The sequence below is a fragment of the Flavimobilis soli genome (assembly GCF_002564025.1).
GTDB lineage: Bacteria > Actinomycetota > Actinomycetes > Actinomycetales > Cellulomonadaceae > Flavimobilis > Flavimobilis soli.
In genome coordinates this window covers 2,339,925-2,396,044 of record NZ_PDJH01000001.1, presented here as the reverse complement: position 1 = coordinate 2,396,044, position 56,120 = coordinate 2,339,925, and the positions used below count along the sequence as shown (strand labels likewise).

Annotated in this window: 54 protein-coding genes (1 of these 54 only partly in view); 11 read left to right on the top strand and 43 right to left on the bottom strand. The window is 71.3% G+C overall.

The window, feature by feature from the left end:
* From ATL41_RS10875 to ATL41_RS10800, 16 genes are all read right to left on the bottom strand, one after another.
* On the bottom strand, positions 1 to 34 hold the 5' end (the start) of the coding sequence (locus ATL41_RS10875) for a chemotaxis protein CheW (RefSeq protein ID WP_098458491.1). It extends 401 nt beyond the left edge of the window; only the first 34 of its 435 coding nucleotides appear in the window; the start codon lies at positions 32 to 34; the stop codon falls past the left edge of the window.
* Positions 34 to 2,460, bottom strand: a complete 2,427-nt coding sequence (locus ATL41_RS10870) for a chemotaxis protein CheA (protein WP_098458490.1) — start codon at positions 2,458 to 2,460, stop codon at positions 34 to 36. The genes ATL41_RS10875 and ATL41_RS10870 overlap by 1 nt, the downstream gene beginning before the upstream one ends.
* Before the next feature lie 121 nt (positions 2,461 to 2,581).
* Positions 2,582 to 2,839, bottom strand: coding sequence for a carbon storage regulator CsrA (gene csrA, locus ATL41_RS10865; protein ID WP_098458489.1), 258 nt, complete (start codon positions 2,837 to 2,839; stop codon positions 2,582 to 2,584).
* 28 nt (positions 2,840 to 2,867) lie between these two features.
* Positions 2,868 to 4,175, bottom strand: coding sequence for a hypothetical protein (locus ATL41_RS10860; RefSeq protein ID WP_098458488.1), 1,308 nt, complete (start codon positions 4,173 to 4,175; stop codon positions 2,868 to 2,870).
* Positions 4,153 to 6,213, bottom strand: a complete 2,061-nt coding sequence (gene flhA / locus ATL41_RS10855; protein WP_098458487.1) for a flagellar biosynthesis protein FlhA — start codon at positions 6,211 to 6,213, stop codon at positions 4,153 to 4,155. Before flhA ends, ATL41_RS10860 begins: the two co-directional genes overlap by 23 nt.
* Entirely contained in the window at positions 6,210 to 7,445 is a 1,236-nt protein-coding gene (locus ATL41_RS10850) for an EscU/YscU/HrcU family type III secretion system export apparatus switch protein (protein WP_098458486.1), read from the bottom strand. The genes flhA and ATL41_RS10850 overlap by 4 nt, the downstream gene beginning before the upstream one ends.
* Position 7,446: 1 nt before the next feature.
* Complete coding sequence (locus tag ATL41_RS10845) at positions 7,447 to 8,211, bottom strand: flagellar biosynthetic protein FliR (protein ID WP_098458485.1); 765 nt, start codon at positions 8,209 to 8,211, stop codon at positions 7,447 to 7,449.
* A 1-nt stretch (position 8,212) separates the two neighbouring features.
* Positions 8,213 to 8,488 carry a flagellar biosynthesis protein FliQ gene (gene fliQ / locus ATL41_RS10840; protein ID WP_098458484.1) on the bottom strand — a complete coding sequence of 92 codons (276 nt, stop codon included), beginning with the start codon at positions 8,486 to 8,488 and terminating at the stop codon, positions 8,213 to 8,215.
* The gene (gene fliP, locus ATL41_RS10835) at positions 8,488 to 9,390 is read right to left on the bottom strand and encodes a flagellar type III secretion system pore protein FliP (protein ID WP_098458483.1); all 903 of its coding nucleotides are present in this window, start codon (positions 9,388 to 9,390) and stop codon (positions 8,488 to 8,490) included. The genes fliQ and fliP overlap by 1 nt, the downstream gene beginning before the upstream one ends.
* A complete protein-coding gene (locus ATL41_RS10830; RefSeq protein ID WP_098458482.1) occupies positions 9,387 to 10,034 on the bottom strand; it encodes a flagellar biosynthetic protein FliO in 648 nt (215 codons plus the stop codon). Before ATL41_RS10830 ends, fliP begins: the two co-directional genes overlap by 4 nt.
* Complete coding sequence (gene fliN, locus ATL41_RS10825) at positions 10,034 to 10,798, bottom strand: flagellar motor switch protein FliN (protein ID WP_098458481.1); 765 nt, start codon at positions 10,796 to 10,798, stop codon at positions 10,034 to 10,036. The genes ATL41_RS10830 and fliN overlap by 1 nt, the downstream gene beginning before the upstream one ends.
* Positions 10,795 to 11,673 carry a flagellar motor switch protein FliM gene (locus ATL41_RS10820; protein WP_281253890.1) on the bottom strand — a complete coding sequence of 293 codons (879 nt, stop codon included), beginning with the start codon at positions 11,671 to 11,673 and terminating at the stop codon, positions 10,795 to 10,797. Before ATL41_RS10820 ends, fliN begins: the two co-directional genes overlap by 4 nt.
* Before the next feature lie 151 nt (positions 11,674 to 11,824).
* The gene (locus tag ATL41_RS10815) at positions 11,825 to 12,352 is read right to left on the bottom strand and encodes a flagellar basal body-associated FliL family protein (protein WP_098458479.1); all 528 of its coding nucleotides are present in this window, start codon (positions 12,350 to 12,352) and stop codon (positions 11,825 to 11,827) included.
* A gap of 2 nt (positions 12,353 to 12,354) precedes the next feature.
* Positions 12,355 to 13,302, bottom strand: a complete 948-nt coding sequence (locus tag ATL41_RS10810; protein ID WP_098458478.1) for an OmpA/MotB family protein — start codon at positions 13,300 to 13,302, stop codon at positions 12,355 to 12,357.
* Positions 13,299 to 14,066, bottom strand: a complete 768-nt coding sequence (locus tag ATL41_RS10805; protein WP_098458477.1) for a motility protein A — start codon at positions 14,064 to 14,066, stop codon at positions 13,299 to 13,301. Before ATL41_RS10805 ends, ATL41_RS10810 begins: the two co-directional genes overlap by 4 nt.
* A gap of 3 nt (positions 14,067 to 14,069) precedes the next feature.
* A complete protein-coding gene (locus ATL41_RS10800; RefSeq protein ID WP_342744437.1) occupies positions 14,070 to 14,357 on the bottom strand; it encodes a flagellar FlbD family protein in 288 nt (95 codons plus the stop codon).
* Positions 14,358 to 14,603: 246 nt separating this feature from the next.
* On the opposite strand from ATL41_RS10800, the gene ATL41_RS10795 reads away from it, so the two are divergent.
* A complete protein-coding gene (locus ATL41_RS10795; RefSeq protein ID WP_281253874.1) occupies positions 14,604 to 16,250 on the top strand; it encodes a methyl-accepting chemotaxis protein in 1,647 nt (548 codons plus the stop codon).
* A 75-nt stretch (positions 16,251 to 16,325) separates the two neighbouring features.
* Here the strand turns inward: ATL41_RS10795 and ATL41_RS10790 are convergent, their stop codons facing one another.
* The 21 genes from ATL41_RS10790 to ATL41_RS10690 form a co-directional block, all read right to left on the bottom strand.
* Positions 16,326 to 17,504, bottom strand: coding sequence for a flagellar hook protein FlgE (locus ATL41_RS10790; protein ID WP_098458476.1), 1,179 nt, complete (start codon positions 17,502 to 17,504; stop codon positions 16,326 to 16,328).
* A gap of 28 nt (positions 17,505 to 17,532) precedes the next feature.
* Complete coding sequence (locus ATL41_RS10785) at positions 17,533 to 18,000, bottom strand: flagellar hook capping FlgD N-terminal domain-containing protein (RefSeq protein WP_098458475.1); 468 nt, start codon at positions 17,998 to 18,000, stop codon at positions 17,533 to 17,535.
* A 24-nt stretch (positions 18,001 to 18,024) separates the two neighbouring features.
* On the bottom strand, positions 18,025 to 19,467 hold the full coding sequence (locus tag ATL41_RS10780; protein WP_098458474.1) for a flagellar hook-length control protein FliK: 1,443 nt from the start codon (positions 19,465 to 19,467) through the stop codon (positions 18,025 to 18,027).
* Complete coding sequence (locus ATL41_RS10775; protein ID WP_098458473.1) at positions 19,464 to 20,261, bottom strand: C40 family peptidase; 798 nt, start codon at positions 20,259 to 20,261, stop codon at positions 19,464 to 19,466. The genes ATL41_RS10780 and ATL41_RS10775 overlap by 4 nt, the downstream gene beginning before the upstream one ends.
* On the bottom strand, positions 20,258 to 20,713 hold the full coding sequence (locus ATL41_RS10770; RefSeq protein ID WP_098458472.1) for a flagellar export protein FliJ: 456 nt from the start codon (positions 20,711 to 20,713) through the stop codon (positions 20,258 to 20,260). Before ATL41_RS10770 ends, ATL41_RS10775 begins: the two co-directional genes overlap by 4 nt.
* A complete protein-coding gene (locus ATL41_RS10765; RefSeq protein ID WP_098458471.1) occupies positions 20,713 to 22,035 on the bottom strand; it encodes a FliI/YscN family ATPase in 1,323 nt (440 codons plus the stop codon). Before ATL41_RS10765 ends, ATL41_RS10770 begins: the two co-directional genes overlap by 1 nt.
* Positions 22,032 to 22,730: a FliH/SctL family protein gene (locus ATL41_RS10760; RefSeq protein ID WP_098458470.1), complete on the bottom strand. Its 699-nt coding sequence runs from the start codon at positions 22,728 to 22,730 to the stop codon at positions 22,032 to 22,034. Before ATL41_RS10760 ends, ATL41_RS10765 begins: the two co-directional genes overlap by 4 nt.
* Positions 22,720 to 23,802, bottom strand: coding sequence for a flagellar motor switch protein FliG (gene fliG / locus ATL41_RS10755; RefSeq protein ID WP_245854776.1), 1,083 nt, complete (start codon positions 23,800 to 23,802; stop codon positions 22,720 to 22,722). The genes ATL41_RS10760 and fliG overlap by 11 nt, the downstream gene beginning before the upstream one ends.
* A 5-nt stretch (positions 23,803 to 23,807) precedes the next feature.
* Positions 23,808 to 25,415: a flagellar basal-body MS-ring/collar protein FliF gene (gene fliF / locus ATL41_RS10750; protein WP_098458469.1), complete on the bottom strand. Its 1,608-nt coding sequence runs from the start codon at positions 25,413 to 25,415 to the stop codon at positions 23,808 to 23,810.
* A complete protein-coding gene (fliE, locus tag ATL41_RS10745; protein ID WP_098458468.1) occupies positions 25,415 to 25,777 on the bottom strand; it encodes a flagellar hook-basal body complex protein FliE in 363 nt (120 codons plus the stop codon). Before fliE ends, fliF begins: the two co-directional genes overlap by 1 nt.
* Entirely contained in the window at positions 25,777 to 26,172 is a 396-nt protein-coding gene (gene flgC / locus ATL41_RS10740; RefSeq protein WP_098458467.1) for a flagellar basal body rod protein FlgC, read from the bottom strand. The genes fliE and flgC overlap by 1 nt, the downstream gene beginning before the upstream one ends.
* Complete coding sequence (locus ATL41_RS10735) at positions 26,172 to 26,513, bottom strand: flagellar basal body rod protein FlgB (protein WP_098458466.1); 342 nt, start codon at positions 26,511 to 26,513, stop codon at positions 26,172 to 26,174. The genes flgC and ATL41_RS10735 overlap by 1 nt, the downstream gene beginning before the upstream one ends.
* A gap of 262 nt (positions 26,514 to 26,775) precedes the next feature.
* The gene (locus ATL41_RS10730; protein ID WP_098458465.1) at positions 26,776 to 27,108 is read right to left on the bottom strand and encodes a hypothetical protein; all 333 of its coding nucleotides are present in this window, start codon (positions 27,106 to 27,108) and stop codon (positions 26,776 to 26,778) included.
* A 13-nt stretch (positions 27,109 to 27,121) separates the two neighbouring features.
* Positions 27,122 to 27,556 carry a flagellar export chaperone FliS gene (gene fliS, locus ATL41_RS10725; protein WP_219810391.1) on the bottom strand — a complete coding sequence of 145 codons (435 nt, stop codon included), beginning with the start codon at positions 27,554 to 27,556 and terminating at the stop codon, positions 27,122 to 27,124.
* A gap of 13 nt (positions 27,557 to 27,569) precedes the next feature.
* The gene (fliD, locus tag ATL41_RS10720) at positions 27,570 to 28,916 is read right to left on the bottom strand and encodes a flagellar filament capping protein FliD (RefSeq protein ID WP_098458464.1); all 1,347 of its coding nucleotides are present in this window, start codon (positions 28,914 to 28,916) and stop codon (positions 27,570 to 27,572) included.
* Between the two features lie 153 nt (positions 28,917 to 29,069).
* Complete coding sequence (locus ATL41_RS10715) at positions 29,070 to 29,885, bottom strand: flagellin N-terminal helical domain-containing protein (RefSeq protein ID WP_098458463.1); 816 nt, start codon at positions 29,883 to 29,885, stop codon at positions 29,070 to 29,072.
* 205 nt (positions 29,886 to 30,090) lie between these two features.
* Positions 30,091 to 30,906, bottom strand: a complete 816-nt coding sequence (locus ATL41_RS10710; RefSeq protein ID WP_098458462.1) for a flagellin N-terminal helical domain-containing protein — start codon at positions 30,904 to 30,906, stop codon at positions 30,091 to 30,093.
* Positions 30,907 to 31,214: 308 nt separating this feature from the next.
* Positions 31,215 to 32,042: a flagellin N-terminal helical domain-containing protein gene (locus ATL41_RS10705; protein ID WP_098458461.1), complete on the bottom strand. Its 828-nt coding sequence runs from the start codon at positions 32,040 to 32,042 to the stop codon at positions 31,215 to 31,217.
* A 205-nt stretch (positions 32,043 to 32,247) separates the two neighbouring features.
* Positions 32,248 to 33,075 carry a flagellin N-terminal helical domain-containing protein gene (locus ATL41_RS10700; RefSeq protein ID WP_098458460.1) on the bottom strand — a complete coding sequence of 276 codons (828 nt, stop codon included), beginning with the start codon at positions 33,073 to 33,075 and terminating at the stop codon, positions 32,248 to 32,250.
* A 234-nt stretch (positions 33,076 to 33,309) separates the two neighbouring features.
* Positions 33,310 to 34,860 (bottom strand): glycosyltransferase family 2 protein, encoded by a 1,551-nt coding sequence (locus ATL41_RS10695; protein WP_098458459.1) that lies wholly within the window; start codon positions 34,858 to 34,860, stop codon positions 33,310 to 33,312.
* 242 nt (positions 34,861 to 35,102) lie between these two features.
* Positions 35,103 to 36,002 (bottom strand): sigma-70 family RNA polymerase sigma factor, encoded by a 900-nt coding sequence (locus ATL41_RS10690; protein WP_098458458.1) that lies wholly within the window; start codon positions 36,000 to 36,002, stop codon positions 35,103 to 35,105.
* 540 nt (positions 36,003 to 36,542) lie between these two features.
* Between ATL41_RS10690 and flgN the strand changes: the two genes are divergently transcribed.
* Genes flgN through ATL41_RS10665 form a run of 5 tightly spaced genes read left to right on the top strand, consistent with a single transcriptional unit; the run spans position 36,543 to position 41,106 of the window.
* The gene (gene flgN / locus ATL41_RS10685) at positions 36,543 to 37,025 is read left to right on the top strand and encodes a flagellar export chaperone FlgN (protein WP_098458457.1); all 483 of its coding nucleotides are present in this window, start codon (positions 36,543 to 36,545) and stop codon (positions 37,023 to 37,025) included.
* Between the two features lie 13 nt (positions 37,026 to 37,038).
* Positions 37,039 to 38,469 (top strand): flagellar hook-associated protein FlgK, encoded by a 1,431-nt coding sequence (gene flgK, locus ATL41_RS10680; RefSeq protein WP_098458456.1) that lies wholly within the window; start codon positions 37,039 to 37,041, stop codon positions 38,467 to 38,469.
* Positions 38,466 to 39,362, top strand: coding sequence for a flagellar hook-associated protein FlgL (flgL, locus tag ATL41_RS10675; protein WP_098458455.1), 897 nt, complete (start codon positions 38,466 to 38,468; stop codon positions 39,360 to 39,362). The genes flgK and flgL overlap by 4 nt, the downstream gene beginning before the upstream one ends.
* A gap of 14 nt (positions 39,363 to 39,376) precedes the next feature.
* Entirely contained in the window at positions 39,377 to 39,823 is a 447-nt protein-coding gene (locus ATL41_RS10670; protein WP_169924558.1) for a flagellar assembly protein FliW, read from the top strand.
* A 38-nt stretch (positions 39,824 to 39,861) separates the two neighbouring features.
* Positions 39,862 to 41,106 (top strand): EAL and HDOD domain-containing protein, encoded by a 1,245-nt coding sequence (locus ATL41_RS10665; protein WP_098458453.1) that lies wholly within the window; start codon positions 39,862 to 39,864, stop codon positions 41,104 to 41,106.
* Between the two features lie 70 nt (positions 41,107 to 41,176).
* Here the strand turns inward: ATL41_RS10665 and ATL41_RS10660 are convergent, their stop codons facing one another.
* From ATL41_RS10660 to ATL41_RS10645, 4 genes are all read right to left on the bottom strand, one after another.
* The gene (locus tag ATL41_RS10660) at positions 41,177 to 44,458 is read right to left on the bottom strand and encodes an ATP-binding protein (RefSeq protein WP_098458452.1); all 3,282 of its coding nucleotides are present in this window, start codon (positions 44,456 to 44,458) and stop codon (positions 41,177 to 41,179) included.
* A 13-nt stretch (positions 44,459 to 44,471) separates the two neighbouring features.
* Positions 44,472 to 45,641: a DUF3027 domain-containing protein gene (locus tag ATL41_RS10655; protein ID WP_245854775.1), complete on the bottom strand. Its 1,170-nt coding sequence runs from the start codon at positions 45,639 to 45,641 to the stop codon at positions 44,472 to 44,474.
* Positions 45,638 to 46,018 (bottom strand): cold-shock protein, encoded by a 381-nt coding sequence (locus tag ATL41_RS13620; protein WP_098458450.1) that lies wholly within the window; start codon positions 46,016 to 46,018, stop codon positions 45,638 to 45,640. The genes ATL41_RS10655 and ATL41_RS13620 overlap by 4 nt, the downstream gene beginning before the upstream one ends.
* Before the next feature lie 178 nt (positions 46,019 to 46,196).
* A complete protein-coding gene (locus ATL41_RS10645) occupies positions 46,197 to 47,318 on the bottom strand; it encodes an acyltransferase family protein (protein WP_098458449.1) in 1,122 nt (373 codons plus the stop codon).
* A 209-nt stretch (positions 47,319 to 47,527) separates the two neighbouring features.
* Here ATL41_RS10645 and rfbB point away from each other — a divergent pair, with 209 nt between their 5' ends.
* Positions 47,528 to 48,520 carry a dTDP-glucose 4,6-dehydratase gene (gene rfbB / locus ATL41_RS10640; RefSeq protein WP_098458448.1) on the top strand — a complete coding sequence of 331 codons (993 nt, stop codon included), beginning with the start codon at positions 47,528 to 47,530 and terminating at the stop codon, positions 48,518 to 48,520.
* A gap of 38 nt (positions 48,521 to 48,558) precedes the next feature.
* Here the strand turns inward: rfbB and ATL41_RS13195 are convergent, their stop codons facing one another.
* Positions 48,559 to 49,140: an endonuclease domain-containing protein gene (locus ATL41_RS13195; protein ID WP_169924556.1), complete on the bottom strand. Its 582-nt coding sequence runs from the start codon at positions 49,138 to 49,140 to the stop codon at positions 48,559 to 48,561.
* A 416-nt stretch (positions 49,141 to 49,556) separates the two neighbouring features.
* Complete coding sequence (locus ATL41_RS10630) at positions 49,557 to 50,177, bottom strand: dTDP-4-dehydrorhamnose 3,5-epimerase family protein (protein ID WP_098458446.1); 621 nt, start codon at positions 50,175 to 50,177, stop codon at positions 49,557 to 49,559.
* Between the two features lie 128 nt (positions 50,178 to 50,305).
* Between ATL41_RS10630 and rfbD the strand changes: the two genes are divergently transcribed.
* The 4 genes from rfbD to ATL41_RS10610 all read left to right on the top strand — a co-directional run bounded on the left by rfbD (position 50,306) and on the right by ATL41_RS10610 (position 56,105).
* Complete coding sequence (gene rfbD, locus ATL41_RS10625; protein WP_098458445.1) at positions 50,306 to 51,175, top strand: dTDP-4-dehydrorhamnose reductase; 870 nt, start codon at positions 50,306 to 50,308, stop codon at positions 51,173 to 51,175.
* 229 nt (positions 51,176 to 51,404) lie between these two features.
* Positions 51,405 to 52,067: an Ig-like domain repeat protein gene (locus ATL41_RS10620; protein WP_098458444.1), complete on the top strand. Its 663-nt coding sequence runs from the start codon at positions 51,405 to 51,407 to the stop codon at positions 52,065 to 52,067.
* 140 nt (positions 52,068 to 52,207) lie between these two features.
* A complete protein-coding gene (locus ATL41_RS10615; protein ID WP_098458443.1) occupies positions 52,208 to 55,435 on the top strand; it encodes a polysaccharide biosynthesis tyrosine autokinase in 3,228 nt (1,075 codons plus the stop codon).
* 70 nt (positions 55,436 to 55,505) lie between these two features.
* Positions 55,506 to 56,105 carry an arsenate reductase/protein-tyrosine-phosphatase family protein gene (locus ATL41_RS10610; RefSeq protein WP_098458442.1) on the top strand — a complete coding sequence of 200 codons (600 nt, stop codon included), beginning with the start codon at positions 55,506 to 55,508 and terminating at the stop codon, positions 56,103 to 56,105.
* The last annotated feature ends 15 nt before the right edge of the window (positions 56,106 to 56,120 follow it).

Here is a 56,120-nt window from a genome sequence, read left to right as displayed (position 1 = left end):
CGTCGATCATGAAGGTGACGTGCTGGGTAGCCATCAGGCGTTCACCGTCCGAGCCTCGATGAGGGACGCGCCGTCAGGCTCGACGACGACGTCGTTGAAGTATTCGGGGTCGCCCGTCTGCAGGACGAGCGGCAGGTCGACGAGCTCCGTGACCTTGCCCGCGAGCACGACGAGCTGCTCGAGCCCGTACGAGTCGGCGGGACGACGCTCCGCGCCGCGGTCGTTGACGATCTCGAGGATCTCGCCGACCACGAGCGCGACCGAGCGCTGGCCGCGGCTGAACACCACGACGTCGAGGAGGCCCTCGCGCGGGATGCCCGAGCCGCCCAGGAGCGAGTCGAGGCGGACGACCGGGAGGATCTCGCCGCGGTACTGCAGCACCTCGCGGTTGCCGAGCTGCTCGATGCGCGTGGCGTCGATCTGCTCGAGCCGCGTGACCGCGGAGAGCGGGACGGCGGCGCGGCGCGACTCGTCGATCGCGACGATGAGGAGGTCCTGCCCGTCGGACGCGACCGCGGCCGTGTCGACCTTGTCGCGGGAGACGGCCATGTCCGCCGACTCACCGGCGAGGCTGCGACGTGCGATCGCCTGGACGTCGAGGATGAGGGCCACGCGACCGTCGCCCATGAGGGTCGCGCCCGCGTAGGTGCCGACGCTCTTGAGCTGCGAGGCGAGCGGCTTGACCACGATCTCCTCGTTGTTCATGACGCGGTCGACGACGAGGCCGAAGCGCTGGTTGTCGGCGCGCAGGACGGCGATGACCATCGAGCCGTCCGCCTTCGACGGCGAGCGCAGCACGTCGGTCAGGCGCACGAGCGGCAGCAGGTCGCCGCGCAGGCGGTAGACCTCGGAGTTGCCGACGTGCTCGATCGCCTCGGCGGTGCGCTCGGTGTCGAGCGCGACGAGCTCGAGGAGGTTGACCTGCGGGATCGCGTAGATCTCGGTGCCCGACGCGACGGTGAGGGCAGGCATGATCGCGAGCGTGAGCGGGATGCGCAGGCGCCAGACCGTGCCGGCCCCGACCTCGGACTCGACCTCGACCTGGCCGCCGATCGCCTCGATGTTCGAGCGGACGACGTCCATGCCGACGCCGCGGCCCGACACGTTCGTGACGGTCGACGCGGTCGAGAAGCCGGGGAGGAAGACGAGCGACTGGATCTCGTTGATGCTCATCGCGTCGAGCTGCTCGACGGTCTTCAGACCGCGCTCGAGCGCCTTGGCGGCGACGGCCTCGGGGTCGATGCCCTTGCCGTCGTCGCGCACCTCGACGATGACCTGGCCACCCGCGTGGTACGCGCGCAGCGTCAGGACGCCGTTCTCGGGCTTGCCCGCGGCGCGGCGGCCGGCCGGGTCCTCGATGCCGTGGTCGACGGCGTTGCGCACGAGGTGCGTCAGCGGGTCCTTGACCGACTCGAGGAGGGAGCGGTCGAGCTCGGTCTCCCCACCGATCATCTCGAGGTCGACGCTCTTCTTGAGCGACGCCGCGAGGTCGCGGACGACGCGCGGCATCTTGTTCCACACGTGGTCGATGGGCTGCATGCGCGTCTTCATGACGCCCTCCTGCAGCTCGGTGGCGATGAGCGAGAGGCGCTGCGAGGAGCGGGTCAGCTCGGGGTTGGCGTCGAGACCGGTGATCTGGGCGATCTGGTTGCGCACGAGCACGAGCTCGCCGACCTGACGCATCAGCTCGTCGAGCAGGTCGACGTCGACGCGGATCGAGGTCTCGGCGGTCGAGCCGCGCTGGGGGGCCGCCTCGGACGTGCGGGCGACCTGCTTGTTGCCCGCGGGGGTCACGGGGGCGCCCGTGACGGGCGCCTCGGTCTCGGTCGCTGTCGCGGTCGCGGCGCGTCCGCCGCGCTTGACGACCTTGCGGGCGCCGACGGCGGGCTTGGCCGGGGGCGCGGCGGCGGGCTCGGGCGCCGTGACGGCCTCGGGCTCGTCGTCCTCGGTGTCGTCCGCGTCCTGCGCGGCCGCCTCGGCGGGCGCGGGCTCCTCGGCGACCGGCGCCTCGGCGACGGGCTCCTCGGCGACGGGCGGCGCGGCGGGCTCGGCAGCGGCGGGCTTGGCCCCGGGTCCGGCGTCGAGCATGTCCTGGATGCGCGCGACGACGGCGTCGGTCTCGACACCCGTCTCGGACCCGTCAGCGTCGATCTGCGCGAGGATCGCCCGGACCGTGTCCACCATGAGGAGGAGGACGTCGGTCGTGGGCTGATCCATCTCGCGCTTGCCGTCGCGCAGCTCGACGAGGAGGCCCTCGCCGACGTGGGTCACGGACTCGAGCTTGTGGAACGCGAGGAACCCGCTCGTGCCCTTGATCGTGTGGATCGTGCGGAAGATGGAGCTGAGCAGCTCGCGCGAGCCGGGGTTCGACTCGAGGGCGATGAGGTCCTGGTCGAGCTGGTCCAGGTTCTCGTAGCTCTCGATGAGGAACTCGCGCACGATCTCGTCGACGCCGTCCATGGCACTCCTTCTCACGTCGTGACGGGCTCGCTGCCCGACAGCCGACCTATCGGACGGCACGTGAGAAAGATGAGTTGCGAACCTGCGGTAACCGAGTGATCTCGGCGAACCGGTGCGAGTGTCAGTCCTGCGGCGGGGTGGCTGGACGCGGCGCGGGCGGCAGCAGGTCGAGGACCTGGTCCTCGCTGACCGCCGGGGCGGCGAGCGCCTCCTTGTTGGCGGCCGTGACGGCTTCGATGACCTCGGCGCGGTGCACCTTCAGGGAGCGGGGCGCGTCGATACCGATACGCACCCCGTCACCTCGGGAGTCGAGGATCGTGACGACGATGTCGTCGCCGATGAGCAACCGCTCCCCGACCTTCCTGCTCAGCACCAGCATTCTTGGATCCTACAGTCCGCTCGTCGCATCAGTCCCAGACCGCGTCCTCGAGGTGCTCCGCGAGCGTCGCCGCCCACACGGGCGCGGACGCGGGCAGGCCGTCGAGGAAGCCGACCGGGACGCCGTAGGAGAGCACCTGGGCAGGTGACGACGACTCGGCGACCTTGGAGACCGCGAGCGCGTCGAACTCGAGCTGGCGCCCCACGGCCTTCAGCCACCGGGTCGTGTCCTTCGCGGAGCGGTCCGCCTCGACGGCCGCCCACAGCTGGTCGGCGTCGAGGTCCTCGAGGAAGTCCGCGGCCTCGGCGCGCGCATAGCGCTCGGAGCTCACGCACAGCGCGACGACGAGCGGCAGCCCGGCGCGTCCTGCGTCCGTCGCGAGCTTGCGCGCCGCTGCCGCGCTGATGACCCAGCGCCCTGCGCCGTGCTCGACGGTGAAGTCGCCCGCGAGAGCGACGTCCGCCTCGGTGATGCCGAGCCTGCGTGCGATGACGCGCGCGGCGTCGACCGCGAGCTGGCCGGCACCCGCGACGACGACGATCGCGCCCGGCTTGCGCAGGGGCCGCGGGGCGCGCGGCACGTGCATGAAGATCTCGGAGAGCGGCAGGCGCAGCCCGGGGGCCGCGTCGACGTGCCCCGCAACCTCGCGCAGGAGCTCGATCGGCACGCCGACGTCGAGCAGCTCGGTCACGGTCGAGCCGCTGCTGCGCGTCACGACGGACGCCTTCGCGGTGCCCACCGCGGTGGCGGGGACGACCTCGGGTGCGTCCGGGTCGAGGCGGAACGCCTCCTGGCGCACGTCGGTGCGCTCGTCGCGGCCGTCTCCTGCGGCACGAGCGGTCGGCGCGTCCGACGCCCTGGTCAGCACGACGTCGTCGCGGCTGACGGTGCGCGGGCGGGCGGGCACGAATCCTTCGGGCTCGCTCACGACCCCGGTGCCGACAGCGAGGCTGCGCACCGAGTCGAGGACGGACGCGAACGTCTCGCCCGTCGTCGAGAGCGCAGGGCCGTCGACGGGGCGGTGGGCCTGTGCGCCGGTGGCGGACCGCTCGACCGCGCCGCGCTCCGCGTCGTCGGCAGCGTCGAGCAGGTCGGCGATGCCGCGCACGCGCGGCCGCGGCACCTCGGGCACCCGTGCCGTCGTCCGCGGGTCGACCCCGCTCGGGTCCGGCACGTCGACTGTGACCTCGAAGTACTCTCGCGCGAAGAACCCGCCGATGCCGCCCGAGCGGACGCGCTCGGCCTTGACGATGCGCGCCGTCGGACCGTGCTCACGGCGCACGCGCGCCATGAGGTCCTCGAGGTCAGGTCCGTCAAGCAGCAACTGCCGCGACATCGCGGACCACCCCCACCGTCTCGATCTGGATGCCGGAGCCCGTCACCTCGGTGTACGACAGCACGGTCGCCGGGCCGACCTGGCCCGCGATCAGGCGGTGCAGCGCGGGACGGATCGCGGGCGCGCACACGAGCACGGGGTGCTCGCCGCGACCCTCGGACTGCGAGCGCACCTGCTGGTAGGAGACGAGCATCGCCTCGGCGCGCGGGACGTCGATCGACAGCTGCGTGCCGCCCTCCCCCGGGCGCAGACCCTCGAGGAGGGAGTGCTCGAGGACGGGGTCGAGCGTGATGACGCGCAGCACGTTGTTGCGGGCGTGGCTCGCGGTGATCGAGGGGCCGAGCTCGCGGCGCGCGGCCTCGACGAGGCCCTCCGGGTCCGGGGACACCTTCGCGCGCAGCGTGAGCGCCTCGTAGATGCGCGACAGGTCGCGGATCGCCACGCCCTCGGCGAGCAGGCCCTGCAGGACGCGCTGCACCTCGCCGAGCGACATCACGCCGGGGATGAGCTCCTCGACGACCGACGGGTTGACCTGCTTGACGCCCTCGGTCAGGACGCGGACGTCCTCGCGGGACAGGAGGCGGTCGGCGTTCTGCGTGACGACGTTCGACAGGTGCGTGATGAGGACGGAGACGCGGTCGACGACGGTCGCGCCCGACATCTCGGCGGCGAAGCGCAGCTCGGCCGGGACCCACTTGCCGTCGAGGCCGAACACGGGCTCGCGGACCTGCTCGCCGGGGAGGGAGGACAGGTCGTCGCCGAGCGCGAGGACGCGGCCGGGCGGCAGGGAGCCGCGGGCGACCTCGACGCCGGCGACGCGCACGGCGTACGTCGCGTGCGCGAGCTCGACCGAGTCGCGCGTGCGCACGGGCGGCACGACGATGCCGAGGTCGAGCGCGATCTTGCGGCGCAGGGAACGGATGCGGCCGAGGAGGTCGTCAGAGGCGCCCGGGCGCACGAGGTCGACGAGGTCGGGAGACAGGTGGATCTCGAGGGCGTGGACGCGCATCTCCTCGATGAGCTGCTCGTTCGTGTCCTTCGCGGGAGCGCCCGGGAGCTGGGTCGCGGCGGCCTGCTCGGCCTCGAGCGCGGCCTTGGCCTCGTTGGCCTTGAGCCTCTGCGACGCGATCAGCATCACGATGCCGACGGCGAGGAACGGCAGCTTCGGCATGCCCGGGATGAGGGCGAACACGATCGCGGCGCCGCCGGCGATCGTCAGGGCGGTGCGGGACTGCAGGAGCTGGCCCGACGCGGCGGTGCCGAGGTCGTCCTCGGCGCTCGCGCGGGTACAGATGATGCCGGTCGCCACCGACAGCAGGAGCGCGGGGATCTGCGTGACGAGGCCGTCGCCGACCGTCAGCAGGGAGTACGTCTCGAGCGCCTCGCCGGCGGACATGCCGCGCTGCATCATGCCGATGATGAAGCCGCCGACGAGGTTGATGATCGTGATGACGATGCCGGCGATCGCGTCGCCCTTGACGAACTTGGAGCCACCGTCCATCGCGCCGTAGAAGTCGGCCTCGGCGGTGACCTCGGCGCGGCGCTTGCGCGCCTCGGCCTCGGTGAGGATGCCGGCGTTGAGGTCGGCGTCGATCGCCATCTGCTTGCCGGGCATGGCGTCGAGGGTGAACCGGGCGCCGACCTCGGCGACACGGCCCGCACCGTTCGTGATGACCACGAACTGGATGACCACGAGGATCATGAAGATCACGAGGCCGATGACGAGCGAACCACCGACGACGAAGCTGCCGAACGCGTGGATCACCTCACCGGCGTAGGCGTCGCGCAGCACGAGGCGCGTCGACGCGACGTTGAGCCCGAGCCGGAAGAGCGTCGCGATGAGGATGATCGACGGGAACACCGAGAAGTCGAGAGGACGCTTGACGTACATCGCGGTCAGCAGGATCACGAGGGAGAGCGCGATGTTGACCACGATGAGCATGTCGAGCATCGCTGCGGGCAGCGGTACGACGAGCAGCAGGACGACACCGACGACGCCGATCGGCACCGCCATCTTGCTGAGCCCAGCCTTCTTCATCGAGTCTCCCGTCCCGTCATCGCCTCGTGCGTCCCGCTCGAACCGTTCTCGCCGCCCGGTGGCTGCGCACTCGCGCGAGCCGCTGCCCGGGCCGCGCGCCGCCGTCGTGCACGCTCCGCGGCCGTCGGCGTGGGCGGCACGGGCGTCGGCGTGGCCATCGTGTGCTGGCCTGCCGAGGCGCCGCGACGCTTGAGCGCCATGACGAACGCGAGCACCTGCGCGACCGCGGTGAACAGCTCCTCGGGGATCTCATCGTCCACTTTGCACATTGCATGAATAGCCCGGGCCAACGGGATGTCATGGACCATCGGGACACGGTGCTCGGTCGCCTTCTCACGGATGCGGGCGGCGACCGCGCCCTGGCCGGTCGCGACGACCTTGGGCGCGCCCTGCCCGGGCGTGTACTTGAGCGCGACGGCGACGTGCGTCGGGTTGACGACGACGACGTCGGCGTCGGCGACGTTCGCGATCATGCGGTTGCGGCTCATCGCCATCTGCCGCGCGCGGCGCTGGCCCTTGATGTGCGGGTCGCCCTCGGCCTGCTTGTTCTCGTCGCTGATCTCCTTCTTCGTCATGCGCGTCTGCTTGCGGTTGCGCTTCATGACGACGAAGAGGTCGGCTGCGGCCAGGAGCAGGCCGGCGGCGACGGCCCACACGACGAGCTTCTTCACACCACCGCTGCCGATGCCGATGATCGTCGAGAGCGACAGCCCGCCGGCCGACATGAGGACGGGCACGAGCCCCTGGATCGCGGTGTAGAGCACGACGCCGATGACGACGGTCTTGAGCAGCGCCTTGACCCCCTGCCACAGCGCCTGGGTGCCGAACGTCTTCTTGAGGCCCTTGACGAGGTTGAACTGCTTGAAGGTCGGCTTGAGCTTCTTCGTCGCGATGTGCAGGCCGCCCTGCGCGACGTTCGCGACGATCGCGGTCACGACGACGACGGCGAGGACGGGCAGGAGCGTCACGAGGACGGTGCCGAGCCCGTCGGAGAGAAAACGGACCGCGCGGTCCGCGGTCGGGTCGGCGACGATGTCGCCGAGGGCGCGGAACTGGTCCTCCCCTGCCCGCTTCCCGTTGGCGATGGCCATCGGCATCATGATCGCGGCGGCACCGACGCCGAGCCACGCGGAGAGGTCCTGCGACTTCTGCAGGGCACCTTCCTTGCGCAGCTTCTTCATCCGCTGCGGTGTGGCCTTCTCTGTCTTCTCGCCTGCCGGTTCGCCCGCCACGTCAGCCCACCCCCAGCATGTCGGCGATGGACATGAGGACCTTGCCCGTGAGCGAGGACACCGCCCCGGGCAGGCCGAGGAGCACGAACACCCCGAAGGTGAGCGAGAGCAAGATCTTCAGCGGGAAGCCGAGGACGAACGCGTTGAGAGCCGGTGCGACACGCGTGACGAGGCCCAGCCCGGCGTCGGCGAGGAACAGCACGACGATGAGCGGGCCCGCGATCTGCAGCGCGCTCGTGAACATCGTCGTGATCGTCTCGGTGACCTTCGCACCGAGGAAGGACAGGTCGAGGCCCGCGCTGACCGGCACGACGTCGAAGCTCTGCGCGACGCCGAGCAGCATGACCTGGTAGGCGCCCGTCGCGAAGAGCAGCACGATCGCAGTCATCTGGAACAGGCGCGTGAACTGGGCGCCGTTGACCTGCGAGCCCGGGTCGTACGCCTGGGCGATCTGGAAGCCGCCGAAGAAGTCGATGAACGAGCCCGCCGCCGAGATCCCCGAGAAGATCAGCAGCACGATGAAGCCCATGCCGGCGCCGATCACCGCGTTCGTGGCGAGCGCGACGACGAAGTCCCCGGTCGTCATCCCGTCGGTCGTGCCGACGCGCGGAGCGGCCGCGAGCGCGAGCCCGAACGCGAGCATCGCCTTGACCTGCCCCGAGAGCCCCCGGTGGTTGAAGGGCGGGGCGATGACGAGGAACGCGGCGATCCGCACGCTGGCGAGCGCGATCGCCTCGATGGTGGTCAGCGCGAGCGTGACCGTCATGTCAGCCGCCGCCGAGGAGCCCGGGGATGCGGTCGAAGAGCTGGGTGGTGAACGCCACCATCTCCTCGATCATCCAGTGGCCGCACACGAGGAGCGCCACCGCGACCGCGACCGCCTTCGGCACGAAGCTGAGCGTGACCTCCTGGATCTGCGTGATCGACTGGACGAGCGAGATCGCGAAGCCCACGACGAGGGACGTGATGAGGATCGGCGCGGCGAGCTTGGCGGCGATCGTGAGGGCCCCGACCGCGATGTCGAGGATCGCTGAGGTGTCCATCAGGTGTACGTCCCCACGAGCTGGGTGATGATCAGCGACCACCCGTCCACGAGGACGAACAGCAGCAGCTTGAAGGGCAGGGAGATCATCACGGGCGGGAGCATCATCATGCCCATGCTCATGAGAGCGGAGGACACGACGAGGTCGATGACGAGGAACGGCACGAAGATGACGAACCCGATGATGAACGCGGCCCGCAGCTCGGAGAGCATGAACGCGGGGATGACCGTGAGGATCGGGGTGCTCGCGGGGGTCTCCGGGTTCGGGGAGTCGGAGATACGGGTCATCAGGGCGATGTCGTCCTCGCGGGTGTGCGCGAGCATGAAGTCGCGCAGGGGCCCGGACGCGACGTCGACCGCCGTGGTGAAGTCCATCGAGCCGTCGAGGTAGGGCTGGAGGGCGGCGTCGTTCACCGCGCCGAGCACCGGCTGCATGATGAACAGCGACAGGAAGAGCGCGAGGCCGGCGAGCACCTGGTTCGGCGGGACGTTCGTCAGGCCGAGCGCGTTCCTCGTGAGGCCGAGCACCACGAAGATCTTCGTGAAGCTCGTCATCATGAGCAGCAGCGCGGGGGCGATCGACAGGACCGTCATGCCGAGGAGCACGACGACGGAGCTCGAGGGCTTCGCGCGGTCGCCGTCGACGTAGACGGACAGGGTGCCCTGGTCGCCGTCCGGGTCGGCCGGGTCGCCGGGTGCCGCGGGCAGCACGTGGGCGGCGGGCGCCGCGACGTGAGCCGCGCCGGCCGCGGGTGCGGCCTCGGCGGCGGGCGCGGTGACGACGCCGGCGAGGACGATCGCGAGCATCGTCAGCAGCACGAGGCCGAGCATCATGGCGACCTCGCGCGGAGCGGGGCCGCGGCTCGCGCGCACGCGCGCGGCGGTGGAGAACGTGGAGGTCATCGCCGTCCCTGCTGGATGGCGGTCGCGGCGCGGCGCCACGTCGAGGGCGAGAGGATCGACCCGTCGAGGCTGCTGCTGCGGGACGTGAGGCTCAGGACCTGGGCGTCGGCGTCGTCCGCCGTGACGAGCGCCGCGGGCGCCGCCTGCTCGGCGGCGGCGTCGGGCATCTCGGTGACGGCGTGGTCGAGCTCGGCCGCGAAGACCGCTCCGCTCTCGCTCGCCGCAGCGACCGGGGTGGCCTCGACCTGCGCGTCGTCGTCGGTGGGGACGGCGTCGGCCGCGGGATCCGCGGCGGGCGCGTCCTGCGTGTCGAGCACGGTCACGCCCTGCTCGCCGACGCCCAGCAGCAGACGGCGGCCGCCCACCTCGACGAGCGCGAGGCCCGCCTTGGGGGTGAGCGCCTGCTTGCCGAGAACGACGATCGCGGGCGCCTGCGCGCCGGCGCCGCCGCCGCGCAGGGAGTCCCGCACCCGCTCGAAGCCGCGACCGAGCACGCCCTTGGCGCGCCCGGTGCGCGGAGCCGCCGTCGAGCTGCCGACCGGACCCTTGCCGGAGCTCAGGCGTCGGCCTGCCCACCAGATCAGGCCCAGAACCACGCCCAGGGAGACCAGGGCGCGCAGCAGCACGACGACGGTGTCACCCATCACAGACCTGCTTGCCCCAGGTCGACGATCTCGGTGACGCGCAGGCCGTAGTCCTCGTCGACGACGACGACCTCGCCGCGCGCGATGAGGCGCCCGTTGACCATGAGGTCGGCGGGGCTGCCCGCGACGCGGTCGAGCTCGATGACGGCGCCGGGGACGAGCTCGAGGACCTGGCGGACCGGGAGCTTGGCGCGGCCGATCTCGGCGGTGAGCGTCATCTCGACGTCGTAGAGCATGCGCATCGTGGACATGTTCGTCAGGTCCATCGGGCGGATGTTCTTCTCCTCGACCGGCTTGGCTGCCGCAGCGGCAGGAGCCGCGGCCGCGCTGGCGGCGGCTGCCTGCTTGATCCGGACGGCGAACCAGCCCTGGACCTCGTCGGCGACCGTGAGGGCGAACAGGTGCGCGCCCGGCACGACGAGCAGGTCGCACGCGTCGGGGGCGATGCGGACGTCCGACAGGACACCCTCGCCGAACGAGTCGGAGGCGGCCTGGAGCGCCGGGCGCAGCGCGTCGGCGAGCGACACGTCCTCTCCGGCGCCGCTGATCGCACGGTCGACGGTCTCGCCGACGACGGCGACGAGCTCGGCGCTCACGGCACCGACCACGTTCGCGACGACCCCGGCGCCGGTCGGCGCGAGGTCGGCGGGCTCGACGCCGCGGACGGCCAAGGGCACGTCCGACGGGATCAGCTCGACGAGCGCGAGTGCCGCCTTGAGCGCGAGCTCGGACTCCACGGCCAGGGCCGCCTGGGTCTTCTTCATCGTTCGTTCTCCTCAAAATCCACGACCTGGCAGGCAAGCTGACGGCCGTTCGCCCCGGCCACCGCATGGGCCAGGACCTTGTCGTCGACGACCACGTCCAACGGACGCGATGCGGAGTGGTTGAGCATGATCAGGTCGCCCACCTGCATCGCGAGGATCTCCCGCGGGTGGACGGTCAGGGGGCGCAGCTGGACCGAGAGCTCGACGGGGACCTCGCGCATGCCGGCGTGCATCTTGGCGCGGGCCGCCTCGGTCTCCGCGTCGGCGGCGCGGCTCTTGCTCGCGGCCTCCCCGGCGCGGAGCGCGTCGAGCAGGTGCTCGGCCGGGACCATGAACGTCGCGGTGTCGCGGTCGTCGCCGATCGCGATCGTGTACGTCAGGACGATGACCGGCTCCGACGCGGGCACGAGCTGCGCGAACTGCGGGTTGTACTGGAACCCGCCGAGCTTGATGTCGAGCGGCGCGACGGCGGCGAACGCGTAGCGCAGGTCGTGCATGTTGGACTGCACGAGGTCCGTCAGGAGCGCCGTCTCGATCTCGGTGAGCTCCCGGGCGGGGACGACGCCGCGCAGGCCGGGCCCGCCGAGGAGGTAGTCGATCCACAGGAGGGCGAGCTCGACGGGCACCTCCAGGACCGCGGTCGAGCGTCCGTTCTCGACCGAGCCGACCGCCATGAGGGTCTGGTCGGCGAGCGTCGCGATGTACTCGTCGTACGAGATCATCTGGACGCTCTCGAGAGCGACGCCGCAGACGACGCGCAGGCGCGAGGTGAGCTGTGTCCCCCACTGACGGGCGAACGTATCGCCCGCGACCTCGATCGCGCGGGAGTGCTCGCGCGCCAGGGTCATGGGTCGGCGGAAGTCGTAGGTCTCCACCGTCGGGGCTGGCCGAAGGTTGCGTTGTTCCGTCACGTGAACCTCGATCGGCACGGCCGCGTCCGAAATGAGAAGTCCTGCGGCGCCGCCCGCAGAGCGCGGGTACGACGAAGGGGCGGGCACGGTCTCCCGTGCCCGCCCCTCCGGGACGTCACTGGGCGACGAAGTCCGTGTAGTAGACACCCATGACCTGGTCCTCGCCGTAGATCTCCTGCAGCGAGACGGTCAGCTCGTTCTTGAGCGCGGCGCGGCCCTCGGAGCTCTTGATCTCGTCGACGGGACGTCCGGAGAAGAGCGCGATCGTGGCGTCCTGCGCCTTGACGAGGTCGACGTCGTGAGCCTTGTCGGTCAGCTGCAGGCCGAGACCGATGCGGAGGTAGTGGGTGCCCTCGAGGTTGATGTTCATCGACTCGAGGGTGACCATCTCGCCCGGCACGGGCGCCGGCGGCTCCTCGGGCGTGCCGTCGCCCTTGCCCGAGAAGAGGAAGAAGTAGGCGGCGCCCGCGATCACGGCGACGAGGAGGGCACCGACGATGATCCAGGGCAGCTTGCCGCCCTTGGCCTTCTTCTCGGTGGCCTCGGGCTCGGGGGCGGCGGCCTCCGTGCGCTCGCGCGGCTGGATCTTGTTCGCGCCGATCTTGGGCTTGGCGCCCACCACACGCTGCTCGACGACGGGCATGACTACTCCTTGTCCTGCTGGCTCGCGGAGGCCGAGGCGGTGACCTCGCCGTCCTTCGCGGCCGAGCTCTTCTTCTTGCGGTTCTCGTCGACGACCGTGAGCAGCTCACGGATGCGCTCGGGCTTGTCGCTGAGCACGACGACGTCGGCCCGGCGGTTGGCGGCGAGCGACTTCTTGTCCGTCTTGTCGACGAGCGGGCGCGCGTCGCCGAACCCGACGGCGGACATGCGCGCGGGCGACAGGTGGGACTTCTCGACCATGCGACGCAGGACGGTCGTCGCGCGGGCGGACGACAGCTCCCAGTTGGTCTTCGCGGTGGATCCGGTCGGCACGATGTCGGCGTGACCCTCGATCGCGATCTCGTTGCTGATCTTCCTGAGCGGCTTGCCGACGGCGTCGATGACCTTGCGCGAGGTCGCGGTCAGCTCGTTGGAGGCGGTGTCGAAGAAGACGTCGGTCGTGATCATGCCGACGACGAGGCCGCGCTCGGTGATGCGGAACGTCACGGCGTCCGAGAGCTTGACCCGCTCGAGGTTCTCCTCGATGTGGTCGCGGATCTGCTCGAGGTTGTCGTACTCGGCCTCGGCCTCGGCATAGTCTGCGGCCGAGTACTCGCCCTCGGCGTCGGTGCTGCCGGTGCCCGTGTACGTGCCGTTGACGACGCCGGCCGACAGGCTCGGGGCGATCTCGTCGAGCGGCTTGATCTCCATCGAGTCGCCGGTCGTGTCCATGATGCCGGCCTTGTCGACGAGCACGACGGAGTCACCGGCGCCGAAGCCCGACGCGAGCGAGTGGGCGAGCTCCTCGTACTTGACCTGGTCGACGGAGCTGATGGCGTACATGACGAGGAACAGCGCCATGAGCACAGTCATCATGTCGGAGTAGGAGACGGCCCACCGCTCGTGGTTCTCGTGCTCCTCCTCCTCGACCCGCTTCCGACGGCGGCTCATGCTGCGTCCTTGACCTGCTGGTCGGGCGGCAGGAGGCTGCGCAGGCGCTCACCGACGAGACGCGGGTTGGCGCCGGACTGCACGGAGAGCAGGCCCTCGAGGACGATCTCCATCTGTGCGCACTCGAGCTCGGAGATGCGGGCCAGGCGGCCGCCGAGCGGGAGCCACATGAGGTTGGCGCTCGCGAGGCCCCAGAGGGTCGCGACGAACGCGGCGGCGATCATGTGCCCGAGCTCGTCGGGGCTCGCGAGGTTGGACAGCACGTGGACGAGCGACACGACGGTGCCGACGATGCCGATCGTCGGGGCGTAACCGCCCATGGTGTTGAAGAACTTGGAGATGACCTTGTCGGAGCGGCGCTTGGCGTCGATACGGTCCTCGAGGATGACCCGCAGGTCCTCCGGGTCCGTGCCGTCGATCGCGGCGCGCAGACCGTCGCGCAGGAACGGGTCCTCGATGCTGCGGGCCTCGTCCTCGAGCGCGAGGAGCCCCTCGCGGCGGGCGCGGTCGGCGAGCTGCACGATGCGCTCGATCGACGCGTCGGCCGACGGCACCTTGGCCTTGAAGGCACGCGGGATCGCCTTCACCGCACCCTTGAAGTCGACGAGGGTCGAGCTCGCGAGCGCAGCGCCGATCGTCGCGCCGAACACGAGGATCATGGGGGCCGGGAGCAGGATGCTCTGGATGTGGGAGCCCTCGAGGTAGATCATCGCGATGATGCCACCGAAGCTCACCACGAGGCCGATGATGGTTGCCGGATCCATGGGTCAGGACCTCTCGTCGTCGGTGAGGGTGGGCACGACGCTCAGTCCGGAAGCCCGCTCGGTCGTCTGGTCGTAGAAGGACTCGGCCTGCAGCTCCTGCGCACGCGCGACGAGCCGGGCGCGGTAGTCGACCACGAGGTCGATCACCGTCTCCATGTCTTCCTGGACGATGTACTTGGTGCCGTCCATCAGCGTCAGGATCGTGTCGGGCGCACTGTCGATGCGCTGCACCAGGTCTGGGTTCACGGCGAAGCGTGGCCCGTTCAGGCGCGTCACAACAATCACTTCCATCACCGATCCTTGGTGTCGTCACCGGCCCGTCCATGAACCGTCACCAAGCAGATCGGTGCAGCGGGCCGTGATATGAGGCTTTGCGCTGAGCCGGTGTGTCCCGGTTTGTCGAAGATGGCTGCTCAGGGCACGGAAAACGCTTCCAAAAGTCCTGTTGATCGGTGCACGGACGTGCCGATGATCACGGTGAGGTGCGCGACGGAACGCGCGCCTCGAGTGCACCAGCAACATCGTGAGGAGACCATCGTGTCCACCCCTTCGGAGGAGACGGTCCCGGACCGTCCCGCCCGTACCCCGCTGACCAGCCGCCTGCGCGACGCGTCGATCCGCACGAAGATCATGGGACTCGTCTGCGGGGCGCTCGTCGCCTGCCTCGTGATCGGTGCGACGGGCGCCGTCGCGCTCGTGCAGGCCCGCGCGAGCATGGGCTCGATGGCGGACGCGTCGGCACGGCTCAACGGCGCCGTCCTCGACGTCAACAACGAGGTCTGGCGGACGCGGGCGGCTGCGCTCGACCTCGCCGCCTCGACGGCCGACCAGCGCGAGGACGCCGCCGCCGAGGTCACTGCGGCGACGGAGAGCGTCACCGCGACCCTCGACCGCCTCTTCTCCCTCTTCGTCGAGGTGACCGGTGAGCAGTCCTCGAACCAGGAGGCGCTGACGACCGCGTGGACCGAGTACTCGGACGTGCTCACCCGCGGCCTCGTGCCCGCGGCCGTCTCGGGCGACATGCTCACCGTGCACTACCTGCGTACCGGCAAGGCGGAGAACTTCGGTTCCGAGGTCGTCACGATCCTCTCGGAGACGACCGCTCAGGTGACCGCGGCTGCCGACCGCGTCCAGGACGACGCCGCGGCGCGCTCGACGCTCATGATCGCGGTCATGGTCGCCACGATCGTCGTCGTCATGGGGGTGCTGCTCGCGCTCGGCGTGTTCGTCACGCGCCAGATCCGCCGACCTGTCACGGCGGTGCGCGACGCACTCGAACGGCTCGCCGAGGGCGACCTCACGAGCGAGGTCGACTTCGCCGCGAAGGACGAGATCGGCCAGATGGCCGCGTCGCTCGTCGTCGCTCAGGAGAACCTCCGGACGACCCTCGAGCTCGTCGCCGCCGACGCGCACGCGGTCGCCGCGGGCGCCCAGGAGCTCGCCGCGACGAACACCGAGGTTGCGGCGGGCGCCGAGGAGGCGTCGTCGCACGCCGGTGTCGTCGCGGCTGCCGCTGAGCAGGTCTCGCGCAACGTCCAGACCGTTGCCGCGGGCGCCGAGCAGATGGGCGCCTCGATCCGTGAGATCGCCCAGAACGCCTCCGAGGCCGCGGGCGTCGCGAGCCGCGCGACGAGCCAGGCTGCGAACGCGACGGACACCGTCTCGCGCCTGGGTGCGTCGAGCCAGGAGATCGGAGCGGTCGTCAAGTCGATCACCTCGATCGCCGAGCAGACGAACCTCCTCGCGCTCAACGCGACGATCGAGGCTGCGCGTGCGGGCGAGGCCGGCAAGGGCTTCGCGGTCGTCGCGAGCGAGGTCAAGGACCTCGCCCAGGAGACGGCCCGCGCGACCGAGGACATCGCCCGCAAGGTCGAGGCCATCCAGGCCGACACCGACAACGCGGTCCACGCGATCACCGAGATCAGCGACGTCATCGCCAAGATCAACGACTACCAGCTCACGATCGCGTCGGCCGTCGAGGAGCAGACCGCCACGACCAACGAGATGACGCGCTCCGTGTCCGAGGCCGCGACCGGCTCCGCAGACATCGCCGGCAACATCAGCGGCGTCGCTCAGGCCGCGGCGACGTCGAGCCAGATCCTCTCCGGCTCCGGCGGCACGATCGACGAGCTGGCCGCCGTGTCGACGACGCTCCGCGAGCGGATCTCGGGCTTCACCTTCTAGGCCCCGGGCACGACAGAGGGGGCGTGGTCGCCGACAGCGACCACGCCCCCTCTCGTGTCCCTGGGGACCTACGTGTCAGCGCTTGAGGTTCACGAGCTCCTGGAGCAGCTCGTCGCTCGTGGTGATCACTCGCGAGTTCGCCTGGAAGCCGCGCTGGGCGATGATCAGGTTCGTGAACTCCTGCGAGAGGTCCACGTTCGACATCTCGAGCGCGCCGCCGATGAGGCCGCCGCGACCACCCTCGCCCGCCACGCCGACCGCCGCGTCACCCGAGTTGACCGACGTCTCGTACATCGAGCCACCCGCCTTCTGCAGACCCACCGGGTTCGCGAACGTCGCGATCGCGATGCGGCCGACCGGCTGCTTCGTGCCGTTCGAGAACGCACCGATGATCGTGCCGTCCGCGTTGATCTGGAACGACTGGAGCGCGCCCGCCTGAGAACCGTCCTTGCTGATCGCCTCGACGGTTGTCAGCGCCGCGTAGCCCGTGACCGTCGCGAGGTCGATCGTGCGGCTGCCGACCGTGATCGTGCCGCCGGCGGTGAGCACGCCCGACGCGTCGAACTGCATCTCTGCGCCGTTGACCGTGTTCGTGCCGTCCGAGCCCTGCACGCCCCAGCCGGTCGCGGTGCGCGTGAACGTGAGCGAGACCGTGCCCGCGTTGCCGAGGCTGTCGAACACCTCGACGTCGCGCACGAGCGTCGTGCCGACGGCTGCGTCGGAGGGCAGGTTGCCGCCGAACTTGATGTTGGTCGTCGGCTGCGCGCCGACGAGCGTCGTCATCGGGAGCGTCAGGTTGCTCAGGATGCCCGCGGTGTCGATGTTGCCCGACGCGTCGGCCGCCCAACCCTGGACGAACGCGCCCTCCGACGTGACCAGGCGGCCCTGCGCGTCGAAGTCGAACGAGCCGTTGCGCGTGTAGAACGTCTGCGCACCGCTCTTGACCGCGAAGAAGCCGTCGCCCGAGATCATGACGTCCGTCGAGCGGTTCGTCGTCTGGGCGGCGCCCTGCTGGAAGTTCGTCGAGATCGCGGAGACCTTGACGCCGAGACCGACCTGGGCCGGGTTCGTGCCACCGGCGGTGGCGGTCGGTGCACCCGCGTTCGTCAGGACCTGGCTGAGCGTGTCCTGGAACTGGGTCTGCGAGGCCTTGAAGCCGGTCGTGTTGACGTTGGCGATGTTGTTGCCGGTGACGTCGAGCATCGTCTGGTGCGAGCGGAGCCCGGAGATGCCGGAGAACAGCGAGCGAAGCATGGTGGTTCCCTTCGGGTGATACGCCGGACTAGGACGCGGAGGAGTCGGTGGTGGTCGTGGGGGCGGGCTCCTCGGCAGGTGCGCCGAGGATCCCGGAGACGGAGTCGAGGCTGACCTTCACGCCGTCGACGAGGAGCTCGGGGACGGCTCCCGCGAAGGAGACGCTCGAGACGCGCCCGTTGACGGTCGAGCCGTCGGCGGCGGTGTAGGAGACGTCCTTGCCGACGAACTCGGCGGCCGTCGCGCGCATCTGCAGCGCGAACGTCTCGAGCGTCGCGTCGGCGATCGACGTGAGCTTCTCCATGGACGCGAGCTGGGTGGTCTGGGCCATCATCTCGGTCGTGTCCATGGGCGAGCTCGGGTCCTGGTAGCGCAGCTGCGCGACGAGCAGGTTGAGGAACGTCTCGCCGTCGAGCGTCTGCTTGGCCTGGGAGACCTGGTTCCCGGCGTGGATCGACGTGTAGCCGCCGCCGACACCCTCGGTGCTGATTGACATTCTGCGTGTCCTTTCGGGGGAGCTTCAGGCGAGGACGTCGACGCCGGAGCGCTCGTCCGTGGGAAGGATGTCGGGGCGCGGTGCCGTCGCAGGCGCCGCCTCGGTCGCGGGGCCGCGGCCCTCACCGCGTGCGGCCTGCGGGCGGGCCGAGCCGTTGCCGCCGTCGGCGTCGAGCCCGCTGCCCTGCTGGGCCGCCTGACCGTCCGACTTGCCCGAGCCGAGGTCGAGCTGGGCCTGCATGCCGGTCGCGGCGAGGTCGCGGCGCAGCTCGGGCAGGATCCCGCGGAGCTGCTCGCGCGCCGCGTCGGTCCCGCCGACGAGCTCGATGCGGACCCCGTCGGCGCCGATGTGCGCCCGGACCTCGACCGGGCCGAGCGACTTCGGGTCGACCTTGAGGGTGAGCAGGTGGTCGCCCGCCGGGAGCGCGCGCAAGCGTGCGAGCGGGGCCCGGAGCTGCTCGGCGAGCGGCGGCGCCTCGGTGCGGGCCGGGGCTGCGGGAGCAGCCGCCGGGGTGGCCGGGGCGGTCTGCGTCGTCGGGCTCGCCGCGGAGGCCGCGCCGACGGGCGTGAAGCCCTCGGGCAGAGCGCGGCCGGTCGACTGCTCGGCACCCGCCGGGCGCATCGCGGCGACCACCGGGGCTGCTGCTGCGGCGTCGACCTGCGCGGTCGCCACGGCGAGCTGCTGCGGCACGCTCGCCTCGGCGCGCTGCGGCGCAGCACCCTGCGCGACCGGTGCGGCCGGCTCGGCGGGCTGCGCGGCGGCGGCGCCGAGAGCAGCGCTGCGCTGGAACGCGGCCTGCGCACGTGCGCCGTCCGCGACGGAAGCCGGCGCCTCGTCGGCCACGGGGGCCGCGACGGCCGGCGCGGCCGCGGCGGCGACCGCCGGGGCCGGCTGGTCCGTGGGAGCCGCAGGTGCCGCCTCGGCGACGGGCGCCTCGACGTCGGTCTCGGCGACCGGCTGCTCAGCGGTCTCGGCAGGGACCGGGAGCGCGGCGGCCGGGGCGGTGGGAACCTCGGCGTCCACGACGGGAGCGGCCGGAGCCTGCTCCCCCGCGACCGGCGAGGTCGTCCCGTCCGTGGCCGCGGCGTCGTCCCCGACGTGCGGGCGGACGTCGTCGCGCGACGCCGTGGGACGCTCGGTCCGCGAACCGTCACGGGCCGCACCGGCGCGGGCGGCGTCGGCGCGGGCGGCGTCGGCCCGTGTCGACCGTGCGCGCTCGGCGCGGGCCTTGTCGGCCTGCGCACGCTCCTGCGTACGAGCGAGCTGTGCACGGTCTGCGAGCGCGCGGTCGGCCTGGGCGCGGTCGTCGCGCCGAGCACCGACGGCGTCCTTCGAGGACTGGCGGTCCTGGGTCGCACGGTCGAGCGTCCGCGCGAACGCGTCGTCCGTCCGCGTGCCGGGCTGCGACGACGTCGCGACCGCAGGCCTGGCGGCCTTGAGGTCCGCGACAGAGATCTGGAGGGTCATGCGGCACTCCCTGTCAGCATCTGCAGCGCGAGGCGCTGCACGTCGGCGGACGCGACCGAGCTGGTCAGCGCTTCCGTGCTCGTGGCGACGCTCGTGCTCGGCGTGCCGTTGGTCGCTCCCACCGTGGTGAGCGCGGACATGAGCGCGGTCGCGACGGCGCTCTGGCTCGTGGCGGCGGCCGCGGCCTGCGGCAGGACGCGACGGATCGCTGTGGGCTTCTCGTACACGTCTGCCTCCTGGACGACCTTGCCCGGCCTCGGCGCATGGATCATGCGGTTGTCACCGACGTAGATGCCGATGTGCGAGCCACCGTCGAACACGACGAGATCGCCCGGGAGCGCCTCGTCGAGCGACGCGACGGAGGTGCCGATCGTCATCTGCTCGCGCGCCGTGCGCGGAGCATCGACGCCGAGATCAGCTAGCGCCCGCTGCACGAGGCCCGAGCAGTCCATGCCGGACCGAGACTCGCCACCCCAGACATACGGGACGCCACGATACTTTTCGGCAGCGGAGACCAGACTCTGAGCGGTCGGGCCCGTCGAGGTCGGCGACGCGGCGTCCTGGACGCCGGTCGTGCCCGTCAGGCCCGCGGCAGCGAGCGCCTGGGCGAACTGCTCCGACGTCGCGGTCGAGGTCGACGCGACCGAGCTCGACGTCGCCGAGCCGTCAGACCTAGCCACACCCGTCGCGCCCAGGGCGGACGCGCCGAGGTAGCCACCGGCGACCTGGCCACCGAGCGAGCTCATGAGGGACTGGATCGCGGACACGCGGCTGAGGACGGAGTCGATGCTCATCGCTCCTCCTCCCCCGTCGTCGACGCCGCGACGTCCTCGGGCGCACGCACCCGGCTCGCCGCCTCGTCGATCACGACCTGGTCCGCCGCGAGCTCCGCCTGGGCGACACGCTCGGCGTGGCGCTCCTCGAGCTTCTCGAGCGGCAGCGACCGCGCACGCGCGGCCTTCCACTCCGCCTCGCGCTCCTGCGCGGTGCGCGCGGCACGCGCGACGAGGGCGGTCGCGACGTCGACGTCCGTACGCAGCGCGGCACGACCCGCGAGGGCCGCCTGCCACGCCGTGACGTCCACCGCGTCGGGCAGCTTGTGCGACCCGAGCGCCTCGGCGGCCTTGCGGGCGTGCATGCGCGCACGCGCCGTCTCGCCGTTCGCCCGGCCGAGCTCGGCCGCCGCCTGGTCCTCCTGGAGCTTGCGGAACCGCAAGAGGCCCGCTAGCCGGAACTTGTCCGCCATCAGGCTGCCTCCCTCGTCCCGAAGCGACTGACGAGCTCGTGCAGGCGAGCCCACGACTCGGCCGCAGGCGCCTCTTCGTCGACGCCCTGCTGGAGGAACGCGTCGATCTCCTGAGCGCTCGCGAGAGCCGCGTCGACGAGCGGGTTCGAACCCGCGACGTACGCGCCGACGTCGACCAGGTCCTGGACCGAGCGGCGCGCCGCCATGACGCGACGCAGCTCGGTCGCGTCCGCACGCTGCTCGCGCGTCGTGACGCGCGACGCGACACGGGAGATGGAGCCGAGCGCGTCGATCGACGGGAAGTGCCCCGCGGTCGCGAGCTTGCGGTCGAGCACGACGTGACCGTCGAGGATCGAGCGCGCCTGGTCGGCGATCGGCTCGTTGTGGTCGTCGCCGTCGACGAGGACGGTGTAGATCCCCGTCACCGAGCCGGTCGCGCCGGTACCAGCGCGCTCGAGCAGCTCGGCGAGCAGCGAGAACACGCTCGGCGGGTAGCCACGCGTCGCGGGCGGCTCGCCGACCGACAGGCCGATCTCGCGCTGGGCCATCGCGACACGCGTGAGCGAGTCCATCATCAGGACGACGTCCGCGCCGCCGTCGCGCAGGTGCTCCGCGATGCGGGTCGCGACGAACGCGGAACGCTTGCGCACGAGCGCCGGCTGGTCCGACGTCGCGACGACGACGACCGAGCGGGCGAGGCCCTCCGGGCCGAGGTCGTCCTCGAGGAACTCGCGGACCTCGCGGCCACGCTCGCCGACGAGCGAGATGACCGAGATCTGCGCGTCCGTGCCGCGCGCGATCATCGACAGGAGCGTCGACTTGCCGACGCCGGAGCCCGCGAAGAGGCCGATGCGCTGGCCGCAGCCGACGGTCGTGAGCGTGTCGAGCGTGCGCACGCCGAGGTTGAGGGGGTTGGCGACGCGCTGGCGCGCGAGCGGGTGCGGGGCGCGGCCGGCGATGTCGACGTACGTGACGTCGCGCAGCGGACCCTTGCCGTCGATGGGCTGCCCGAGACCGTCGAGGACGCGGCCGAGCAGGCCGGGGCCGACGGGCACGCGCAGCGACCCGCCGGTCGCGCGCGCCTCGAGGCCGGCGCGCAGACCGTGCGGGGGCGCGAGCGGCATGCAGCGGGCAGCGCCGACGGTCGCGGCGACGACCTCGGCGGGCACGTGGGTGCCCGAGCCGACCGGGCCGTCGCCGAGCTGGACGAGGTCGCCGATGGCGAGGTCGAGCCCCTCCACCTCGACGGAGAGACCGACAGCCTGGCGCACGCGTCCCACGAGCTCGGGGCGCGCGACGTCGAGCGTCGAGGTCCACGTCATGACAGCGTCTCCCGGTCCTGACCGGCCGCGACGGCCTGCTCGACGAGAGGCTCGCCGCTGTCGAGCGCCTGCTCGACGGCGGCGCGCAGGCGGGCGGCGCCCGTCGCGACGCGCGCGTCGAGGTAGCCGGTGGGAAGCTCGCTGATCGCGTCGCCCGGGGCGAGCGTCGCGTCCGCCACGAGCTCGACGCCGTCGGGGACGCCGACGACGTGCCCGGCCTTCGCCGCGGTGCCCGCGAGCATCTCGAGGTGCGCGAGGTCCTGCGGGTTGAGGCGGATCGCCACGATCTCGGTCCCGGTCGGGACTGCGAGGGCGCGGGCGAGCGCGGAGCGCGCCGAGTTCTCCGTGCTGGACAGCTCGACACCGACGATCGCCTCGGCGAGGTCGAGAGCGAGGCGCGCGATCAGCTCGTGCGCCTCCTCGACGACGGGGATCGTGCGGTCGTTGACCGCACGCGCGGCCGACGCGAGCGTCGCGAGCGCACGGTCGACCTTGGCGCGCGCCTCGGCGCGCTCTGCCTCGACGCGCTCGGCGACGCGCTGCGCAGCGCGGTCGGCGGCGGCTGCTGCCGCGCGCGTGCCCTCGGCCCAGCCCGCCGCGTAGCCGCCGACGCGCGCCTGCTCGCGCACCTGCTGGGTGCGTGAGTCGGACACGACGGCGAGCTGCGCGGTCGCGAAGCCGGGCTCAGGAGACATACTCGTCCTCGCCCTCGCGGCGGATGATGATCTGGCCCGACTCCTCGAGGCGGCGGATCGTCTGGACGATCTGGCTGCGCGCCTCCTCGACCTGCGAGACGCGGACGGCGCCGAGCAGCTCGATCTCCTCGGTGAGGTTGTTGCGCGCGCGCTCCGAGAGGTTGCGCAGGACGGCGTTACGCTCGCCCTCGCCCGCGCCCTTGAGCGCGAGCGCGAGGGTCGGCGTCTCGACGCCGCGCAGGACGAGCTGGAGCGCACGGTCCTCGAGCAGCACGATGTCCGCGAAGACGAACATGCGGCTGCGCACCTCGTCGGCGAGCTCGGCGTCCTTCTCCTCGAGGCCCTCGAGGATGAGCTTCTCCGTGCCGGGGTCGGCGCGGTTGATGATCTCGACGAGCGGCTGCACGCCGCCGATCTGGCTCGTCTCGCGGGGCGTGAGCACGCTCGCGGACTTGCGCTGCAGGCACTCGGCCACGGTCGAGACGACGTCGGGCGCCGCGCGGTCCATGAGGGCGATGCGGTGCGCGACGGCGGCCTGCGTCTCCGGCGGGAGGCCGCCGAGGATGAGCGAGGCGTGCTCGGGGCGCAGGTGCGCGAGGACGAGGGCGATCGCCTGGGGGTGCTCGCCGTTGATGAGGGCGATGACCTGCCGGGCGTCGGCCGCCTGGAGGAACTCGAAGGGCTGGCCGGCGAGCGACTCCTGGAGACGCTCGAGCATCGTCGCGGCGCGCTCGTCGCCGACGGCCGCCTCGAGCAGCTGGGTCGCGTAGCCGAGACCACCGTGCGCGAGCGCCTGACCGCCCTGGAGGGTGTCGTAGAACTCGCGCATGACCTCGTCGGCCATGTCACGGTCGACGCGCTCCATCCGCACGATCGCGGCGGTGATGTCCTCGATCTCCGGCTCGGAGAGCTCGGAGAGGACGCGCGCCGCACGCTCACGACCGAGCTGCATGAGCACGAGCGCGGCGCGCTGCGTGCCCGAGAGCGCTGCGGTGTTCGGGCGCGGGCGCTCGACGCGGGGGGCGTCGACGACGGCCGCGGCTGCGGCGACGGCGGGGTCGTTGGTCGTCACGACGGTCACTTGCGGGCCCCCACGTCCATCATCGAGCGGAGTCGGTCAGCGATCTCGGCGGGATCCGAGTCGGCCATGTTGCCGACCTCGTTGCGCTTCGCCTCGGCGTCGAGCTGGAGCTCGTCGACCGGGGCGATCATCGCGAGGGTCTGCTCGGTCTCCTCGACCATGTCGAGCGCGAGGGCGGTCGGGTCGACGGGCGCGACGGGCAGCGGCTCGAGGTCGCCGATGTCGAGCGCGGTGCGCTCGTCGCCCTTGCTCTTGCGGGAGCGGGCGACGACGACGGCGAGGGCGATCACGAGGACTACACCCAGACCGGCCATGACCGCGGTGCGGATCAGTGCGGCGCGCTCGGCCTTCGCGGCCGCCTCACGCTCGGCGGCCAGGGCGGCCTGCGCCGCCGACGCGTTGGACGAGTCGAACGCCATCCGCGAGACGGTCACGACGTCGCCGCGCTCCTCGTCGACGCCGGCGGCCGAGGCGACGAGGCTCTCGAGCTCGGCCATCGACAGGGCCGCTGCGGCGTTCTGGTCGACCGCGACGGACACGGACTGGCGGCGGACCGTGCCGGGCGCCGCCTCGGTCACCTGCGTGATCTTGTCGACCGCGTTGGTCTTGGTCTCGGACTCGTTCGCGTACTCGCCGTCCTCGTTCTCGCCGGTGGGCACCGCGATGTTATCGGGGCCGAGGACGCCGCTGGTGGTGTTCGGGCCGCCGCCCGTGTAGGTCTCGGAGGTGCGGCTCTCGGTGAGCGGCTGGACGTCCTTGTTGCTCTCGAACCGCTCCTCGGTGCGCTGCACCTGGTCGAAGTCCAGGTCGGCGGTGACGGAGACGACGGCGTTGCCGGGGCCGACGATGCGGTCGAGCATCGTCTGGACCGAGGAGACGATGCGCTCCTCGTACTCGCGGTTCTGCTTGCCGGAGCCGGAGCCCGCGGCGCCGACGCCGACGGCGGACAAGACCTTGCCGGTCGAGTCGATGACGGCGACGTCGGTCGGCTTCATGTTCTCGATCGAGGCGGAGACGAGGTGGACGATCGCCTGGACCTGGTCGTCGTCGAGCGTCTGGCCCGTGCGCAGACCGACGAACACCGAGGCGGTCGGGTCGGCCTTCTCGGCGACGAAGACGGTGTCCTCGGGGAGGGCGAGCTGGACCGACGCGGTCTCGACGCCCTTCATCGCGCTGATGGTCTTGGCGAGCTCGCCCTCCATCGCACGCTTGTACGTCGTGGACTGCTGGAACTCCGAGGAGCCCATGCCCATCTCGTCGAGCAGCGAGTAGCCGCCGTCGCTCGCGGCGGGCAGTCCGGCCGCGGCCGTCTTGAGACGCATCTGGTAGACGGAGTCCTTGGGGACCATGACCGTCGCCCCGCCGTCGGCGAGCTGGTAGGAGACGCCCGAGGCCTCGAGCTGCTCGACGACGGCGCTCGCGTCGGTCGCGGCGAGGCCGGTGTACAGCGGCGCGTAGGTGGGGCGCGAGCTCCACGCGTAGAGGCCGATGACGATCGCGGCCATGACGCCGAGACCCACGAGGGTCAGCGTGCGCTGCGCGATCGTGAACTCCTTGATGGCCGCGCCCAGGCGGGCGGCGGCGTGCGAGATCTTCTCGGGCATCAGGCCTGCATCCTCATGATCTCGGCGAAGGCCTCGACGGCCTTGTTACGGACGGCGGCGGTCAGCTCGAGGGTGACGGCTGCCTCGCTCGCGGCGATCGTGTAGTCGTGCACGTCGTCGAGGTCGCCGGTGACGGCGCGGATCGCGAGAGCGCTCGACTTCTCCTGGACGCTCTGCAGGTTCTCGACGGCGTCCGTGAGGTACGAGCCGAACACGGGGCTGGAGGCTCCTGCGCCCAGCGCGGAGCTGGAGCCCTGCGTGCCGGTGGCGGTCGCGTCCAGGGCGGCGGGGTCGAGATAGCCGGTGCCGCTGGTACCGGTCACGGCGCTGATCGCGCCGACGGGGATGGCAGGGAAGCTCATCAGTTCCTACCGATCTGGAGTGCGGCCTCGTAGGTGGCGCGGGCGCGGTCGACGACGGTGGCGTTGGCCTGGTAGCCACGCTGGGCCATGATCAGCGTGGTCATCTGGCTCGACATGTCGATGTCGGGGTACCGGACGTAGCCCTCCTCGTCGGCGAGGGGGTTCGTGGGCTCGTAGACCATGCGCCCCTCCTCGGAGCCGAGCACGACGCCGGCGACGTGGACGCCCTGCCCCTCCTGCATCTCCTGCGCGACGATGTAGCGCGCCTGGAAGGCTGCCTCGTCGGTGCGGGTGGCGTTGTTGGCGTTCGCGAGGTTGTCGCTGATCGCGTCGAGCCACTTGCGGTGGACGGTCATGCCTGTCGAGGCGATGCCGAGTGCTCCGAAGGTCGTCATCAGCTGGTCCTCATCGCCGTACGGATGGAGCTGAACTGGCCGTCCATGGCCTGGGTGGCCAGCTGGTAGCGCAGGTTCGTGTCGATGTTGAGAAGCGTCTCGCTGTCGAGGTTCACGTTGTTGCCGTCGAGCCGGGTGGGCTCGAGCGACGTCGCCTGGGTGGCGCTGACCGCGCCGTTGCCGACTCGGACCGCGGAGGTGAGCTCGTCCTCGAAGGACACGCGGCTGGCGTGGAAGCCGGGCGTCTGCACGTTCGCGATGTTGTGGGCGATCACCCGCTGACGCAGGGCAAGACCGTCGAGGGCGCTGTTGAGCGCGCCGAAGCTCACGGAATCGAACACGGAGATGTCCCTGAGGTGTGGTTCGAGTGGCCGATCCGTGGCCGTTCTGACGAGCGATCCATGCTCGTCGGTCCTATCGGGACGCAGGTCCTACTGTTAAGGAGTTCCGTCGACAAATATGCAGGTCCGCCTGGCGGAAACGGCCCTTCCGAACGATTCGGACGTGCGCGGTCAACGTCGGCTCAGGTGGGTGCTAGCACCCGCGCCCTCCGCGTACGACGAGAGCGCCGGCCCGTCGGGGTCCGGCGCTCTCGGCAGCTTCTCAGCCCTCGGTGTCGAGGTACACAGGACGCTCGCGCTCGAGCGGGTCGGAGGCGTCGATCACCTCGACCTGGCGGCGCGTCGCCGCCATCGCGCGCGCGAGCCTGCTCGCGGTCGCCTTCTGCGCCTCGAGCACGGCGGTCGCCCGCCCGGCGAGGGTACGCGGAAGCGGGCCGATGCCGTGCGGCACCCGCCACTGGGAGGCGCGCCGCAGCGCGAGCTCCGCGATCTCGTTGTCCGGCGCGGCGTCCAGGAGCGCGTTCGTCTCAGCGAGGTCGCGCTCGAGGATGTCGAGCGCGTGGATCCACGCCGACGTGGCTGAGTCGTCGGTCATGGTCAGCACGTGCTCACCCGACGCCCAGCTCCCCCCTCGGGCCGACGACGGCCGGAGGGATAGGAGCAGCCTGCTCGGCCGACAGCTCGCGCGCGGCCGTGTGCCAGGCCTCGCGCAACGGCTCGATGAGCGCGCGGCACGCGTCGAAGCGCTCGTCGTCCTGGTTGACGTTCGCCTTGACGAGCTCGGTGCTCAGGTAGGAGTACAGGGTCAGCAGGTTCTGCGCGCCGGCCCAGGCCGAGACGTCGAGCGTCGTCATGAGCTCGGTGACGATGTCCTGGGCGTGGAGGGCAGCCGCGTTGCAGCCCGCCTTGTCGCCCGCCGCGATCGCCTTGCGCGCACGGCTGATGTCGAGCAGCAGCCTGTCGTACAACATCGTCACGAGAGTCGACGGTGTCGCATTGAGCACGCTCTGCGCGAGGTACTCAGATCTCAGGTCGGTGGTCACGATCTCTCCTCGTCTACTTCGACGCGTTCAGCTGTTCGAGCTGCGACGCCAGCCAGCTCGACGTGGACTGCATCTTGCTCATCGACACCTCGAGCGCGGAGTAGATCCGCACGAGGGTCTCGCGACGACGAGCGAGGCGGTCGTCCCAGTCGGAGATGCGGTTGCCGAGCTCGCTCACCGCGTCCTGGGTCGACTTGATGCGGGTCGTCAGCGTCCCGTCGACCTTGTCGGAGGCGCGGTCGGCGACGGCCTGGACGTTTGCGGCGACGCCGGAGACGATCTTCTGGACCTTCGCCGGGTCGGCCGCGAGAGCGGCCGTGAACTTCTCCTCGTCGAACGTGAAGGTGCCGTCGCGGGAGATGACGATGCCGACGTCGGCCGGGGAGACGCCGTCGATCGGAGCGCTCGCCTGCGCGAGGATGTCCTGCTGGAGCATGCGGATCGTCGCGTCGCCGCCGAACAGGCCAGGGGTGAGCTTCGTACCGCCGTCCTCCGCGGTACCCGTCGTGGCCTTGGTGCGCGAGCTGATCTCGGAGAGCACGACCTCGATGTTGCTCACGAGGTTCTTCGCGAGGCTCGTCAGCGCCTCGGTGTCGCGCACGACGTCGACCGTCACGGCCTCCGCCTCGACCTTGGAGACGGTGATCGTCACGTCGGCGAGGACACCGTTGAACGCGTTCGTCGAGCTCGTCATCGACTGCGCGGCGTCCGTGCCGGGGAACAGGGTGATCTGGGCGTCGCCAGCGGCGCGGACCTGGCTCAGGCTCGCGGCGGTGGTGCCGCCCCCGCTCGCGTAGGACACGGTGAACGTGTTCGCGGCGCCGGTCTCGGTGCCGGTCAGCTGCAGGCGGTAGCTCGGGGCGTCGGCCGTGCCGACGTTGATGACGGCGGCCTTGACGCCGGCGTCGGACGAGTTGATCGCCGCGGCGATGTCACGCGGGTCGGTCGTGAGGGCGGTGACAGCGGTGTCCTTGCCCCCGAGCGAGATCGTCAGCGTCGGGTTGTCGGCGTCGAGGTCCGCCGGGACCGTCAGGAGCGACGACTGGGACGTCGCGACGCGGTCGACCGTGAACGAGAGCGTCGAGGGGACGGCACCGCTCGCGGCGGTGACGACGACCGACTCGGCGCTCGAGGTGCCCTTGACCGCACCCCACGAGGAGTCCTTCGTGGCGGTCTTGGCAGCCTCGGCGAGAGAGGCGACCCGCGTGTTGAGCGCCTGCAGCGCGGTCACGAGCGAGGAGCTCGTCGACTGCTTCTGCTTGAGGAGGACCTGCTGGTTGCCCTCGATCGCGATGAGGCTGTTGATGAGCGCGGTGGTGTCGAGTCCCGAGCTGAGACCGTCGATCGCGAGTCCGGCCATCGTGATGTCCTTCGTTCGTTGCGGGTGCCTAGGTGTCGTGCGTGCGAGCCGCGGTCGCGGCTGCGGGTCTTGCGCCGTGCGGCGGGAGGGCCGTAGCCCTCCCGCCGCCCGGTGGTGCAGGGGCGCGGGTCACCGTGACCGGTGACCCTCAGCTCACTGGAGGAGCTGGAGAACGCTCTGCGGGATCGACTTCGCCTGCGCGAGCATCGCCGTGCCGGCCTGCGACAGGATCGAGGCACGGGTGTAGTCGACCATCTCGGAGGCCATGTCCGTGTCACGGATACGGCTCTCCGACGCGGCCAGGTTCTCCGCGGCGACGTTGAGGTTGTTGATCGTGTGGTCGAAACGGTTCTGGACCGCACCGAGCTTCGAACGGGTCTTGGAGACCGCGTCGATCGCGGCGTCGATCTTGGTGATCGCGTCCGAGGCGTTGTCCATCGTGAGGGCGTTGACCGAGAGGGCCGTGGCGCTCATGGTGCCGATGGAGACGGCGATGACGTCGTTCGCCGAGGTGTTGGCGCCGACCTGGAAGCTGCCCGCGTAGGTGCCCGCGAGGAGCTTCTTGCCGTTGAACTCCGTGGTGGCCGCGATGCGGTCGAGCTCGGTGGCGAGCTGCGTGATCTCGTCCTGGATGTTCGTCTTCGCGGTCGCGTTCAGGCCACCGTCGTTCGCGGCCTGGACGGACAGGGTGCGCATGCGCTGCAGGATCGAGTGCGTCTCGGTGAGAGCACCCTCAGCGGTCTGGACGACGGAGATGCCGTCCTGCGCGTTGCGGACGGCCTGCTTCGTGCCGTTGATCTGCGCGCGCAGACCCTCGGAGATCGCCAGACCGGCAGCGTCGTCAGCAGCACGGTTGATGCGAAGGCCGCTCGAGAGCTTCTCGAGGGACTTGCTCAGGTCGTTCTGCGTGTTCGACAGGTTGCGGTACGCGTTGAGCGCCGCGATGTTCGTGTTGACCGAGAGAGCCATGATGTTTCTCCTCCTTGACGTGGCCCGAAACACCGGCCCGTCCATGGGCCGACACTGAGCACATCGGTCGAGAAGCGCGGGTTAGTAGGTTTCCGCGCGAGGATCGAGCCCCGCGACCGGCATGCGAGAAGGCGGGCGGACCGTCAGGTCCGCCCGCCTTCTCGCGGTGCAGGGGCGCGGGTCACCGTGACCGGTGACCCTCAGCTCACTGGAGGAGCTGCAGGACACTCTGCGGGATCGACTTCGCCTGGGCCAGCATCGCCGTGCCGGCCTGCGACAGGATCGACGAACGGGTGTACTGGACCATCTCCGAGGCCATGTCCGTGTCACGGATACGGCTCTCCGACGCGGCCAGGTTCTCCGCGGCGACGTTGAGGTTGTTGATCGTGTGGTCGAAACGGTTCTGGACCGCACCGAGCTTCGAGCGGGTCTTGGAGACCGCGTCGATCGCGACGTCGATCGCCGTGACGGCCGCGCCGGCGCTGTCCATGGTCAGGGCGTTGACCGAGAGTGCAGCAGCGGTCATCGTGCCGATCGTGACGGCGATGACGTCGTTCGCCGAGGTGTTGGCGCCGACCTGGAACGTGCCCGCGTAGGAGCCGTTGAGGAGCTTCTTGCCGTTGAACTCCGTGGTGGCCGCGATGCGGTCGAGCTCGGTCGTGAGCTGGGTGATCTCGTCCTGGATGTTGCCCTTGGCGGTCGCGTTGAGGCCACCGTCGTTGCCCGCCTGGACGGACAGGGTGCGCATGCGCTGGAGGATGGCGTGCGTCTCGGTGAGAGCACCCTCAGCGGTCTGGACGACGGAGATGCCGTCCTGCGCGTTGCGGACAGCCTGCTTCGTGCCGTTGATCTGCGCGCGCAGACCCTCGGAGATCGCCAGACCGGCAGCGTCGTCAGCAGCACGGTTGATGCGAAGGCCGCTCGAGAGCTTCTCGAGGGACTTGCTCAGGTCGTTCTGCGTGTTGGCGAGGTTGCGGTACGCGTTGAGCGCCGCGATGTTCGTGTTGACCGAGAGAGCCATGATGTTTCTCCTCCTTGACGTGGCCCGACTGACCGGTCCGTCCAAGGACCGGCGCCCGACCGATCGGCAGGCAGGTGCGGGACTGTAGAGATTCACCGCACCTTCTTCTCGCGGGGCCTGGGCACGGTCTGCGCAGCCCAGGTGCCACGGCCCGGGAGGCGCTGCCAGCCGACGGCGCGGACCGCTCCGAGAGGTCGGGCTCGTGCACCCAGGACGCCCCGAACATGCGCGAAGGCGGACGGACCGGGTGGTCCGCCCGCCTTCGCGAGGTGCAGGGGCGCGGGTCACCGTGACCGGCGACCCTCAGCTCACTGGAGGAGCTGCAGGACGCTCTGCGGGATCGACTTCGCCTGGGCCAGCATCGCCGTGCCGGCCTGCGACAGGATCGACGAACGGGTGTACTGGACCATCTCCGAGGCCATGTCCGTGTCACGGATACGGCTCTCCGACGCGGCCAGGTTCTCCGCGGCGACGTTGAGGTTGTTGATCGTGTGGTCGAAACGGTTCTGGACCGCACCGAGCGACGAACGGGTCTTGGAGACCGTGTCGATCGCGGCGTCGATCGCGACGATCGCAGCGCTCGCGCCCGCGAACGTGGCGACGGCCAGAGCGTCGACGCCGAGGTCGCCCGAGGACATGCCCGTGCTCAGCTCGACCGTGATGACGTCGTTGGTCGAGGTGTTGGCGCCGACCTGGAACGCACCGTCGTAGGAGCCGTCGAGCAGGGTCTTGCCGTTGAACTCCGTGGTGGCCGCGATGCGGTCGAGCTCCGTGGCGAGCTGCGTGATCTCGTCCTGGATGTTGCCCTTGGCGGTCGCGTTGAGGCCACCGTCGTTCGCGGCCTGGACGGACAGGGTGCGCATGCGCTGGAGGATGGAGTGCGTCTCGGTGAGAGCACCCTCAGCGGTCTGGACGACGGAGATGCCGTCCTGCGCGTTGCGGACGGCCTGCTTCGTGCCGTTGATCTGCGCGCGCAGACCCTCGGAGATCGCCAGACCGGCAGCGTCGTCAGCAGCACGGTTGATGCGAAGGCCGCTCGAGAGCTTCTCGAGGGACTTGCTCAGGTCGTTCTGCGTGTTGGCGAGGTTGCGGTACGCGTTGAGCGCCGCGATGTTCGTGTTGACCGAGAGAGCCATGATGTTTCTCCTCCTTGACGTGGCCCGAAACACCGGCCCGTCCATGGGCCGACACTGAGCACATCGGTCGAGAAGCGCGGGTTAGTAGGTTTCCGCGCGAGGATCGAGCCCCGCGACCGGCATGCGAGAAGGCGGGCGGACCGTCAGGTCCGCCCGCCTTCTCGCGGTGCAGGGGCGCGGGTCACCGTGACCGGTGACCCTCAGCTCACTGGAGGAGCTGGAGAACGCTCTGCGGGATCGACTTCGCCTGGGCCAGCATCGCCGTGCCGGCCTGCGACAGGATCGACGAACGGGTGTACTGGACCATCTCCGAGGCCATGTCCGTGTCACGGATACGGCTCTCCGACGCGGCCAGGTTCTCCGCGGCGACGTTGAGGTTGTTGATCGTGTGGTCGAAACGGTTCTGGACCGCACCGAGGGTCGAACGGATCTTGGAGACCCGGTCGATCGCGGTGTCGATCGCACCGATGGCGGCGGTCGCACCAGCGAGCGTCGTCACGTCGACCGTGGTGAGCGCGAGGCCCGTGACGCCGACAGCGGTCGTGAGCGTGACCGTGATGACGTCGTTGGTCGACGTGTTGGCGCCGACCTGGAACGCGCCCGAGTAGGTGCCGTCAAGGAGCTTCTTGCCGTTGAACTCCGTGGTGGCGGCGATGCGGTTGAGCTCGGTGCTCAGCTGCGAGATCTCGTCCTGGATGTTGCCCTTGGCGGTCGCGTTGAGGCCACCGTCGTTCGACGCCTGGACGGAGAGGGTGCGCATGCGCTGGAGGATGGCGTGCGTCTCGGTGAGAGCACCCTCAGCGGTCTGGACGACGGAGATGCCGTCCTGCGCGTTGCGGACAGCCTGCTTCGTGCCGTTGATCTGCGCGCGCAGACCCTCGGAGATCGCCAGACCGGCAGCGTCGTCAGCAGCACGGTTGATGCGAAGGCCGCTCGAGAGCTTCTCGAGGGACTTGCTCAGGTCGTTCTGCGTGTTGGCGAGGTTGCGGTACGCGTTGAGCGCCGCGATGTTCGTGTTGACCGAGAGAGCCATGATGTTTCTCCTCCTTGACGTGGCCCGAAACACCGGCCCGTCCATGGGCCGACATGCAGCAGATCGACCGCTTCTCGCTGGATTGAAGACTTCTGGGACGGATTCTCGTCGCGCGTCCGTGCACCGCTCGGCGTGCTGGTCGACGCCCGGGTCACGACGACGACCCGGGCGTGACACGCCACCGCCCGCCCGCGCCGAGGGGCGCAGGCGGGCGGTGTACCGCGCAGGGGCGGGTCAGGCGTTCGCCCCGACGAGACCGGGCGCGACGATGTCGAGCTCCGCGAGGAGAGTGGCCTCGTCCTCGGGGGCGACGAGCCCGAGCGCCTCCTCGAGCGCGGGCACGGCGCGCTCGTCGCCGTACGCGCTGATGGCGAGGGCGGCGGCGAGGGCGCGGTCGCGGGCGGCCCGGTCGGAGTGCTGCGCGAGGGAGACGAGGAGGCACTGCTCCGCGGCACCGTGGCGGCGCAGCTCTGCCGACCAGTACGCAGCGCCCTCGAGGTCGATCACCGGCGCGAGCATGCTCGCGGCGGACAGCACGGTGATGTCTCCCGGGCGGGTCCGGTACATGACGCCGAGGAAGTCGCGGACGCGGGCGTGCCCGGCACCGAGCACGCACGCGTGCACGAGCTCGCGCCACAGGCGCGGCGAGGCCTTCGCGAGGATGCCGGCGAGCTGCTCCTCGGTGAAGCAGTCGACGAGGATCGCGGGCGCGCCGGGCGCGATGTCACGCTCGACTGCACGGCGTGCGAGGAGCTGCGCCGGGCGACGTCGGCCGAGCTTCGCGAGCGCGGCGACCTCGACGGGGGCGAGGTCGAGGCGGTCGAGGCGCTGCCCCTGGCTCGTGACGGTCGTCGAGGGGATCTTCTCGATCTCGGCGAGCGCTGCTTCGGCGTCGCCACGGCTCATCTCGTAGCGGGCACGCAGCGCCTGCGCGAAGACGGGCGACTCGTCGTGCTGCTCCCACTCGTCGAGCCACAGGCGCACCTGCTCCTCGGTGCCGGAGTTGACGGCGACGGCGCTCATGCCGAAGCCGAGCAGCCAGCGCTGCTTGCGGTCGTGGAGGTCAGGGAGGATCTGCTCCGCGTAGGCGAGCGCCTCGGTCGGCTCGTTGGCGAGGACCATCGAGCGCGCGACGTGGACGCGGGCCGCGGCGATCTCCGCGGGGGTGCCGGTCGCCTCGATGTTCTCGAGGTTGCGCTGGGCGATGCGCAGGTTGCGCGCGCCCTTGTCGTGCGCGGCGACCGCCTCGACGGTGTAGCCGGAGTGGCGGACGGAGCAGGTGTGGAGCAGGGCCGAGCCGGTGCTCGCGCCCGTCTGGACGGGCTGCTCGTGGATCTTGCCCTGCCACTGGCGGCTGCCGCGGCGGTAGATGCGGATGCCGGTGATGACCGTGTCGCTGAAGTGGTTGGCGAGCGGGACGACGACGCCGTCGTCCTCCCCCTCGACGCGCATGAGGAACGTGTCCTCGGGGCCGCGCGCGAGCCGCTTGCGCAGGAGCTTGGGGTCACCGACGAAGACCTCGTCGGCGTCGAGGATGAGAACCCAGTCACCGGTCGCGTGCGACTGGGCGCGGTTACGGGCCGCCGCGAAGTCGTCGTCCCAGTAGCCCTCGATCACGCTGTCGGTGTAGCGCGCCGCGATCTCGCGCGTCGCGTCGGTCGAGCCGGTGTCGTAGACGACGACCTGGTCCGCCCACGTCGTCGACTCGAGGCTCTTGGCGAGGACCGCCTCCTCGTCCTTGACGATCATCACCACGCTGACGGTGGTCCGGGCGTTCTTCTGCACGTCGTCTCCTGGGTCTGGGTCGCTTGACGGGCGTACGCGCGTGCCCGTCACGCATCCCTATCGTCCGTTCCGTGCCGATGGTGAGCGGCTCAGGTGAGCCGGCGCTGCTCCCCCGGTCGGCTGCGCGGCGCGCCGCGTCCTCTCGGGACGCTCGAGCCGCACCTCCCCCGGACACGACGACGCCCGGCCCCTGCTGGCAGTCAGGAGGGCCGGGCGTCGTCGTCGGGGGTCTTGCGGTTCTCTCAGGCGAGAGCGGCGAAGCGCGCTGCGGGGACGCCGTCAGCGATGCCGAGCTGGGCGGCTGCGCCGACCGTGCCGGAGAGGGCTGCGGCGGCCGCGCGAGCGGTCGCGGCGACGTCGACGGACTCGACGTTCTCGCGGACGGCCGAGAAGTACGCCTCGCGACGACGCTGCGCGACACCGGCGGGGTTGGCCGGCGTCTCGACGAGCTCGGGGTCGAGGTGGACGTTCATGCCGTCCTTGAGGAGGGACATGGCCTCGCTGCGCAGCTGGCTGACGCGCGACTGCGTGACGCCGAGCTCGGTCGCGATCTCGGTGACGGCGCGGTCCTCGAAGAAGATGCCACGCACGACGACGCGCAGGCGCTCGGGGAGGGCCTCGACCGCGGCGTGGAGGTAGGTGAGGCGCTCAGCGTTGAGGGCCGCCTCCTCGGGGTCCGGGGCGCGGTCGGGGAGGATGTCGGCGATCGCGTTGTCGTAGCCGTCGATGCTGAGCACGCGGCGCGACGCGTCGTCGCGGACCTGGTCGACCTCGGAGACGTCGACGCCGAGGGCCTCGGCGAGCTGCTCGCGGGACGGCGCGCGGCCGAGGGTCGCGGTGAGCTCGTCGGTCACGGCGGCGAGACGGCGGACCTTGGTGCGTGCGCCGCGGGAGGCCCAGTCCATCGAGCGGAGCTCGTCGACGAGCGCGCCGCGGATGCGGATGGCCGCGTAGCGGTTGAACGGGACGCCGGTGGCGGGGTCGTACCCCTCAGCGGCACGCACGAGTGCGAGGGCGCCTGCCGAGGCGAGGTCGTCGCGGGCCACGTGACGTGGGACACGGGCCATCATCTCGTTGACGTGGTAGCCGATGAGTGGAAGGTGCTCTTCCACCAGGGCGTTGCGGGTTTCGTTGACTGCCATGGGGCAAGTCTCATCATGCGAACAACCTCACGATCCATACCGTGTTAAGTCCATCTGTGGCATGCCTCATGCGCAGAGTCCCGGCGAAACGGACACACCTCCTCCATCTGTGCAGGTCAGAGCAACCAATTGTGCAGCCACTGAACTAAATACGTGTGACGTAGATCACACTTCTAACCGATCCGGAAGTTGTTCGCGTGCTCATGGGTGCTACCACCCAGGTTGTTCAGCGCTGATGAAACGTTTCGATTGGCGCAAAGTTGTGCAGTGCCTCACACCGCGCGCATGGTGGAGACGTAGCAATCGCGCCAGATGCATCCGCCCCAAGCCCCGCAAAGCGGCGATCGAATCGTTTGACCTGCACAAAGTCGGACAGAACCGGCGTCAGGACGTACCGGGCACAGCGGCACGAACCGCGCCAGGCGATGCCCCGGGCGAAACGAGTCAGCAAAACACTCATCCCCCCAGCCCCCTGCCCGATGATCAAGGTTGACCCCCCGGAGCGCAGACCGCCTCCGACCGAGACCCCCGAGGAGCGCCATGGGTATGCAGAGCCTGTCCGCCATGCTGTGGCGCGAGCGGCAGCTGCTCGAGCTGCTGCTGTTCAAGCTCGAGGTGGAGCAGCTCCTGCTCACGAGCGGGCGCACCCGCTGGCTCGCGCACGCCACCGACGAGGTCGAGCGCGTGCTCGAGCAGATCCGCACCACGGAGCTCGGCCACGCCGTCGAGTCCGACGCGGTGGCCGCCCAGCTCGGCCTCGCGCCCGGTGCGACCCTCGCCCAGCTCGCCGACGCCGCGCCTGCCCCGTGGGACGGCCTCCTCCGTGAGCACCGGGACGCCTTCATCGACCTCACGGGTCAGATCGAGAGCCTCGCGGCCGACAACCGCACGCTCTTGACCGCCTCGCACCGCGCCGCCCAGGAGACTCTCATGGCGGTCACGGAGGCTGTACAGACGTACGACGCCACCGGCCACGCCGGCCAGGCCACCGGCTCCGCGTCCCTGCTCGACGAGACGCTCTAGGAGAAATACCGCGATGTCCTCCTTCTCGACCCTGTCCACGGCACTGAGCTCGATGACGACCCACCGCGCGGCGCTCGACGTCGCCGGTCAGAACGTCGCCAACGTCAACACCGTGGGATACACCCGCCAGCGCGCCGAGACCGCCTCGGTCTCCGCCATCGCCTCCGCGTCGCGCTTCTCCTCCGGCCTCACCGTCGGCCAGGGCGTCACCGTCACGGGCGTCTCCCGGCTCGGCGACATCTTCGCGGACGCCCGCGTGCGCTCCTCGACGTCGCTCGCCTCCGACCTGCTCGCCCGGGCCGAGTCGCTCACGCGCCTCGAGTCGACCATCACCGAGCCGTCGGACGAGGGCGTCGCCGCCCAGCTCGCGCAGTTCTGGGCGTCGTGGCAGGACCTCTCGAACAACCCCGGCGAGGCCGCCCCCGCCCAGGTCGTGCTCGAGTCCGCGACCATGCTCTCCGACGCGATCCGCGCCGGGTACAAGGCCGTCGACACGCAGTGGACCGAGATGCGCACGCAGGTCAGCGCCCTCGTCAACGAGGTCAACACCACGGCGCAGGGCATCGCCGAGCTCAACAGCTCGATCCGCTCCGTCACCGTCTCGGGTGGCAACGCCAACGAGCTCATGGACAAGCGCGACCAGCTCGTCCTGCGCATGTCCGAGCTGACCGGCGCGACCGCGCGTCCGGTCGAGGACGGCACCGTGACCGTCTCGATCGGCGGCAACCCCGTCGTCGCCGGTGACCGCGCGTACGGCCTGCACCTCGAAGGTGCGACCAAGATGACCGGCGCCGCGTCCGACGTCCCGCTCATCGCGTGGGACCGCGACTCTGCAGGTCCCGTCTCCCTCGACGGCGGCACGCTCGCCGGCATGATCGCCGCGCTCGCCCCCGCGAACGCGAACGGGACCGGCGGCATGCTCGCCGAGGCCGCGGCCGCCTACGACTCCCTCGCCACGTCGCTCGCGACCAAGGTCAACGCGATCCATTCCACCGGCGTCACCACGACCGGCGCCCCCGGCGGCGACTTCTTCACGCTCGGCACCGACCCGGCCGTGCCGCCGTCCCTCGCGCTCAGCCTGGTGTCGACCGACTACCGCAACATCGCGGCCGCGGCGCCCGGCAACGGCGCGTTCGACGGCTCGATCGCCGACCGCATCGCGCAGATCGGTGTCGCGGTCGACAGCCCGGACCGTGACTGGCAGCGCTTCGTCGTCGACCTCGGCGTCAACACGCAGTCCGCCATCCGCTCCGCGACGGTCGCCGAGAACGCGCGCTCGACCGCCGAGCAGATCCAGCTCGCCCAGACCAGCGTCGACATCGACGAGGAGACCATCAACATGCTGGCCTTCCAGCGTGCCTACCAGGGCGCCGCACGCGTCCTGACGACGGTCGACGAGATGCTCGACACGCTCATCAACCGGACGGGGGTCGTCGGCCGATGATCACGCGCATCACGCACCAGATGACGCAGCGCACGTCCCTGGAGAACATCCAGACCAACCTGCGCGCGATGTCCAAGCTGCAGGGGCAGGCGTCGAGCCTGCGCCGCATCGAGAAGCCGTCCGACGACCCGGCAGGCACCGCGCAGGCGCTGCGCCTGCGCGCCGAGAGCCGGGCGCTGATCCAGTACGACCGCAACGCGAGCGACGGCGCAGCCTGGCTCAACACGGTCGACACCGCGCTGACCACCGCCTCGACGCAGCTCACGCGAGCCCGCACGCTCGCCATCCAGGGCGCCAACTCCGGCACCATGAACGCGCAGGCGCGCGAGGCGATCGCCCAGGAGATCGAGGCAGCGCGCGACGCGCTCCTCGGCCAGGCGAACACGACGTACCTCGGCCGTTCCGTCTTCGCCGGCACCTCCGACGCCGGCGCCGCGTTCGAGCGCGACCCGATCACCGGGACGTACACCTACAACGGGGGTGCGGGCACCGTCGAGCGCCGCATCGCCGAGGACGTCACCGTTCGCGTCGACGGGAACGGCGCTGCCGTGTTCGGCACCGGCGCCACCTCGGTGTTCGCGACGCTCGACCGACTCGCGGCAGATCTTCGGGCAGGAGCAGACGTGTCTGGTTACATCGACGAGATCGACGGGCACCACGACGCGATCCTCCAGGAGACGGCGACGATCGGTGCTCGCACCAACCAGATCCAAGCCCAGCTCCAGGCGAACTCGAGCAAGAAGCTCGCGGTGAAGGCCGACATCTCCGCGGTCGAGGACGTCGACCTCGCCGAGACGCTGGTCAACCTCCAGGCCCAGGAGGTCGCCTACCAGGCGGCGCTCGGAGCCACGAGCCGGGTCCTGCAGCCGACGCTGCTCGACTACATCCGATGATGGGAGCGCTGAGCATGGCAGACCCCGTGGTCCAGGCCGAGAGCGAGCCGAGCTCGATCACCTTCGTCACCGCGCCTCCGGGCCTCGACGGGATCCACGACTTCTCGCTGCGCTCGCTCAGCGCCGAGGGTGCCCTGTTCTCGCTGACCGCGAAGGGCGAGGACTCGTCGTTCGTCGGCGGGGTCGCGCCGCGCCTCTTCCTGATCCACCCGGGCGTCTACTTCCCGGACTACACGCCGCGCATCAGCGACGAGGTCCTCGCCACGCTCGGCGCGCCGGGTGAGCCGACCACCGCCGAGAACCTGGCCGTCCTCGTCGTCCTCAACCCTGGGGCGGCGCCCCAGGACACCACGGCGAACCTGCTCGCCCCGGTCGTCATCGACACCACGACCGGCAACGCGCTCCAGGTCGTCCTCGACGACGGGTCCTGGCCGCTGCGCGCCGCGCTGCACGCCGCCTGATCCCTTCCCCGCCTTCTACGCCTGATCTCGGAGACCTCGTGTCCTATTCAGAGAACCCGACCAGCGAAGACAGCCTGAGCGCTGCGCTCGCGCAGCTCGAGGAGCAGATCCTCGAGGACAAGCCTGCCGTCTACTTCAACCGCGTGCCGCTGATCGCTGCGGACGGGCTCGTGTGGGGCTACTGCCTCGCGGTCGTCGACCCGACGAAGACGCGCCCCGGCAACGAGGAGCAGCTCGAGGTTGCCCTCCAGGAGCTCGACCTCGACAAGCTCGCGTACACGCGGCCGCTGCTCATCCCGGGCACGATGAACTTGCTTGACGGGAGCGTCGCGCTCCCCCACCACGACGGCGTGCTCGGCCTCGTGCTCACGCCCGAGCTGCTCGCTGCCCCGAAGGCGGGCGACCACATGCGCGACCTGCGCAACGCGGGCGTGCTCACGGTCATCAGCGACTACCGCGGCGGGGAGCGTCAGGACGAGCTCCTTCCGTTCGCGTCGCACGTGCAGATCTCCTACGGCGCGGACGTGCTCGACCACGCCGCGCTCGTGGAGCGCGCCGGTGCCGCCGGCGTCAAGGTCATCGCCGAGGGTGTTCCTGGCGGCCTGCAGGCCTCGGCCTGGCCGACCGGTGCCCAGCTCGTCATGGACGCGGTCTACGGCGCGCAGCAGCACGAGACGGAGCGACAGCTCTCCCCGAACGAGCTCGCGTGCCTCGAGGCGGTGCGCCTCCTCGCGGAGGACGACGTCGAGCCGGCCAAGATCGCGACCGTCCTGGGCACGGATCCTGAGATGGTCATGCGCCTGCTGCACCTGGTCAACGCGTCGACCGAGGGCCTGCCCAACCGCGTCGACTCGCTCCAGCAGGCGATCGTCCTGCTCGGCCCGACGAAGATCACGGGCCTCGTCATGGCGTCGCTCATCTCGTCGACCGTCAAGAACATCGACAACCTGTGGCTCCTGATCGCCCGCGGCGCGGCGTGCCGCGAGCTGGCCGGGGGCGACGACGCCGCATACACGGTCGGCCTGCTGTCGGCGCTCGCGCACGAGACGGGCATCCCGACGCGCACGCTCGCGGAGCGCACGCGCGTCTCGCGCGAGGCGTCTGCCGCGCTGATCCTGCACGAGGGGCCGCTGGGGCGGATCCTCCAGGCCGTCATCGCGCACGAGCACCACGACCCCGAGGGTGTGGAGCGGGCCGGTCTGTCGGCGGAGGCTGTCGCGCTCGCCTACCTCGAGGCGATCCCGTGGGCGCTGTCGACGGTCCTCGCGACGTCGAACGGCTGACGCACAGGTCCTCACGAGCGCGCGGCGCCGGTCTCTCTGACCGGCGCCGCGCGTTCGTCGTACCAGGGGCCTACCAGCCGTCCTCGAGGGCGAGCGTCTCCGTGTCGGCGGCACGCAGGAGCGCCTCGACGCGGTGACGGTCGTCCCAGCGGCCCGAGGTCTGCGCGATGCCGCGTGCTGCTCCCGCGACGTCGAGGGCCAGGACGGGCTCGCGGGGCCACCACGCGACGTCGACCCCGTCGACGGTGATCCTGTCGCAGCGGGTCCACCCGGGCAGACCCGCGACGGGCTGCGCGGGTCGCGCCCCGTCGACGTGCACGACCGGTTCGGGCAGCTCGTCGACGAGCGGGACGTCGAGCAGGTCGGCGACGTCGGTCCCGCCGGGCACGACGGCGCGGACCTGCGCCCAGGCGGGGTCGTCGCCGACGACGGCATCCTCGGTCCGCACGACGCACGCCCGTACGCGCAGGTGGGACGTGCGCGCAGGGCTGTCGGCCGCCTCCTCCGCGGAGTCGTCTCCCGCGGCCGGGGTCGGTGCACCAGGCGCACGTGACGCCGCGGCGCCCACGCTGAGCGGGGCACCGCGCTCGGGCACCGCCACGACGACGAGCTCGGGCGGCTCGGCCTCCCCGAGCCGCGCGACGTCGGGCAGCGCACGCCACAGCGCCGTCGCCTCGGCCGCAGGGACCGGCGTGCCTGCCTCCGGGAGGTCTTCGAGCACCCGCGCCCACGCGGCCGCGTCGAGCGACGCGAGGTCCTGCGCACCGTCGACCGCACCGACGGCACGCCACACGGCGTCGTCGACGCGCGCGTCCTCGAGCGACGCGGGCAGCGGCGCGAGGAGCGACGTCCGGCCGCTGCGGGCCCACGGCCCGCCGAGCTGCTCGCGCAGCCACCACGCCGTGTAGCTCGGCACGCCGCGCGGCCCCGCCAGGAGCGCCTCGCGCGCCTCGCGGTCGCTGGCGACCCGCTCGAGGAGGTGCCCCCAGCGGTCGTCCGCGACCGCGTCGAGGTCGTCGACGACGGCGACGTCCCCCACCGGCTCGCCGTCGCCCACCGCGTGCGCGAGGAGGGCGAGGTAGTCGGCCCAACGGTCCGGGCCGTCCTCGTCCGCGAGGTCCGGGTCGAGCGTCGCGACGACGTCGCGAACCGTCCGCACGACGACGTCGACGCGCACGCCCACCACGACGAGAGCGGGCGCGCCGTACCGCTCGACGACGTGCGCGGCGACGGGCACGAGACCGTCGAAGAGGCCTGCGGCGACCGAGCCGGGCAGCGACAGGTCGCGCGCGGCCATGAGCTCGCCGTCCTCGTTCTCGAGCGGCAGCCCGCCGAGGTGCGTGAGACGCACGTCGGGGTCGCCGTCCGCGACCGCGCCCGCGAGCGTCAGGAGCGCCTCCACGAGGCCGGACTCCTCCGCGGTGAGGTCGTCGGGGTCGACCGCCTCGTCGAGCGCCGCGTCGAGCGTCGCGACCGCGGCGCGGGCCGGCGCGCCCTCGAGGAGCGCGCGCGGGGACGCGACGACGGCCCCCAGGCGCTCGAGGACGTCGTGCGCCTCGGTCGGGACGTGCTCGGGGTCGGCGACGCTCGCGCCGAGCAGGCGCAGCGCTTCCGTCACCCTGGAGGTGCCCGGCGCGGGATCGGCGGGGGCGAGGAGCACGTCGCGCGGACCCGGCGCGACCGCGCCCCCCAGCAGCGCGACGCGCAGTCCCGCGAACGCCTCCGCGTCCCTGCCACGCGCGTGCGGTCGCAGTGCTCGCAGCAGGGCGGCGTCGGCGAACGGGACCTCGTCGACGACGTCCGTCAGCGTGCGCGTCGCGACGCCCGCACGTCGCGCCGCAGCGCGGCGTGGCCGGGGCACGTGCACGAGGCCGTCGACGTGCCGCGCGAGCGCGGCGACGAGCGCCGGGTCGTCGGCGGCGTCGCCGTCCGCGAGCATGACGGCGTCGGCGGGTTCGAGGAGCCGGGCCGAGCCCTCGTCCGTCGTCGGCAGGATCCTCGCGTGGCGCAGCGCGTCGATCGCGTGCTCGTGCAGCGCGGCATCGACCGCGCCCGCCGGGAGCGCCGTCGGCACGAGGGCGAGCGCGTCGCCTCCCCGGGAGGCGACCTGCTCGGCGAGGCGCGCGTACGCACGGCCAGCCGCCCGCAGCACGACGTCGGTCGCGGGGCCGCGGGCGACGTGGCGGCGCGTGGGGTCGAGCGGGAGCGACGCGACGAGGACGGCACCGAGCGTGCAGGGCTCGTCGGTCGGCGTCGGCGCGTGCACGCGCCCGAGGCCCAACGCCGACGCTGGGCTCCCGTCCGCGTCTCGCCCTGCCCCGCGCGTCTCGGTTGGCGGCAGCGCCCACGTGACGCTCCACGACGTGCGGGCCCGCTCCTCGACGGGACGATCGGCGAGGTCCGCGGCGTCGTGCTCGCCCGTCACGGTGACGACGTCCCAGTCGTGCGGCGGCTCGATCGTGCGGACGACGTCGCCGTCCTCGACGCGGACCTCGGCGAGCGCCGGCAGCGCGAGGAGGGTGAGCGCGCCGAGGTCGTCGAGCTGCGCGCGGACCACCGCGACAGCGTCGTCGTCGCGCAGCGCGAGGCGGACGACGGTCGCCCAGCCGCCGTCGACGAGGTCCGGGCCGTCGGCCGCGCCGTCGTTGTCGGAGTCGGAGTCGGGGAACGGGAGGCGCAGCGCCGGGAGCGAACCGTGGCGCGCGGCGACGGCGTCGTCGAGAGCGCGGCCGCGCTCGGGCACGGTCGCGCTGTCGGCCGTGAGGTCCGCGAGGGCCCGCGCGGTCAGCCCGGTCGAGAACCTCACGCCGCGCAGACCGGCCGCGTCCGTCGTGACGACGCGGACGTCGTCGGCGACCGAGCGCACGGCCGCGAAGCCGACGCCGAAGCGCCCGACGGACGCGAACGCGCGCGGTCGGGGCGCCTCCCGCCCCTCACGCTCGGACGCAGGCTCGTCTGCGGGCGGGGTCTCGTGGCCAGATCCGCGCGCCACGGGCGCGGACTTGGTCGAGGCGCGCATGGAGGCGAGCGCCCGGACGCCCTCGGGCGTCAGGGGCGCGCCGGTGTTGGCCACCTCGAGCGTGCGCGAGGCGGCGTCGAGCCGCAGGAGCACGCGGCCCGTCGGGCCGTCGTCGTGCGCGGTGACGGCGTCGGCGGCGCTCTGCGCGGCGTCGGCGGCGTTCTGGAGGAGCTCGGTGACGACACGGTCGCGGTAGTAGCCGCGGGCGTGGTCCTCCTCGGTGTTCGCGTCCTCGCGGAAGCGGTCGGGCGAGTCGAGCCACGCGGCGAGCGTCGCGGCACGCAGGCGCGCGGTCCCGAACGGGTCGTCGGCGTCGCGCGTGCGCGGGCTCATCGCGGAGCCGCGGTCACTCGTCGGCCGGGACGTCCTCGGCCGCAGCCTCGTCGGCAGCGGGAGCGTCGACCACAGGTGCCTCAGCGGCGGCCGGACCGTCGACCACAGGTGCCTCAGCGGCAGCGGGACCGTCGACCACAGGTGCCTCAGCGGCGGCCGGAACGTCGACCACGGGTGCCTCGCCAGCAGGCGCGTCGGCGGCAGGCGCCTCGCCCGGTGCCTCCGCGGCGGCCTCGTCAGCGGCGACCTCGACGGGCGCTGCCTCGTCAGCGTCGAGCTCGACGACAGCCTTCTCCGCGCCAGCCGTCTCCGCGGCGGCAGCCTCGGGCTCGACCTGCCGCTCGGCGTCGGCCGTCTCGGCAGCCTGGGGCTGCGCGGCGGCACCGTCCGTAGCCGCGGGCAGCGGGACGTCGACGACCTCGAGCCTCATCTCGTCGATGATCGGCGCGGGCGCGGGCCAGTCGGAGGCGTGCGCGGGGACGTCCGTCTCCGAGTGCGCGCCGCAGCCGTGGTCGAACGCGACGACGCGACCGTCGTCCTGCGACCACGGGTTGGTGCACACTCCGAAGAGCTGACCGAGCGAGCCCTGCAGGGGCACGAGGAACCCGCACGTCTGGCAGTCCGCGGCTGCGGCGGTCGCGTGCGGGTTGCGCGGGCCGGCAGCACCCTCGTACCAGCGCTGCGCCGCCTCGGCGATGCCATCCTGGGACAGCACGCGGGCGCGGGCGAGCGCGAGCTCGCCGATCGCGACCGAGTCGACCTCATCGTCGCCGGTCGGCACGAAGCCCGGCTCGAGCCGCGGGTCGTCGGCGCGGAACGGCAGGACGTCGCCGGGGCCGATGTCGCCGGGGCGAAGGCGCTCCGACCACGGCAGCCACTCGGGCGCGAGGATCGCGTCGACGCCGGGCAGCAGCTCGACCTCGCACACCGTCGCGGTGCGCCCGCGCGGCACGCGCGCGAGCGTCACGGTCCACGCCCAGCCGCGGTAACCCGTCATCGTGCAGCGGAAGCGGTGCTCGACGAGACGCTCCGAGACGACGGTCGCACCCTCGTGCTCACCGACGTGCTCAGCCCGGTCCGCGACCTCCTCGGCAGCGGCGCGCGCGAGGTCGACGGCGCCCGTCAGGACCGCGTCGGTGCGGGCGCGCGACGGCTTGGCGACGGCCGTGGCCATCACGCTCATGCCTCGAGACTGTCGGCGACGATCCGCAGCGCTCCAGCGACCTTCGCGCCGCTCGCCTTCTCGGGGTAGCGGCCACGACGCAGGTCGTTGCCGACCTTGTCCAGCACCTTGATGAGGTCCTCGACGATGACCGCCATGTCCTCGGCCGGCTTGCGCGCAGCCTTGGCGACCGACGGCACCGGGTCGGTGAGCGTCACCGCGAGCGCCTGCGGGCCGCGGCGGCCGTCGGCGACGGAGAACTCCACCTTCGCGCCGGGCTTGGGCGAGACGCCCTCGGGCAGCGCGGAGGCGTGCAGGAAGACCTCGTCGCCGTCGTCGGACGCGATGAAGCCGAAACCTCGTTCAGTGTCGAACCACTTGACCTTGCCGGTGGGCACGTGAACCTCGGGATGTTCGTAGGGATCCGGCGCGCGGCGCCGACATCGGACATGCGTGTCCAGGATACCGGGCCAGGTCCAGCCGTGTGCGCGGGTGCTACCGCGCCCGCGCGGCAGCATGCCCGCGCCGTCGTGCGCCAGCTCTTGCCGGCGCTCGTCGGCAGGAGCTGGCGTCGGCTCAGCGGTGCGCGCCGTCAGCCTGTCGCGCGCGGGCAGGGACGAGAGCCGCGGGGAGCGCGAACAGCGCGCCCGCCCCGACGCGGCGCAGCCCCGTCTCGATCAGCAGGGCGAGCGCGACGACGACCGCGCCACCCCCGTACAGGAGGAGGGCGAGCCCCGCAGGGTTGCTCGTGAAGGCGACCGCGTCGACGCGGTCCCCCGTCGCCCACCACCACAACGGGATCATCAGCAACGGGTGCAGCACGTACACGGAGAGCGTGTGCCGCCCGACATACCCCCCGACGCGCGCGACCGCGGCAAGGCGCGACGCGAGCACGCACACCACGACGACGATCGGCACCGTGGCGAGCCGCGCGACGACCGCGAACACCGACGATGTCAGGTCCGCGACCGTCCCGGCGACCGTGACGAGCACGAACGCCGCTGCAGCGGGGAACAGCCACCACCAGCGCAACCGCCCGAGAGCTGCCGCGTACGGGGCCAGGTACACGCCGACGACGAAGAACACGAAGTTGAAGCCGATGCGCTCGGCGGCCCAGACCTCCCAGCCGCGGATGACGACCGCGAGCACCCCGGCGGCAAGGATCACGACCGCCGCCGGGATGCGGAGCCGCACCATCGCGATCATCACGAGGGCGTAGCAAGCGAGGGCGAACAGGTACCAAAGGGAGGTCGCCGGGGCGACGAGCTGCCGGAGCGCGGCCGAGACCGACGTGAACGCGTGCGGGTACCCCGTCGTCGACGGACGCACCGCGACCGCAGCCGCGAAGACCACCCAGTAGACGGCGAGCCAGACCACGTACAGGTAGTACGACGAGACGGCGCGACGCACGCTGGCCGCGTCGATCCGAATCCGCCCCGTGGTCAGGAGCGTCCGCGACACGAGCAACCCCGACAGGAGGAAGAGGCCCGGCATGAGGAACCGGTCCATGATTCCGTGTGCTAGGTCCCACCAGCGGCTCGTGTCCCGGACGACGGGCAGTCCCGTCGTCTCGACGACCCACAGCTCGACGTGGAACACGACGACGAGACACACGCACGCGGCGCGCATCACGTCGGGCCATGCGAGCCGGTCTGGCTTCGTCACGGTCACGGGCGGCGGGACGCGCGTCGAGGTCATGCTGTCGAGCCAACCACCGATCCCGGCTGCGGCGGCAGGACTCACTCCGTGCCTCACTCGCGCGTGCCCGATCTTCACCCCGCTCGGGGGACCGAGCGGTCGCAGCGCGAAGCGCAGGCGCACGCGTCGTTGGTAGCCTCGACGGGCTGGCTGCGTGTACAGGCCAGGCGGTGGGGCTCGTCCGGGCCCGTGACACAAGGAGTCAATACGTGCGCATCCTCGTCACCGGCGGTGCCGGCTTCATCGGCGCGAACTTCGTCCACCAGACCGTCCGCGAACGTCCCGACGCCGACGTGACCGTCCTCGACGCGCTCACGTACGCGGGCAACGCGGCGTCGATCGAGGGTCTCGAGCGCGTGCGCCTGGTCCAGGGTGACATCGCCAACCTCGAGCTCGTCGACTCGCTCGTGGCCGAGTCCGACCTCGTCGTGCACTTCGCCGCCGAGTCGCACAACGACAACTCCCTGAACGACCCCTGGCCGTTCGTCCAGACCAACGTCGTGGGCACCTACTCGCTGCTCGAGGCGGTGCGCAAGCACGGTGTGCGCTACCACCACATCTCGACCGACGAGGTCTACGGCGACCTCGAGCTCGACGACCCGGCCAAGTTCACGGCGTCGACCCCGTACAACCCGTCGAGCCCGTACTCGTCGACCAAGGCGTCCTCTGACCTGCTCGTGCGCGCCTGGGCCCGCTCCTTCGGCATCGAGGCCACCATCTCGAACTGCTCGAACAACTACGGCCCGTACCAGCACGTCGAGAAGTTCATCCCGCGCCAGATCACCAACCTGATCGACGGCATCAAGCCCAAGCTCTACGGCAAGGGCGAGAACGTGCGCGACTGGATCCACGTCGAGGACCACAACAGCGCCGTGTGGGCGATCATCGACAAGGGCCGCATCGGCGAGACCTACCTCATCGGCGCCGACGGCGAGAAGAACAACCTCGAGGTCGTCCAGCTCATCCTTCAGGAGTTCGGCTACGCGCCCGACGACTTCGAGCACGTGAAGGACCGCCCCGGCCACGACCTGCGCTACGCGATCGACTCGACCAAGCTGCGCGAGGAGCTCGGCTGGGAGCCCCGCTTCACGAGCTTCGAGGACGGCCTGCGGGACACGGTCGCCTGGTACCGCGACAACGAGCCCTGGTGGCGCGCGGCCAAGGCGGCGACGGAAGCCAAGTACGCGGCCGCCGGTCACTGACCGGGAACACTCCCCACTTGTCAGACGGAGAGCGTCGTTTAGGCACGCGTCTGGTCTGACAGACGGTGCGCCAGAACCTGGCGGATGGTCGAGATCGTCCGATCCGGCGCCGTCGTGAGGTCCCGCCACGTCAGGCGGACCACCTGGTAGCCGAGAGCGGCCAGTCGCGCGTCGCGCTCGCGGTCCTCGTGGAAGCGGCCCCGGTGGGCATGCCATCCGTCGACCTCGATGATCAGCCGGGCACGACGGAACAGGACGTCGACGACGCCGATCAGGCCTGCGGCATCGGTGATGGCCACGTTCAGCTCCCAGCCCACGATGCGTGCGCGGCGCAGCAGCTCGACGAGGAGCTGTTCGGCGACGCTGAGGGCGCCGTCGGCGGTCTCGTCGAGCAGTCTGCGCAGCTGAGCGTTGCCGTGCCGGCCGGGCTCCTCGCTGAGCCGACGCTCCAGGTCCGCGCGAGTGAGCCTGCGCCGCGTCACCGACCAGGCCAGCAAGCGGCGCGCATCGTCGAGCGACGACCAGGCGAGCGTGTCCAGGATCGCTCGGCGCCAGGACGCGACGCGCACGACGCCATGGCGCATCACCTCGTCATCGGGCAACGGCACGCGGCGCGGCACGAGCCCCCGTGCCGGCCGGGCTCCTCGTTCACCGCGCCACACGTCGACGGTGCGCAGCTCTCCGACCGGTGCGCCGTGGACCGCCGCGGCCGCCGCACCGAGCACGACTCCGTCCGGCCAGGTGAGGCAGGCCGCAGCGGCCATCGCCCGCGGCGTCACCGGCTCGGCAGCGCACATCAGGCCTGCGCCGACGAGACGCCGCCATGCCCCTGTGCGGAGACGGTGCGCGACCTGCGTCCGACTGAGCCCGGCGAGCTGCGCCTGGGCAGACGTGAAGACGCGCTCCTGACGGGTGGCGACGGGCGGGACCCAGCGGGTATCGATCAGGCGAGGCATCAGAGCAGGATGCCGAGCGAATCTCTCTGTCGGCCGTTCTCCACAGGTGCTGGTAGCGCCTGTCAGACCAGATGCAGCACTTAGCGACGCTTCTGGTCTGACAACCACTCGGCGACGGCTGCGGCGTTCGGCAGCAGGCCGGAGTCACGTGCCTCGGACAGCCCCGGCGCCGCGGTGTCCTTGTCGGAGAGCTGGTAGGTCAGCGGCGTGCCGTCACGGCCGACCGTCGGCCAGTCAATGCCGACCTCGGGGTCGAGCGGGTGGATGCCGTGCTCACCGGTCGGGTTGTAGCCGGCCGAGCACAGGTAGACGACGGTCGAGTCGTCCTCGAGCGACAGGAACGCGTGCCCGAGCCCCTCGGACAGGTAGATCGCACGACGATCAGTGTCGTCGAGCAGCACGGAGTCCCACCGGCCGAACGTCGGCGAGCCGACGCGGATGTCGACGACGACGTCGAGCACCGCGCCCTTGGGGCACGTCACGTACTTGGCCTGGCCGGGCGGTACGTCAGCGAAGTGGATACCACGCAGCACTCCCGCCGCGGACACGGACATGTTCGCCTGCTGCAGGTCGAGCGGGTGCCCGACGGCCTCGACGAAGGGGCCGTTCTTGAACCACTCGAGGAACACCCCGCGGGGGTCGCCGAACTGCTTCGGCGTGATCTCCCACGCGCCGGGGACGCTGAGCTCGCGGTACTCCATCGGGGCCTCTCCTCGGTCGTCTGCCCGCGCGGCACGGGCGCGGCGGTACCGGGCCACCCTACCGATCACCCCGCGAGCGAGCGTCGAACCGGCACAATGGGCGGAGGTCATCGAAGACGGGAGCACGTGTGCGCTGGTTGGTCGTAGGTGGAGCAGGGATGCTCGGGCAGGACGTCGTCGCGCTGCTGCGCGAGCAGGGGCAGGACGTCGAGGTGAGCACCCGGCGCGACCTGGACGTGACCGACGCTGCGGCGTGCATGACGGCGGTCGCGGGCTTCGACGTCGTCGTGAACTGCGCGGCGTGGACGGCGGTCGACGACGCCGAGGCGCAGGAGGGTGAGGCGTTCGGTGCGAACGCCGTCGGCCCGGCAAACCTCGCGCGCGCGGCGAGCGCCGCGGGGGCACGGCTCGTGCACGTCTCGACGGACTACGTGTTCGACGGCGAGGCGACGACGCCGTACGCAGCGGACGCGCCGATCGCGCCGCGGTCGGCGTACGGCCGCACCAAGGCGGCTGGCGAGTGGGCGGTGCGCGCCCACGACACCCACGGCCGGCACGTCGTCCTGCGCGTCGCGTGGCTGTATGGCGCGGGTGGCAACAGCTTCCCCAAGACGATCGTGCGGCTGGCGCGTGAGCGTGGCTCGGTGAACGTCGTGACGGACCAGGTCGGTCAGCCGACCTGGACGCGCGACGTCGCGGACGTGGTCTGGCGGGTCGTGTCGGCGGACGTGCCGGGCGGGACGTTCCACGCGACGTCGGGCGGTGTCGCGTCGTGGTTCGACTTCGCGCAGGAGGCGGTCGCGGCCGCGGGCCTCGACCGCTCGGTCGTCGGCACGACGACGTCGGACGCTTTCGTGCGTCCTGCGCCTCGGCCCTCGTACTCGGTGCTCGGGCACGACGAGCTCGTCGCGGTAGGCGTCGCGCCGATCGGCGACTGGCGCGAGCGCTGGGCGGCCGCGTGCGCATCGGAAGGCTTCGCCGCCGCGGTTCTCGGCTAGCAACGCGGACGCGTCGGGGACGCCGTCGCACGGTCGATCTGGGACCTTCGACCCGCATCGCGCGGCGTCTGTCGCATTCGTCCGGAGTCTCGTGTCCAATGCGCGGACCGGGGGGTCCTTGGGCTCAAGGACGGCGTTCCCGTGCCGATAACATCGTCGAGACGTGAAGCGGGGGGCCCCTGAAGGTATTCCGCTCACTCTGCCACGAAACCGACATTCAGGGAGAACCATGCTTCGCAAGTCTGTTGTCGCGACGATGACTGCGCTCGCGCTCGCTGGCGCTGGCCTCGTCGCCGCGCCGGCGGCCACGGCCGCGCCCGTCGCCGCCGCTAGCTACGCCGCCGTGAGCACGACCACGTCCGTCTCCGTCGCCAAGGTCACGTACGGCAAGGCCTCCAAGGCTGTCGTCTCGGTGAAGGCCAAGGCCGGCACCGCGACGGGCACCGTCACCGTCAAGGTCGGCAAGAAGTCGGTCAAGGCGACGCTGAAGTCCGGCAAGGCCACCGTCTCGCTGGGCAAGCTCGCCGCGGGCAAGACCAAGGTCACCGCCACGTACGCGGGCAACGCCTCCTTCAAGGCGTCGTCGGCGTCGGCGACGGCCACGGTCTCGAAGGCTTCCGCCAAGACCACGGTCACCGCGCCGAAGAGCGTCAAGGTCGGCAAGAAGGCGACGATCAAGGTCAAGGTCTCGAAGAAGGCCGCTGGCAAGGTCACCGTCACCGTCAAGGGCAAGCGCGTGAACTTCAAGAAGACCGTGACCGTCAAGGCTGGCAAGACCGTCAAGGTCACCACGCCGAAGCTGAAGAAGAAGGGCACCTACAAGGTGACGACCTCCTTCAAGGGTGCGAACCACACGGCGGCCAAGAAGACCGTCAAGGTCAAGGTCAAGTGACCTCTCGCTAGACCACGGGGCGCGTCCATCGTTCGCGGTGGGCGCGCTCCGTCTCGTTGCGGGGCGTTCAGCGCCCCACGGTGCGCCCGCTCCCGGAACGGCAGCACTGCACGGCTCGACAGGATCAGGGAAGAAGCATCGTGGAGATCAGGACGTACCTGCGGATCGTACGAAAGAGCTGGATCGCGATCAGCGCGATCACGGCGTTCGTGCTCGCGGCGGCCGTTGCCGTCACTCTGCTCATGGCGCCCACGTACAAGGCGACGACCCAGGTCTTCGTCTCCGTCCAGGGCAGCACCTCCACGTCGGAGCTCCTCCAGGGCTCGAACTTCGCGCAGAACCGGGTCACGTCGTACACCGCGATGGTGGACGTCCCGCAGGTTCTCGACCACGTGATCGAAGACCTGGGGCTCGACACGACCGTGGCCGACCTTGCGGAGAACGTGTCGGCGAGCTCGCCGCTCAACACGTCCCTGATCAACATCGACGCGGTCGACGGCAACCCTCAGGTCGCCGCCCAGATCGCTGACTCGGTCGCGCGACGGTTCAGCGACGTCATCACCGAGTTCGAGCGGCCCGCTGAGGGTGGGGCCTCCCCGGTCAAGCTGTCGGTCGTGCGCGCGGCGGTCGTCCCGCTCGGGCCGGACTCGCCGAACCTCAAGCTGAACCTCGCTCTTGGCCTGCTGGCCGGCCTTGCGCTCGGCCTCGGATTCGCGGTGCTGCGCGAGGTCCTGGACACCGGTGTCCGTTCGGACGACGACGTCGCGGAGGTGGGTACCGCTTCCGTCGTCGCGCACATCCCGATCTCGCTCGACGCCGACGCGCCTCGCCTCGTGGTGCAGGACGCTCCGCTGAGCGGGCGTGCCGAGGCGTACCGGCGCCTGCGGACCAACCTGCAGTTCCTCGAGCTGACGGCGAACAAGCGGTCGATCGTCGTGACGTCGTCGCTCCCCGGTGAGGGTAAGTCGACGACGAGCGCCAACCTTGCGCTCGCCCTCGCTGACGCTGGCAAGAGCGTCGTGCTCGTCGACGCCGACCTCCGTCGCCCGGCTATCGCCCGCTACTTCGGCATCGAGGGTGCCGTCGGCCTGACCACCGTGCTCATCGGCGAGGCGGAGATCGACGACGTCCTGCAGCCGTGGGGCGACGGCCGGATGCAGATCCTCACCGCGGGCGAGGTCCCGCCGAACCCGTCGGAGATGCTCGGGTCGGAGTCCATGTCCCGGCTGCTCGAGGAGCTTGCCGAGCGGTTCGACGTCGTCCTGCTGGACTCGCCCCCGCTCCTCCCTGTGACGGACGCTGCGGTGCTCGGCCGGAGCACGGGTGGTGTGCTCCTCGTCGCGAGCGCTGGTCTCGTCCACAAGGCTCAGCTGAAGACCGCGCTCGGCTCGCTCGAGGCTGTCGGGGCTCGCATCCTGGGCGTGGCGCTCAACCGCGTGCAGGGCACGAAGGACGGCGGCTACTACTACGGGGAGTACCGGCAGCAGCACGGTGACGAGCCGCAGACGTCGGGCGCTGCGCGCACCACGCGGCCCCGCTCGGCACGCCGCGCTCCGAGGACCCGCTCCGCTGGCACCTCGGCGTCTCGATCGACCGACGACGGGAAGTCGGACCCTGCGCGCCGCAAGCGCAGGCGCCGCGTCCTGGCAGGTGTCGGGGCCGCGGTCGTTCTCGTCGTCGGTGGCGCAGCCGCGTGGGGGCTCTCGGCCGCACTGACGGTGCGCGACGAGCTCTCGGCTGCTGCCGAGGCAGTCACGCGCGCGAAGGATGCCGCGACGGCGGGTAACACCGATTCGGCGCAGGCCCTCGTGACTGCGGGCCGCGAGCACGCGGCCGCGGCGTCGGCAGCGATGGAGAATCCCGTGCTCGGGATCGCGACCCACCTGCCGTTCGTCGGGGATGACGTCGCCGTGGTGGGTCTCGTGACCGACGCGGTCGACGAGATGACGGGCACCGTGGTGCCCGGCCTGCTGGACGCGCTCGGGGTGCTCGAGGGGGACGGTCTTCTGAAGGACGGTGCCGTCGACCTCGACGCGCTGCTCGCGGTCCGCGCGCCGGTGCTCGACGCGGATGCCAGGATCTCCGCGCTCTCGGCGGAGCTGGCGGGAGTCCCGCGTGCGGGGCTTCTCGACCAGGTCGCCGCGCCGGTGGACCAGCTCGCCGAGGTGCTTGACGGCGTCCGGCCGGACCTGCGGACCGCCGTCAAGGCGGTCTCGGTCCTGCCGACCATGCTCGGCGGCGAGGGCGAGCGCAACTACCTCCTCGTGGTCCAGAACAGCGCCGAGGCGCGCTCGCTGGGCGGTATCGGCGGATCGTTCGCGGTGCTGAACGTCAAGGACGGCCGCCTCTCGGTCACGGCGCAGGGGTCTTCCGCCGACGTCCCCAGCTTCGACGACCCGGTCATCCCGCTGACGGAGGACGAGGAGGCGACCCTCGGGCCGCTCTTCGCCATGTTCCCGCAGAACCCGACGATGAACCCTGACTTCCCCCGTGCGGCACAGGCCTTCCAGGCGATGTGGGAGGAGCGTCAGGGGCTGCGGGTCGACGGCGTGCTCGCGACCGACCCGGTCGCGCTCGCGGCCCTGCTCGAGGTGACGGGCCCGGTCGTCGTGCCGGCGTCCGGGACCGAGCTGTCCGCGGAGAACGCTGTCCAGGTCCTGCTGAGCGACACGTACGCCGACGTCGAGGGCAACGAGAGCCAGGATCTGTTCTTCCAGCAGGCCGCGGTGGCGGTGTTCGACGCCGTGACCTCGGTGTCCGACGCCAGAGCGCTCATGGAGCCCCTCGCCGGGTCTGCCCGCGAGGGTCGGCTGCTCATGTGGAGCGCTGACGAGGCCGAGCAGGGGCACCTCGACGGGACGGTGCTGGGCGGAAACCTGACGGGCGCACGGGGCACGTCACCGGTCGTCGGCGTCTACCTGAACGACTCCCTGTCGTCGAAGATGACGTACTACCTCGAGACGGAGACGCACCTGAGGACGGATGCGTGCGGTGCGGACGCGCCCTCGCTCGGCCTGGACCTGACGCTGCGCTCGACGGCGCCCGCGGGCGCTGCGGGCCTCAGCGACTGGGTCTCGGGCTGGTCGGACGGCACCCAGCTGTACAACGTGCTCGTCTATGCGCCCACGGGCGGCTCGATCGGCAAGGTGACGATCGACGGCGAGGAGATCGCGGAGGAGAACCGCAGCCGCGGCGTGCACGACGGCCTCGCGGTCGAGGTTCTGGCGATCGAGCTCGCCCCTGGTGAGACGCTCGACCTGTCTGTCGAGATGACGGCCGGCACCGAGCTGACGGGCGCGCCGATCCTCCGCCAGACGCCGGGGCCGCGTGCGCTCGTCGCGGACACGACCAAGCGGGCGTGCGTCTGATCGCTGCACTGGTTTGCGGGGCCGGGCTCGCCGACGGCGTCGAGCGACAAGGCTCGGGCAGAATAGCGGTGTGACCACTACTGCTGCGCGTCCGACCATCCTTGCCGTGTGCACGGGAAACATCTGCCGCTCCCCCGCTGTCGAGCGACTGCTCCAGGCAGCTGTGGGCGAGGGCTTCGAGGTGCGGAGCGCCGGGACGGGGGCGCTGGTCGGTTCGCCGATCGACCCGCCGATGGCGCGCCTTCTCACGGACGAGGGTGTCGACACGACCGGGTTCGCCTCGCGACAGCTGACGCCTGACCTCGTGCGCGGCGCTGACCTGGTGCTTGCCCTGACGCGCGAGCACCGCTCAGCAGCGGTACGGATGGTGCCCGCTGCCCTGCGCAAGGCCTTCACGCTGCGTGAGCTGGCTCGGTTGCTCTCGCTCGCCCCTCACGAGGACCTGCCGGCCGAGCCGGCGGAGCGCCTCGCCGAGCTCTTGGTCCGGGTCCGGGCGACGCGGACGCAGAGCGGCGCACGACTGCCCGACGTGCGGGCGGAGGACGACGACGTCGTCGACCCGTACCGGGGCGACGACGCACTCTTCCTGGAGTCGTGGCGCCAGCTCGCACCGGCCGTCACGACGATCGCGGGCGCGCTGACCGGTTCCCCTGCGGGCACGACTCACTGATCGACAGACGACTGC

Bases quoted from the DNA above. Each gene is read 5' to 3' on its own strand.
- ATL41_RS10690 (WP_098458458.1), bottom strand. From the start codon at position 36,002: ATGGCAGTCAACGAAACCCGCAACGCCCTGGTGGAAGAGCACCTTCCA.
- fliP (WP_098458483.1), bottom strand. From the start codon at position 9,390: ATGACCTCCACGTTCTCCACCGCCGCGCGCGTGCGCGCGAGCCGCGGC.
- ATL41_RS10800 (WP_342744437.1), bottom strand. From the start codon at position 14,357: ATGGAAGTGATTGTTGTGACGCGCCTGAACGGGCCACGCTTCGCCGTG.
- fliF (WP_098458469.1), bottom strand. From the start codon at position 25,415: ATGCCCGAGAAGATCTCGCACGCCGCCGCCCGCCTGGGCGCGGCCATC.
- ATL41_RS10870 (WP_098458490.1), bottom strand. From the start codon at position 2,460: ATGGACGGCGTCGACGAGATCGTGCGCGAGTTCCTCATCGAGAGCTAC.
- ATL41_RS10760 (WP_098458470.1), bottom strand. From the start codon at position 22,730: ATGTCTCCTGAGCCCGGCTTCGCGACCGCGCAGCTCGCCGTCGTGTCC.
- ATL41_RS10775 (WP_098458473.1), bottom strand. From the start codon at position 20,261: ATGAGCATCGACTCCGTCCTCAGCCGCGTGTCCGCGATCCAGTCCCTC.
- ATL41_RS10730 (WP_098458465.1), bottom strand. From the start codon at position 27,108: ATGACCGACGACTCAGCCACGTCGGCGTGGATCCACGCGCTCGACATC.
- flhA (WP_098458487.1), bottom strand. From the start codon at position 6,213: ATGAAGAAGGCTGGGCTCAGCAAGATGGCGGTGCCGATCGGCGTCGTC.
- ATL41_RS10700 (WP_098458460.1), bottom strand. From the start codon at position 33,075: ATGGCTCTCTCGGTCAACACGAACATCGCGGCGCTCAACGCGTACCGC.
- fliQ (WP_098458484.1), bottom strand. From the start codon at position 8,488: ATGGACACCTCAGCGATCCTCGACATCGCGGTCGGGGCCCTCACGATC.
- fliD (WP_098458464.1), bottom strand. From the start codon at position 28,916: ATGGCCGGACTCGCGATCGACGGTCTCAGCTCGGGACTCGACACCACC.
- ATL41_RS10805 (WP_098458477.1), bottom strand. From the start codon at position 14,066: ATGGATCCGGCAACCATCATCGGCCTCGTGGTGAGCTTCGGTGGCATC.
- ATL41_RS10810 (WP_098458478.1), bottom strand. From the start codon at position 13,302: ATGAGCCGCCGTCGGAAGCGGGTCGAGGAGGAGGAGCACGAGAACCAC.
- ATL41_RS10670 (WP_169924558.1), top strand. From the start codon at position 39,377: ATGGCAGACCCCGTGGTCCAGGCCGAGAGCGAGCCGAGCTCGATCACC.
- ATL41_RS10860 (WP_098458488.1), bottom strand. From the start codon at position 4,175: ATGTCGCGGCAGTTGCTGCTTGACGGACCTGACCTCGAGGACCTCATG.
- flgN (WP_098458457.1), top strand. From the start codon at position 36,543: ATGGGTATGCAGAGCCTGTCCGCCATGCTGTGGCGCGAGCGGCAGCTG.
- ATL41_RS10770 (WP_098458472.1), bottom strand. From the start codon at position 20,713: ATGGCGGACAAGTTCCGGCTAGCGGGCCTCTTGCGGTTCCGCAAGCTC.
- ATL41_RS10630 (WP_098458446.1), bottom strand. From the start codon at position 50,177: ATGGAGTACCGCGAGCTCAGCGTCCCCGGCGCGTGGGAGATCACGCCG.
- ATL41_RS10660 (WP_098458452.1), bottom strand. From the start codon at position 44,458: ATGAGCCCGCGCACGCGCGACGCCGACGACCCGTTCGGGACCGCGCGC.
- fliE (WP_098458468.1), bottom strand. From the start codon at position 25,777: ATGAGCTTCCCTGCCATCCCCGTCGGCGCGATCAGCGCCGTGACCGGT.
- fliN (WP_098458481.1), bottom strand. From the start codon at position 10,798: ATGAAGAAGACCCAGGCGGCCCTGGCCGTGGAGTCCGAGCTCGCGCTC.
- csrA (WP_098458489.1), bottom strand. From the start codon at position 2,839: ATGCTGGTGCTGAGCAGGAAGGTCGGGGAGCGGTTGCTCATCGGCGAC.
- flgC (WP_098458467.1), bottom strand. From the start codon at position 26,172: ATGACGACCTTCGGAGCACTCGGCATCGCCTCGACAGGCATGACCGTC.
- flgK (WP_098458456.1), top strand. From the start codon at position 37,039: ATGTCCTCCTTCTCGACCCTGTCCACGGCACTGAGCTCGATGACGACC.
- ATL41_RS10815 (WP_098458479.1), bottom strand. From the start codon at position 12,352: ATGCCCGTCGTCGAGCAGCGTGTGGTGGGCGCCAAGCCCAAGATCGGC.
- ATL41_RS10785 (WP_098458475.1), bottom strand. From the start codon at position 18,000: ATGTCAATCAGCACCGAGGGTGTCGGCGGCGGCTACACGTCGATCCAC.
- ATL41_RS10780 (WP_098458474.1), bottom strand. From the start codon at position 19,467: ATGACCCTCCAGATCTCTGTCGCGGACCTCAAGGCCGCCAGGCCTGCG.
- flgL (WP_098458455.1), top strand. From the start codon at position 38,466: ATGATCACGCGCATCACGCACCAGATGACGCAGCGCACGTCCCTGGAG.
- ATL41_RS10620 (WP_098458444.1), top strand. From the start codon at position 51,405: ATGCTTCGCAAGTCTGTTGTCGCGACGATGACTGCGCTCGCGCTCGCT.
- ATL41_RS10705 (WP_098458461.1), bottom strand. From the start codon at position 32,042: ATGGCTCTCTCGGTCAACACGAACATCGCGGCGCTCAACGCGTACCGC.
- ATL41_RS10715 (WP_098458463.1), bottom strand. From the start codon at position 29,885: ATGGCTCTCTCGGTCAACACGAACATCGCGGCGCTCAACGCGTACCGC.
- ATL41_RS10790 (WP_098458476.1), bottom strand. From the start codon at position 17,504: ATGCTTCGCTCGCTGTTCTCCGGCATCTCCGGGCTCCGCTCGCACCAG.
- ATL41_RS10655 (WP_245854775.1), bottom strand. From the start codon at position 45,641: ATGAGCGTGATGGCCACGGCCGTCGCCAAGCCGTCGCGCGCCCGCACC.
- ATL41_RS10830 (WP_098458482.1), bottom strand. From the start codon at position 10,034: ATGGGTGACACCGTCGTCGTGCTGCTGCGCGCCCTGGTCTCCCTGGGC.
- ATL41_RS10765 (WP_098458471.1), bottom strand. From the start codon at position 22,035: ATGACGTGGACCTCGACGCTCGACGTCGCGCGCCCCGAGCTCGTGGGA.
- ATL41_RS10845 (WP_098458485.1), bottom strand. From the start codon at position 8,211: ATGACGGTCACGCTCGCGCTGACCACCATCGAGGCGATCGCGCTCGCC.
- ATL41_RS10710 (WP_098458462.1), bottom strand. From the start codon at position 30,906: ATGGCTCTCTCGGTCAACACGAACATCGCGGCGCTCAACGCGTACCGC.
- ATL41_RS10645 (WP_098458449.1), bottom strand. From the start codon at position 47,318: ATGACCTCGACGCGCGTCCCGCCGCCCGTGACCGTGACGAAGCCAGAC.